General features: G+C 70.9%; 55 protein-coding genes and 1 pseudogene (2 of these 56 running past the window's edge). 26 read left to right on the forward strand and 30 right to left on the reverse strand.

From position 1 onward, the window contains the following. Window positions 1–330 carry the 5' portion of a nitroreductase family deazaflavin-dependent oxidoreductase gene (locus KUA19_RS26235; RefSeq protein ID WP_217400045.1) on the reverse strand. Its footprint begins 105 nt before the window's first position, so only the first 330 of its 435 coding nucleotides appear in the window; the start codon lies at window positions 328–330; its stop codon lies beyond the left edge, outside the window. Between the two features lie 242 nt (window positions 331–572). Here KUA19_RS26235 and KUA19_RS26240 point away from each other — a divergent pair, with 242 nt between their 5' ends. After that, complete coding sequence (locus KUA19_RS26240) at window positions 573–1,382, forward strand: hypothetical protein (protein ID WP_308167652.1); 810 nt, start codon at window positions 573–575, stop codon at window positions 1,380–1,382. 31 nt (window positions 1,383–1,413) lie between these two features. After that, the gene (locus KUA19_RS26245; protein ID WP_217400047.1) at window positions 1,414–2,730 is read left to right on the forward strand and encodes an alpha-hydroxy-acid oxidizing protein; all 1,317 of its coding nucleotides are present in this window, start codon (window positions 1,414–1,416) and stop codon (window positions 2,728–2,730) included. On the opposite strand, the gene KUA19_RS26250 is transcribed toward KUA19_RS26245, so the two are convergent. Both KUA19_RS26250 and KUA19_RS26255 read right to left on the reverse strand, forming a co-directional pair. After that, window positions 2,702–3,289: a TetR/AcrR family transcriptional regulator gene (locus KUA19_RS26250; protein ID WP_217400048.1), complete on the reverse strand. Its 588-nt coding sequence runs from the start codon at window positions 3,287–3,289 to the stop codon at window positions 2,702–2,704. The two genes, KUA19_RS26245 and KUA19_RS26250, sit on opposite strands and share 29 nt — an antisense overlap. Then, a complete protein-coding gene (locus KUA19_RS26255) occupies window positions 3,289–5,100 on the reverse strand; it encodes an acyl-CoA dehydrogenase (protein ID WP_217400050.1) in 1,812 nt (603 codons plus the stop codon). The genes KUA19_RS26250 and KUA19_RS26255 overlap by 1 nt, the downstream gene beginning before the upstream one ends. Window positions 5,101–5,413: 313 nt before the next feature. Here KUA19_RS26255 and KUA19_RS26260 point away from each other — a divergent pair, with 313 nt between their 5' ends. Next, complete coding sequence (locus tag KUA19_RS26260) at window positions 5,414–6,655, forward strand: sensor domain-containing phosphodiesterase (RefSeq protein ID WP_217400052.1); 1,242 nt, start codon at window positions 5,414–5,416, stop codon at window positions 6,653–6,655. 3 nt (window positions 6,656–6,658) lie between these two features. On the opposite strand, the gene KUA19_RS26265 is transcribed toward KUA19_RS26260, so the two are convergent. After that, entirely contained in the window at window positions 6,659–7,450 is a 792-nt protein-coding gene (locus KUA19_RS26265) for an ArsR/SmtB family transcription factor (RefSeq protein WP_254550128.1), read from the reverse strand. A 130-nt stretch (window positions 7,451–7,580) separates the two neighbouring features. On the opposite strand from KUA19_RS26265, the gene KUA19_RS26270 reads away from it, so the two are divergent. The 3 genes from KUA19_RS26270 to KUA19_RS26280 all read left to right on the forward strand — a co-directional run bounded on the left by KUA19_RS26270 (window position 7,581) and on the right by KUA19_RS26280 (window position 9,955). Then, a complete protein-coding gene (locus KUA19_RS26270; RefSeq protein ID WP_217400055.1) occupies window positions 7,581–8,243 on the forward strand; it encodes a DUF1345 domain-containing protein in 663 nt (220 codons plus the stop codon). 61 nt (window positions 8,244–8,304) lie between these two features. Continuing rightward, entirely contained in the window at window positions 8,305–8,790 is a 486-nt protein-coding gene (locus tag KUA19_RS26275) for a hypothetical protein (protein ID WP_217400058.1), read from the forward strand. 82 nt (window positions 8,791–8,872) lie between these two features. Next, entirely contained in the window at window positions 8,873–9,955 is a 1,083-nt protein-coding gene (locus tag KUA19_RS26280; protein WP_217400061.1) for an AI-2E family transporter, read from the forward strand. Between the two features lie 3 nt (window positions 9,956–9,958). Here the strand turns inward: KUA19_RS26280 and KUA19_RS44645 are convergent, their stop codons facing one another. The 4 genes from KUA19_RS44645 to KUA19_RS26300 all read right to left on the reverse strand — a co-directional run bounded on the left by KUA19_RS44645 (window position 9,959) and on the right by KUA19_RS26300 (window position 14,345). Then, window positions 9,959–11,326, reverse strand: coding sequence for a GGDEF domain-containing protein (locus KUA19_RS44645; RefSeq protein ID WP_217400064.1), 1,368 nt, complete (start codon window positions 11,324–11,326; stop codon window positions 9,959–9,961). Between the two features lie 179 nt (window positions 11,327–11,505). Then, entirely contained in the window at window positions 11,506–11,880 is a 375-nt protein-coding gene (locus KUA19_RS26290) for a hypothetical protein (RefSeq protein ID WP_217400066.1), read from the reverse strand. Between the two features lie 266 nt (window positions 11,881–12,146). Then, a complete protein-coding gene (locus tag KUA19_RS26295; RefSeq protein WP_217400069.1) occupies window positions 12,147–12,605 on the reverse strand; it encodes a hypothetical protein in 459 nt (152 codons plus the stop codon). Window positions 12,606–12,734: 129 nt separating this feature from the next. Next, a complete protein-coding gene (locus tag KUA19_RS26300) occupies window positions 12,735–14,345 on the reverse strand; it encodes an ABC-F family ATP-binding cassette domain-containing protein (RefSeq protein ID WP_254550129.1) in 1,611 nt (536 codons plus the stop codon). A gap of 179 nt (window positions 14,346–14,524) precedes the next feature. Here KUA19_RS26300 and KUA19_RS26305 point away from each other — a divergent pair, with 179 nt between their 5' ends. Further along, window positions 14,525–15,109, forward strand: a complete 585-nt coding sequence (locus KUA19_RS26305; protein WP_217400072.1) for a TetR/AcrR family transcriptional regulator — start codon at window positions 14,525–14,527, stop codon at window positions 15,107–15,109. A gap of 129 nt (window positions 15,110–15,238) precedes the next feature. Here the strand turns inward: KUA19_RS26305 and KUA19_RS26310 are convergent, their stop codons facing one another. Next, window positions 15,239–15,661 carry a hypothetical protein gene (locus KUA19_RS26310; RefSeq protein WP_217400075.1) on the reverse strand — a complete coding sequence of 141 codons (423 nt, stop codon included), beginning with the start codon at window positions 15,659–15,661 and terminating at the stop codon, window positions 15,239–15,241. Between the two features lie 56 nt (window positions 15,662–15,717). Next, on the reverse strand, window positions 15,718–16,095 hold the full coding sequence (locus KUA19_RS26315) for a DUF2255 family protein (RefSeq protein ID WP_217400078.1): 378 nt from the start codon (window positions 16,093–16,095) through the stop codon (window positions 15,718–15,720). Window positions 16,096–16,234: 139 nt separating this feature from the next. Between KUA19_RS26315 and KUA19_RS26320 the strand changes: the two genes are divergently transcribed. From KUA19_RS26320 to KUA19_RS26340, 5 genes are all read left to right on the forward strand, one after another. Then, entirely contained in the window at window positions 16,235–16,987 is a 753-nt protein-coding gene (locus KUA19_RS26320) for a MerR family transcriptional regulator (RefSeq protein WP_217400081.1), read from the forward strand. Continuing rightward, entirely contained in the window at window positions 16,984–17,919 is a 936-nt protein-coding gene (locus KUA19_RS26325) for a hypothetical protein (RefSeq protein ID WP_217400083.1), read from the forward strand. The genes KUA19_RS26320 and KUA19_RS26325 overlap by 4 nt, the downstream gene beginning before the upstream one ends. Before the next feature lie 30 nt (window positions 17,920–17,949). Further along, entirely contained in the window at window positions 17,950–18,444 is a 495-nt protein-coding gene (locus KUA19_RS26330; protein WP_217400086.1) for a DUF1203 domain-containing protein, read from the forward strand. A gap of 255 nt (window positions 18,445–18,699) precedes the next feature. Continuing rightward, complete coding sequence (locus tag KUA19_RS26335) at window positions 18,700–21,672, forward strand: putative bifunctional diguanylate cyclase/phosphodiesterase (protein ID WP_217400089.1); 2,973 nt, start codon at window positions 18,700–18,702, stop codon at window positions 21,670–21,672. Window positions 21,673–21,774: 102 nt separating this feature from the next. Then, window positions 21,775–22,704: a hypothetical protein gene (locus KUA19_RS26340; RefSeq protein ID WP_217400091.1), complete on the forward strand. Its 930-nt coding sequence runs from the start codon at window positions 21,775–21,777 to the stop codon at window positions 22,702–22,704. On the opposite strand, the gene KUA19_RS26345 is transcribed toward KUA19_RS26340, so the two are convergent. Beyond that, window positions 22,696–23,154, reverse strand: coding sequence for a P-loop NTPase family protein (locus tag KUA19_RS26345; protein WP_254550131.1), 459 nt, complete (start codon window positions 23,152–23,154; stop codon window positions 22,696–22,698). The genes KUA19_RS26340 and KUA19_RS26345 overlap by 9 nt on opposite strands. A gap of 204 nt (window positions 23,155–23,358) precedes the next feature. Beyond that, window positions 23,359–24,816 (reverse strand): MDR family MFS transporter, encoded by a 1,458-nt coding sequence (locus KUA19_RS26350; RefSeq protein ID WP_308167654.1) that lies wholly within the window; start codon window positions 24,814–24,816, stop codon window positions 23,359–23,361. A gap of 495 nt (window positions 24,817–25,311) precedes the next feature. Here KUA19_RS26350 and KUA19_RS26355 point away from each other — a divergent pair, with 495 nt between their 5' ends. Then, window positions 25,312–26,580 (forward strand): pectate lyase, encoded by a 1,269-nt coding sequence (locus KUA19_RS26355; protein WP_254550133.1) that lies wholly within the window; start codon window positions 25,312–25,314, stop codon window positions 26,578–26,580. 203 nt (window positions 26,581–26,783) lie between these two features. Here KUA19_RS26355 and KUA19_RS26360 read toward each other — a convergent pair whose 3' ends face one another. Beyond that, entirely contained in the window at window positions 26,784–27,749 is a 966-nt protein-coding gene (locus tag KUA19_RS26360) for a phosphotransferase enzyme family protein (protein ID WP_217400094.1), read from the reverse strand. Window positions 27,750–27,826: 77 nt separating this feature from the next. Continuing rightward, complete coding sequence (locus KUA19_RS26365; RefSeq protein ID WP_217400097.1) at window positions 27,827–29,179, reverse strand: MFS transporter; 1,353 nt, start codon at window positions 29,177–29,179, stop codon at window positions 27,827–27,829. Window positions 29,180–29,247: 68 nt separating this feature from the next. Here KUA19_RS26365 and KUA19_RS45035 point away from each other — a divergent pair, with 68 nt between their 5' ends. Together KUA19_RS45035 and cutA are read left to right on the forward strand one after the other, a co-directional pair. Continuing rightward, window positions 29,248–29,370 carry a hypothetical protein gene (locus KUA19_RS45035; RefSeq protein ID WP_372451849.1) on the forward strand — a complete coding sequence of 41 codons (123 nt, stop codon included), beginning with the start codon at window positions 29,248–29,250 and terminating at the stop codon, window positions 29,368–29,370. Between the two features lie 78 nt (window positions 29,371–29,448). Beyond that, window positions 29,449–29,778: a divalent-cation tolerance protein CutA gene (gene cutA / locus KUA19_RS26375; protein ID WP_217400099.1), complete on the forward strand. Its 330-nt coding sequence runs from the start codon at window positions 29,449–29,451 to the stop codon at window positions 29,776–29,778. A 6-nt stretch (window positions 29,779–29,784) separates the two neighbouring features. Here cutA and KUA19_RS26380 read toward each other — a convergent pair whose 3' ends face one another. From KUA19_RS26380 to KUA19_RS26395, 4 genes are all read right to left on the reverse strand, one after another. After that, window positions 29,785–30,612 (reverse strand): peptidoglycan-binding domain-containing protein, encoded by an 828-nt coding sequence (locus KUA19_RS26380; protein WP_217400102.1) that lies wholly within the window; start codon window positions 30,610–30,612, stop codon window positions 29,785–29,787. A gap of 137 nt (window positions 30,613–30,749) precedes the next feature. Then, complete coding sequence (locus KUA19_RS26385) at window positions 30,750–31,781, reverse strand: magnesium transporter CorA family protein (protein WP_217400104.1); 1,032 nt, start codon at window positions 31,779–31,781, stop codon at window positions 30,750–30,752. Between the two features lie 3 nt (window positions 31,782–31,784). Then, window positions 31,785–32,045, reverse strand: a complete 261-nt coding sequence (locus tag KUA19_RS26390) for a hypothetical protein (protein WP_217400107.1) — start codon at window positions 32,043–32,045, stop codon at window positions 31,785–31,787. A 205-nt stretch (window positions 32,046–32,250) separates the two neighbouring features. Further along, window positions 32,251–33,759 (reverse strand): sulfatase family protein, encoded by a 1,509-nt coding sequence (locus tag KUA19_RS26395; protein ID WP_217400110.1) that lies wholly within the window; start codon window positions 33,757–33,759, stop codon window positions 32,251–32,253. Window positions 33,760–33,932: 173 nt separating this feature from the next. Between KUA19_RS26395 and KUA19_RS26400 the strand changes: the two genes are divergently transcribed. Next, entirely contained in the window at window positions 33,933–34,349 is a 417-nt protein-coding gene (locus KUA19_RS26400) for an RrF2 family transcriptional regulator (protein ID WP_217400113.1), read from the forward strand. Window positions 34,350–34,447: 98 nt separating this feature from the next. Here the strand turns inward: KUA19_RS26400 and KUA19_RS26405 are convergent, their stop codons facing one another. From KUA19_RS26405 to KUA19_RS26420, 4 genes are read right to left on the reverse strand one after another with little or no spacing between them, the layout of a single operon-like run. Then, window positions 34,448–35,431, reverse strand: coding sequence for a sulfate/molybdate ABC transporter ATP-binding protein (locus KUA19_RS26405; RefSeq protein ID WP_217400115.1), 984 nt, complete (start codon window positions 35,429–35,431; stop codon window positions 34,448–34,450). Next, on the reverse strand, window positions 35,428–36,261 hold the full coding sequence (locus KUA19_RS26410) for a sulfate ABC transporter permease (RefSeq protein ID WP_308167655.1): 834 nt from the start codon (window positions 36,259–36,261) through the stop codon (window positions 35,428–35,430). The genes KUA19_RS26405 and KUA19_RS26410 overlap by 4 nt, the downstream gene beginning before the upstream one ends. After that, window positions 36,254–37,102, reverse strand: a complete 849-nt coding sequence (gene cysT, locus KUA19_RS26415; protein ID WP_217400117.1) for a sulfate ABC transporter permease subunit CysT — start codon at window positions 37,100–37,102, stop codon at window positions 36,254–36,256. Before cysT ends, KUA19_RS26410 begins: the two co-directional genes overlap by 8 nt. Beyond that, the gene (locus KUA19_RS26420) at window positions 37,099–38,130 is read right to left on the reverse strand and encodes a sulfate ABC transporter substrate-binding protein (protein ID WP_217400119.1); all 1,032 of its coding nucleotides are present in this window, start codon (window positions 38,128–38,130) and stop codon (window positions 37,099–37,101) included. Before KUA19_RS26420 ends, cysT begins: the two co-directional genes overlap by 4 nt. A gap of 378 nt (window positions 38,131–38,508) precedes the next feature. On the opposite strand from KUA19_RS26420, the gene KUA19_RS26425 reads away from it, so the two are divergent. Further along, on the forward strand, window positions 38,509–39,189 hold the full coding sequence (locus KUA19_RS26425) for a DUF899 family protein (RefSeq protein ID WP_217400121.1): 681 nt from the start codon (window positions 38,509–38,511) through the stop codon (window positions 39,187–39,189). A 44-nt stretch (window positions 39,190–39,233) separates the two neighbouring features. On the opposite strand, the gene KUA19_RS26430 is transcribed toward KUA19_RS26425, so the two are convergent. Beyond that, window positions 39,234–39,563: a DUF2795 domain-containing protein gene (locus tag KUA19_RS26430; protein WP_217400123.1), complete on the reverse strand. Its 330-nt coding sequence runs from the start codon at window positions 39,561–39,563 to the stop codon at window positions 39,234–39,236. Between the two features lie 118 nt (window positions 39,564–39,681). On the opposite strand from KUA19_RS26430, the gene KUA19_RS26435 reads away from it, so the two are divergent. Next, complete coding sequence (locus KUA19_RS26435) at window positions 39,682–40,734, forward strand: PHP domain-containing protein (protein WP_308167656.1); 1,053 nt, start codon at window positions 39,682–39,684, stop codon at window positions 40,732–40,734. Between the two features lie 438 nt (window positions 40,735–41,172). On the opposite strand, the pseudogene KUA19_RS43125 reads toward KUA19_RS26435, so the two are convergent. After that, window positions 41,173–41,721, reverse strand: a pseudogene (locus KUA19_RS43125) (GNAT family N-acetyltransferase); the annotation flags it as partial. Window positions 41,722–41,780: 59 nt separating this feature from the next. On the opposite strand from KUA19_RS43125, the gene KUA19_RS26445 reads away from it, so the two are divergent. After that, complete coding sequence (locus tag KUA19_RS26445; protein ID WP_217400127.1) at window positions 41,781–42,374, forward strand: TetR/AcrR family transcriptional regulator; 594 nt, start codon at window positions 41,781–41,783, stop codon at window positions 42,372–42,374. Here KUA19_RS26445 and KUA19_RS26450 read toward each other — a convergent pair. Further along, window positions 42,364–43,314, reverse strand: a complete 951-nt coding sequence (locus KUA19_RS26450; RefSeq protein WP_254550134.1) for an NAD(P)/FAD-dependent oxidoreductase — start codon at window positions 43,312–43,314, stop codon at window positions 42,364–42,366. The two genes, KUA19_RS26445 and KUA19_RS26450, sit on opposite strands and share 11 nt — an antisense overlap. A 79-nt stretch (window positions 43,315–43,393) precedes the next feature. Here KUA19_RS26450 and KUA19_RS26455 point away from each other — a divergent pair, with 79 nt between their 5' ends. The 3 genes from KUA19_RS26455 to KUA19_RS26465 all read left to right on the forward strand — a co-directional run bounded on the left by KUA19_RS26455 (window position 43,394) and on the right by KUA19_RS26465 (window position 46,836). After that, window positions 43,394–43,984, forward strand: coding sequence for a helix-turn-helix domain-containing protein (locus KUA19_RS26455; protein WP_217400133.1), 591 nt, complete (start codon window positions 43,394–43,396; stop codon window positions 43,982–43,984). Between the two features lie 93 nt (window positions 43,985–44,077). Further along, entirely contained in the window at window positions 44,078–45,799 is a 1,722-nt protein-coding gene (locus KUA19_RS26460; RefSeq protein ID WP_308167657.1) for a protein kinase domain-containing protein, read from the forward strand. 170 nt (window positions 45,800–45,969) lie between these two features. Continuing rightward, on the forward strand, window positions 45,970–46,836 hold the full coding sequence (locus KUA19_RS26465; protein WP_217400135.1) for a sulfotransferase domain-containing protein: 867 nt from the start codon (window positions 45,970–45,972) through the stop codon (window positions 46,834–46,836). 20 nt (window positions 46,837–46,856) lie between these two features. Here the strand turns inward: KUA19_RS26465 and KUA19_RS26470 are convergent, their stop codons facing one another. Next, window positions 46,857–48,710: a tetratricopeptide repeat protein gene (locus KUA19_RS26470; protein WP_217400137.1), complete on the reverse strand. Its 1,854-nt coding sequence runs from the start codon at window positions 48,708–48,710 to the stop codon at window positions 46,857–46,859. Between KUA19_RS26470 and KUA19_RS26475 the strand changes: the two genes are divergently transcribed. Continuing rightward, window positions 48,679–48,927 carry a hypothetical protein gene (locus tag KUA19_RS26475; protein WP_217400140.1) on the forward strand — a complete coding sequence of 83 codons (249 nt, stop codon included), beginning with the start codon at window positions 48,679–48,681 and terminating at the stop codon, window positions 48,925–48,927. The genes KUA19_RS26470 and KUA19_RS26475 overlap by 32 nt on opposite strands. A gap of 93 nt (window positions 48,928–49,020) precedes the next feature. Continuing rightward, window positions 49,021–50,424, forward strand: a complete 1,404-nt coding sequence (locus KUA19_RS26480) for an MFS transporter (RefSeq protein WP_217400142.1) — start codon at window positions 49,021–49,023, stop codon at window positions 50,422–50,424. Between the two features lie 4 nt (window positions 50,425–50,428). Here the strand turns inward: KUA19_RS26480 and KUA19_RS26485 are convergent, their stop codons facing one another. Genes KUA19_RS26485 through KUA19_RS26495 form a run of 3 tightly spaced genes read right to left on the reverse strand, consistent with a single transcriptional unit; the run spans window position 50,429 to window position 53,464 of the window. After that, window positions 50,429–51,277, reverse strand: coding sequence for a carbohydrate ABC transporter permease (locus KUA19_RS26485; RefSeq protein ID WP_308167659.1), 849 nt, complete (start codon window positions 51,275–51,277; stop codon window positions 50,429–50,431). Continuing rightward, window positions 51,274–52,320, reverse strand: coding sequence for a carbohydrate ABC transporter permease (locus KUA19_RS26490; protein WP_217400145.1), 1,047 nt, complete (start codon window positions 52,318–52,320; stop codon window positions 51,274–51,276). The genes KUA19_RS26485 and KUA19_RS26490 overlap by 4 nt, the downstream gene beginning before the upstream one ends. A gap of 1 nt (window position 52,321) precedes the next feature. Further along, complete coding sequence (locus tag KUA19_RS26495; protein ID WP_308167660.1) at window positions 52,322–53,464, reverse strand: extracellular solute-binding protein; 1,143 nt, start codon at window positions 53,462–53,464, stop codon at window positions 52,322–52,324. Window positions 53,465–53,713: 249 nt separating this feature from the next. Between KUA19_RS26495 and KUA19_RS26500 the strand changes: the two genes are divergently transcribed. Together KUA19_RS26500 and KUA19_RS26505 are read left to right on the forward strand one after the other, a co-directional pair. After that, window positions 53,714–53,977: a DUF6458 family protein gene (locus tag KUA19_RS26500; RefSeq protein WP_217400150.1), complete on the forward strand. Its 264-nt coding sequence runs from the start codon at window positions 53,714–53,716 to the stop codon at window positions 53,975–53,977. Between the two features lie 100 nt (window positions 53,978–54,077). Beyond that, window positions 54,078–55,364 (forward strand): MFS transporter, encoded by a 1,287-nt coding sequence (locus KUA19_RS26505; RefSeq protein ID WP_217400153.1) that lies wholly within the window; start codon window positions 54,078–54,080, stop codon window positions 55,362–55,364. Here KUA19_RS26505 and KUA19_RS26510 read toward each other — a convergent pair. Further along, window positions 55,361–55,927: the 3' portion of a M56 family metallopeptidase gene (locus tag KUA19_RS26510; RefSeq protein ID WP_217400156.1), read on the reverse strand. Its footprint extends 336 nt past the window's final position; the window shows 567 of its 903 coding nt (coding positions 337–903); its start codon lies off the right edge, out of view; it ends in the stop codon at window positions 55,361–55,363. The two genes, KUA19_RS26505 and KUA19_RS26510, sit on opposite strands and share 4 nt — an antisense overlap.

The following is a 55,927-nucleotide window of genomic DNA, read 5'->3' on the forward strand; positions in this document are numbered from 1 at the left end:
TTCGGCCCCGGTGACCAGCCGCGCGTGGTACGGCTTGCGCACCGGCCCGTCCTGCAGCATCACGTCGGGGTGGGCGACGATGTTGTGGTACCAGTCCGGGTTGTTCGGCGCACCGCCGACCGAGGCGACCAGGGCGTAACTGCCGTCGTGCTCGACCCGCATCAGCGGCGTCTTGCGGATCTTGCCGGACTTGGCGCCGCGCATCGTCACCACGATGACCGGCATCCCCATGATCGTGTTGCCTTTGGCCCCGTCGCTCGCCTCGTACTCGGCGACCTGCTTTACCGACATCGGCCACGTTCCGGGGGCGTACTCCCCTGTCAGCTCCATTCCACGCAGTGTAGGCCGATCCACCCGGACGGCCCGCCTGCCGGCGCCGGACGCGTGTCCACAGGCTGCTTAGGCGTCGTTCAGATGAGAACGCAGGCTTGGTCACGTCCGCCAAGCCTTCCTAGGAGGATGGATTGGTAGACCAAGGATCCGGCTCGAAGCTTGGCACTCTGGACACGCGGCTTCTCGATATGGTCGGCGAGCAGACCGGGCCAGGCGGGTGTGACACGGAGGAGGCCGACGTGCGAGTCAGCATGGTGACCGACAGCGAACGGGCCGGGCGGACCAATGAGGACTTCGTCGGAGCGGTCGCGAACGCTGTGGTGCTGCTCGACGGGGCGGGTATCCAGGGCATCGAGTCCATCTGCCGACACGGCGTCGCGTGGTACACCCACCGCCTCGGCGGCGCGCTGCTGCACCGGCTGTCCGTCGAGGACGGCCGCGACCTGTCCGTGCTGCTGGCCGAGGCGATCGACGAGCTGGCCGACGCGCACCGCGACACGTGCGACCTGACGAACCCGAGCAGCCCGTCGGCCACCGTGGCCGTGCTGCGCTTCGACGGTGACCGGGCCGACCACCTCCTGCTCGGCGACAGCGTGATGGCGCTGGACCGGGTCGACCTCCCGCCGCTGGTCCTCGACGACCGGCGGGAGGTCGACATCCGACAGCCGCTGCTGGACGCGCTGTACGCGCAGGAACCAGGCACTGCCGCGTACGAGCAGGTCCGGGTGGAGGCGGTGACCGCGATGCGGGCCAACCGCAACCAGCCTGGCGGGTTCTGGGTGGCCAAGGACGATCCGAACGCCGCCGCCGAAGCGATCACGGGCAGCCTGCCGCTGGCCGAGCTGACCGCTGCGGCGCTGCTCAGCAACGGGGCCAGCCGCATCGCCGACCGGTATGCCCTGGCCGACTGGCCCGAGGTGCTGACCCTGCTCGGCACGCACGGTCCAGCCGAGATCATCCGGCGGGTACGGGAGGCCGAGCGCCAGCCGGGAGGTGCGGTCCCCGACGACGCGACGGTCGCCTACTGCGTACCGCCGCGGTTAGCATGATCGCCCCACCCGGCGCCAGCGAGGACCAGCCATGACCGACCCCTCCCCGACCACTGCCGCGACCGACCCGGCGCTGCCCGGCGGCGGTGTCGGCAGGCAGCGGCAGGGCGTGATCTATCGCGACGGCGTCAGCGGCCGCGTCCCCACCGTGCCGACCGCCTATCCGGCGCTGCGGAAGCGGGCCGAGCGGGTCCTGTCGCGCAAGGCGTACGCCTATGTCGCGGGCGGTGCCGGGATGGAGACCACCGACGCGGCCAACCGCGCGGCGTTCGACCGGTGGCGGATCGTGCCCCGGATGCTGCGCGACGTGTCGGCGCGCGACACCTCGGTGGAGCTGTTCGGGCGGCGACTGAGCGCACCGCTGCTGCTGGCCCCGATCGGGGTGCTGGAACTGGCGCACGCCGAGGCGGACGTCGCGGTGGCGCGGGCGGCCGCCGCCGAAGGGGTCCCCTACATCCTGTCCACGCAGGCGTCGCGGCCGATGGAGGAGGTCACGGCGGCGATGGGCCAGGGACCGCGCTGGTTCCAGCTCTACTGGAGCCGGTCGGAGGAGCTGGTCGGCAGCTTCCTGGAGCGGGCCGAGGCCAGTGGCTGCGAGGCGCTGGTGGTCACGCTCGACACGACGCTGCTGGGCTGGCGCGCCCGCGACCTGGACCTGGGGTCGCTGCCGTTCAGCCGGGGGCAGGGCATCGCGCAGTACACGAGCGACCCGGTGTTCGCCCGGCTGACGGCCGAGCGGGCCGCCCAGCCGAAGTCCGGCCCGGCGCCGCGGGTCACTCCGGCGGCGATCGGCTCGCTGGTCTCGATCGCGCGCCGTCACCCGGGCTCGACGCTGCGCAACCTGGTCTCGCCGCTGCCGCGCGCGGCCGTGGAGACGTTCCTCGACATCTTCTCGCGCCAGGATCTGACCTGGGGCGATCTGGCCCGGCTGCGGGCGCGTACGAAGCTGCCGATCGTGCTCAAGGGGCTGCAGCACCCCGACGACGCCCGCCGGGCGCTGGACGCCGGGATGGACGGGGTGATCGTGTCCAACCACGGCGGACGGCAGGTCGACGGCGCGACCGGTTCGCTCGACGCGCTGCCCGGGATCGTCGACGCGGTGGCCGGGCGGGTGCCGGTGCTGTTCGACAGCGGGGTGCGGGGCGGGGCTGACGTGGTCAAGGCGCTCGCGCTGGGCGCGCGGGCGGTGTGCGTCGGGCGGCCCTACTTCTACGGCCTGGCCTTGGCCGGGGAGCAGGGGGTGCGGGAGGTCATCCAGAACCTGCGCGCCGAACTGGACCTGACCATGGCCCTGTCCGGCTGCGCGTCCCTGGCCGACGTCACGCCGGAGCTGCTGGTCCGCGCGTGAGGCCGGTGAAGACGACCGAGCACATCTCCTCGGCGATCTGCGCCGGGGTCTTCGGGCCGTCGGCGCGATACCAGGTCGGCATACTGGTGGTCACCCCGAAGATCATCCAGGAGATGGTTTCCGGGGACGCCGTCGCCGAAAAGTCGCCGCGCTGCTGCCCGTCCCGGATGACCCCGCGGACGAGGTCGAGGTAGCGGCGCCAGCGGTCGCGCAGGGTCTGCCAGTGCTCGTGGTCCAGTCGGCTGGACTCGCGGCTGAAGATCGTGGCGGCGGTGATGTGCTCGGCGGTGCTGGCCACGACGTCGGCGACGATCGCGCGCAGCGCTGCCTCGGGCGCCAGGCCCCGGGCCAGGATCGCCTCCAGGCCCGCCAACTGGGCGGCCAGCACCGAGCCGTAGATCTCGAAGAGCAGCTCCTCCTTGGACGGGAAGTAGTAGTAGAAGCTGCCCTTGGTGACCCCGGCCCGGGTGACCACCTGCTGCACGGACGCGCCGTCGTAGCCCGCCTCGGCGAAGACGCTGATGGCGGCGGCGACCAGGCGCGAGCGCGCGTCGTCCATCAGAAGGCGTCCGCCGGTACGTCCATCAGGGCGTTGTCGGTGCGCTCCAGCACCGCCCGCCGCGCGGACAGCTCCGGCAGCACGGTGGTGGCGAAGAACCGGGCCACGGCCAGCTTGCCGGTGTAGAAGGCGGTCTCGGTGCTGCCCGCGGCCAGTGCGGCGCCCGCCACCGCCGCCTGCCGGGTGAGCAGGTAACCGATGAGCAGGTCGCCGAAGCTCATCAGCAGCCGGGTGGTGTTCTGGCCGACGCGGTAGATCTCGGCCGGGCTCTCGGCGGAGTCGCGGGTCCAACCGAGCATGGTCGCGGCCATCGTCCGCACCTCGGCCAGCGCCTCGCGCAGCGCGGCCGCCTCGGTCTTGAGTTCGCCGCGCTGCTCCAGACCGGTCACGAACTCTTCGATCTCGCCGGTGACCAGGCCGAAGGCGACCTCGCGGTCGCGGACCACCTTGCGGAAGAAGAAGTCCTGCCCCTGGATGCCGGTGGTGCCCTCGTACAACGTGTCGATCTTCGTGTCGCGCAGGTACTGCTCCATCGGGTAGTCCTGCAGGAAGCCCGAGCCGCCCAGCGTCTGCAGCGACAGCGCCAGCAGCTCGTACGACCGCTCGGAGCCGACGCCCTTGACGATCGGCAGCAGCAGGTCGTTGACGCTGGCCCCGAGCTCGTGCCCGCGGTCGAGCCAGTCGGCGGTGTAGAGGTACACGGCGCGCAGGCCCTCGGCGTACGCCTTCTGCAGCATCAGCATCCGGCGCACGTCCGGGTGGTGGTCGATGGTGACGCGCGGGGCCGTCTTGTCGGTCATCCGGGTCAGGTCGGCGCCCTGCACCCGCTGGCGGGCGTAGTCGAGCGCATTGAGGTACCCGGTCGACAGCGCGGCGATCGCCTTGACGCCGACCTGCATCCGGGCCGACTCGATCACCTTGAACATCTGCGCGATGCCGTCGTGCACCTCGCCGACCAGCCAACCCTTGGCCGGCACGCCGTGCGCGCCGAAGGTCAGCTCGCAGGTGGTGGAGACCTTCAGGCCCATCTTGTGCTCGACGTTGGTGACGAACACGCCGTTGCGCTCACCCAGCTGCCCGGTCTGCGGGTCGATGTGGAACTTCGGCACCAGGAACATGGACAAGCCCTTGGTGCCGGGACCACCGACACCCGGCGTGTCCACCGGGCGGGCCAGCACGAAGTGCATGATGTTGTCGGCCATGTCGTGCTCGGCCGAGGTGATGAACCGCTTGACGCCCTCGATGTGCCAGGAGCCGTCGGGCTGCGGGACCGCGCGGGTGCGCCCGGCGCCGACGTCGGAACCCGCGTCGGGCTCGGTCAGCACCATGGTGGCGCCCCAGCCGTTCTCGATCATCAGTTCGGCGAGGCGCCGCTGCTCGGGGGTGCCCATGGTGTGCAGCAGACCGCCGAAGCCGGGGCCGCCGGCGTACATGTAGACCGGCGCGTTGCCGCCCTGGACCAGCTCGATCAGCGCCCACCACAGGGCCCGGGGCGCGGCGGTGCCGCCCGCCTCCACCGGCAGGTCCAGGCGCCAGAACTCGGCGTCCATGTACGCCCGGTAGGCCCGGCGCAGCGACTCGGGCATGGTCACCGAGTAGGTGGCGGGGTCGTAGCGGGGCGGGTTGCGGTCGCCGTCGCGGTACGAATCGGAGATGACGCCGGTGGCGAGCCGGTCGACCTCGTCGAGCATCGTCACGGCCGTCTGCCCGTCGAGGTCGGCGAACCGGCCGTGCCCGAGGGCGGCCCCGGTGCCGAGCACCTCGAACAGGTTGAAGCGGAGGTCGCGCACGTTGCTGCGGTAGTGGCTCATCTGCGGCATCTCCCGGGTCCGGATAGTGACGCTCCGATCCCACCGCCCGGCGCCGCCCTTGTCAATACTGACCGGTCGGTATGACGCTCCCGCCCAGCCACCCATCCGTCCTCCCATGACACTCCTCCCCCGCCCAGCGCCCACGCTGTCACATCAGATGCGTGCAGTTTCGCTGAAATTGCACGAATTACCGGTCGCTTTCGTGCAGTTTCGCCGAAACTGCACGAACCCCCCACTACCCTGGGACACGAACCTGGCAAGAAAGATCAACAATGTCGTCGACAGGGCGGATACGCCCCCTGGGGAGTCGTCTATGGCCGACGGTCGTTCCTCCGAGGCCGAGTTCGACGCGGTGATCTCCCGCGCCGCGCTCTATCCGGTGTTCCAGCCCGTCGTGGACCTGAGCACCGGCGACACCGTCGGCTACGAGGCCCTGATCCGCGGACCGTCCGGCACCGCCTTCGCCACCCCGGAGCGACTGTTCCGGCAGGGCGCCAAGGCGGGACGGCTGGCCGAACTGGACTGGATCTGCCGCGCCGCGGTGTGCCGGGCCGCCATCGCCTCCTGCCTGCCGCCGCACATACCGCTGTTCGTCAACACCGAGCCGGCGGCGCTGCGCACCCCGGCCCCGGCCCAGCTCGCCGAGACGTTCCAGGCCGCGGCGCGGCAACTGCAGGTCGTGGTCGAGATCTCGGCCCGGTCGCTGGCCGAGGATCCGGCCGGGCTGCTGGCGGCGATCTCCGGGGTACGCGAATCGGGCCTGCGCGTGGTGTTGGAGGACGTCGGCGACGACAGCGCGCTGGCCATGCTGCCGCTGCTCAGCCCCGACGTGATCAAGTTCGACCGGGCGATCGTCCAGGACCGCACCACGCCGACGGTCTCGGCCGTGGTCAACGCGGTGCTCGCCGAGGCCGAACGCACCGGGGCGACGGTGGTGGCCGAGGGCATCGAGTCCGAGCAGCACCTGGCGACAGCCCGCTCGATGGGCGCGACGCTGGGCCAGGGCTGGTTCTTCGGTCGGCCCGAGCCGTTGCCGGACGAACTGCCGGCGCAGGGCCCCGAGCTGTCACGAGTGCCGGTGGGCGAGGCGGTCCGCACTCCGTACGAGGCAGCCGCCGCGCAGCGGCCCGTTCACCGCGCCGACCGCGACACGCTCTACCACCTCAGCCGGCACCTGGAGAACCAGTTCCCACGGCTGACCGAGCCACCCGTGCTGCTGGCCGCGTTCCAGCAGGCCGACCGCTTCGACCAGCCGACCCGCGACCGGTACGCACCGCTGGCCGAACGATCGGCGTTGACCGCCGTGTTCGCCCGGGACCTCGCCGACTCGCTCGGCGACGACATCAGCGGCATCCCACTGACCGACGACGACCCGCTCACCCGCGAGTGGACGGTGATCATGCTGGGTGCCCACTTCGCGGGCGGCCTGTTCGCCACCGAGCGTGACGAAGGTTCGTACGACTACGTGCTCACCTACGACCGCCGCCTGGTGGTAGAGGCGGCCCAGCCGCTGCTGCGGCGGATGCTGCCCGCGCGGCCGCAGACGTTCTGGTGAGTGTCAGGCGGCCGCCTCGGCCATGGTGCGACCGGTCTCCAGCAGGGTCTTGAGGTCCGACAGCAGATGCGGCCAGCCCTGGCTGACCATGTCGGGCAGCGGGCTGCCGGGGGCGAACCCGTCGTGCACCAGGGTCAGCTTCACCAGGTCGCCGACCCGTTCCAGGTCGAACGTGACCTTGGAGCGGGGCTCGGCGGCGAGCTGCGCACGCAGGTCCTCATCCAGGTCGACCGACTTGGCGAACTCGGGCGTGAAGGTGTGGAAGGTGTAGCTGAGCCGACGGTACGGCTCGGCCTCCAGGACGACCTGCTCCGGGTGGGCCATGACCACGCCGAGCCGCTCCCAGGTCATGGTCGAGCCGGGCTGCCAGTCGGTGGTGAAGGTGACCTGCCAGTACCGGGTGGTGAAGGCCGGGTCGGTCAGCGCCTGCCACAGCCGCTGTGGCGTGGTGCGGATGAAAGTGGTGTACACGAACTCGTTCATGTGGTGCTCCAATGCCGTCTTCAGGTCCGCGAGCACGTGGACCCGGCCGCGGTGATAGCGGTCTATCCAGCGGTCGGCGATGGCGTTGATCGGCTCGGCGTTGAGGTAGTGCAGCTTCTCCCGTCCCCGCCACACGGTGGTGACGAGGTTCGCCGCCTCCAGCACGGCCAGGTGTTTGCTCACCGACTGCCGGGCCATCTCCTGCCCCGCGCACAGCTCGCGCAGCGTCTGCCCGTTGCGGGCGTTGAGGCTGTCCAGCAGTGCGCGGCGGCTGGGGTCGGCCAGCGCCTTGAACACGTCGTCCATCGCCATCCCAACATGCAGCCGTCCGGCTGCATGTTGCCAGATTAAGCAGCCGTATGGCTGCATGTCAACTCGCCGGTCGCCTGAGCTGGTCGAACTGTCACGGACGGAGACCGCAACCGCCTAAAGTCGGCGGCATATGAGGGCCACCCACAGGCTGATGGGCCGCCACGCACCGGCGCTGCGCCGCGCCTTCCTGGGCGTCGGCGTCGGGATCGTCACGGCCCTGGCGGTCATGGCGGTCGCGAAGTGGCAGCTCGCCCTGGTCTGCGGCTGGGACGCCACCGCCCTGACCTTCCTCGTCGCCATCTGGCCGATGGTGCTGACCTGCGACGCCCGCGCCACCGAGGAGATGGCCTCCCGCGAGGACGACACCCGCACCGCGGCCACGCTGGTGCTGCTGGCCGCGAGCATCGGCAGCATCCTGGGCGTCGCGGCGACCCTGCCGTCGGCCTCGCACGAACACGGACTGCGCAAGGGTGCGCTGATCGCGCTGGCCGTGCTGACGATCCTGTTGTCGTGGATCGTGGTCAACACCGTCTTCCTGCTGCGCTACGCCGACCTGCAGTACTCGCCGCGCAGCGACGGCATCGACTTCGGCCCGAGCACCGGCGACCATCCCACCTATCTGGACTTCGCCTACGTCGCGTTCACCATCGGCATGACCTACCAGGTCTCGGACACCACCATCCGCGATCCGCGCATCCGGCGCACCATCATCGTGCACTCGCTGATCTCGTACCTGTTCGGCGTGGTGATCGTGGCGGGCGCGATCAACCTGTTCTCCGGGCTCATCCGCTGAGCTGTCGGCATGGCGTCTCGGCGGCGGGCGGGCGCGGACAGCGGCCATAGCATCGACGGGTATGAGGCTCAGAATCGCCCTCGCCACCGCCGCCGCGGTGCTCGTCTCGATCTTCGTGGCGCCCGCCGCCGCCAACGCCGCACCCGACTCCATCGCCTGCTCGGCCGCGGGCAGCTACAGCAAGGTCATTGGAGGCACACCGACCACGTTCTGGCTGGTCGGCACGGTCGGCAGCTACCGCTACTGGCACGTCGTGCTGCCCTCGGGCGGCGAACTCTACTCACGCAGCTACGTCGTCCGCTGCAGCGGCGACACCATCGCCTGGTCGGCCGATCTCACCCCGACCAGCGGCAACGCCGACCGCTGCCCCGGCACCACCTCCACCGTCCAGTACCAGTACGTCGGCTCGCACACCGGCCTGGTGCCGTTCCTGTCCTGGTACCTGGAGTACGACTACCACTACTGGCACGTCAAGAGATGGGTCACCACCGGCACCTTCGGCCTGTGGGTCTACGACCACTCCGAGGTCGCCTCCTGCCTGACCTGACCCACGACCGGTGCCCCAGCCCCAGCCCGGCGGCATCGCCATTCACGTTTGGGCGGCCGCCCGGCAGGGGAAATCACAGTCGGTGACGAACCGACGCCGGATCACCCCGGGTGATGTCTTCGGCTGGGCGGTCGCGGCCGCTTGCGGGGTCGCGCTCGTCGGGCTTGGCCTGGCCGCGATCTGGGCGGTGCGCGGCATCCTGATCCTGGTGCTGGTCTCACTGTTCGTGGCGGTGAGCCTCGACCCGGCGGTGAGATGGCTGGTCCGACACCACCTCCGCCGCCCGTACGCCGTGACCATCATCCTGCTCGCCGTCCTGAGCCTGATCGGCCTGCTGTTCGCCGGCATCGGACCGCCCCTGGCACACCAGGCTGGACAGCTCACCAGCGACCTACCCGGCTACATCGACAGTCTCGACGAGCGGTCCCGGGCCTTCCAGGAACTCAGCGCCCGCTACGGCCTCGGCAACCGGCTCAACGAACTCGCCGCGTCGGTGCCCGAGCGAGTCGGCACCAGCCTGCTGAGCCTGTTCCAGACGTTCCTCGGCGGGCTGGCCGCCGCGCTGACGGTGCTGGTGCTGTCGCTGTACTTCCTGGCCGACATGCCTCGGCTGCGCCGCCGCGTCCAGCTCCTGGCGCCCGACCGCTACCGCGAGCGCACCCGGCGCATCGTCGACACGGCGGTGGACAAGGTCGGCTCGTACATGATCGGGAATCTGTTCATCTCCCTCATCGCCGGCATCGTCGCCTACATCGGCCTGGTGCTGCTGAAGATCCCGTTCGCGTTGCCGCTGGCACTGATCGTGGCGGTCACCGACCTGATCCCGCTCATCGGCGCGACCCTGGGCACCGCCGTCTGCGGAATCGTCGCCGCGATCGCCTCGGACGTGTGGCCCGCGGCGGTCGGGATCGTCGTGTGGCTGCTGGTGTACCAGCAGGCCGAGAACTACTGGATCGTGCCCCGGGTGATGCGGCAGAGCCTGGACATGCCCGGACTGGCGGTGCTGCTCGCCAGCCTGCTCGGGGCGGGTCTGCTGGGCCTGGTCGGGGCGCTGATGGCGATCCCGATCGCGGCTACCGTCAGAGCCGTCCTCGTCGAGCTGCGCACCCCGTTGCCACCGGAGCACCTACCCGCCCAGGCCGACCCGCGGGACAGCCCGCCGTAGGGCTCAGGACGCCAGTCGTACCTCGACCTGCTCGTCCTGCTTGGCCAGGTACATCGCCTCGTCGGCGCGGCGCAGGGTCGCCTCGGCGGGCTCCCCCGGGCGACGCATGGCCACCCCGACACTGATGCCGTGCCCCACCTGACGCGCGGCGGCCGTCAGCCGCCGGGCGATCCGCACCGCCTCTGTCTCGTCGGGCACCTCCAGCACCGCGACGAACTCGTCGCCGCCGACCCGGAACACCTCGTCCCCGGCCCGCAGGGCCTCGCGCAGCCCCTCGGCGAGTCTGATCAGCAGCTGATCTCCGGCGGCGTGACCCAGGGTGTCGTTGACCTTCTTGAAGTTGTCGACGTCCATCACCAACAGCGCGGTGTGCCCAGCGCTGGCCGAGGCGAGCCGCTCCGTGAACGGCCCCAGATGCGGCAGGCCGGTCAGCGGGTCCGACTCGGCTTTGTCCTTGAGGCGGGCCAGGCGGTACAGGCGCTCATAGCACATCGCGGCGTTGGCCATGAGCAGCTCCAGCACGCTCAAGACAGCCGGGTCGACGCGTACCGCTAGCTGGTCCATCACCAGCATGGCCGCGTCGGCGAGCGGGATGGACCCGTCGGTGCCCCGGACCGGCACCGCAATGAGGGTGCGCACACCGGCTTCGAGCAGCGGCTCGAACCCCCGGGCGTCGAGCAGGTCCGGATCGCCCTGAGTCTGCGAGGAGCCGTGTCGGCAGACGGCGTCGATCATGTCGGACAGGTTGCGCCGATCGAGTCGGGCCAGTTGCTCCGGCAGCGACGCGGTGCCGGGAACCGTGTAGCTCATGCCCATGGCCAGGTCCGGCACCCGCCACATGCTGGTGTCGGCGGCACGCCGCACCAGCAGTGCCGCGCTGGAAAGTCCGGCGGTCTCCACAGCCGCCCGACACGCCAGGTTGCCGAGTTCGCGCCGGTCCCCGGTGGCGGCGAAGCCGAGCGTATCGCGCAGCAGACGCTCGGCCAGGGACTCGGCGGGCGGGCCGCCGAGTTCGGTGATGCGCGCGCCCAGGCACAGGCCGATGTCGGTCAGGCGGGCGCACCATTCGCCGAGCCCCGGCACGAGCCGGTCAAACTCCACGTTGAGCACACCGATCGTGGCACGCGAAGGGCAGGTGATCGGGGCGCACACCACGGAGCCGACGGGGCGCCGTTGGTGCAGACCCGAGTACTCGATGGACGCGTCGCCGATCGACACGGTCCGGCCGGTGGCCAGAACCCGGCCCACGATGCCGTAGTGCACCGGCACGGCGTGCGGGGCCTGCCATGCCCCGCCGGTCGCCACCAAGGCCAGCTGGCCACCGCTCAGGAGCAGGACGTCGACCGGGGCACGGGCGTGTGCGTGGAGCACCGACACGACCGTGTTGCAGGCGCGCGCGGCCGAGTCGCAGTCGGCTATGGCCGCGGCGATCTCGTCGATGACGTCCGGGCCGATCTTGGCTCCCCTCGCCTGTTTACCGGGCGATTCATACCCTTGATCATGTTACGCCCGTTCAGCCGCATCCGGCCCGACTTCCCGCGCCGCGTTGGTCAGCTCGGCGGCGCGGCCGCCAACGCGGCCGCGTCCACCAGCAGGCGCATGAAGTCGTCGAGCCGCCGTTCGGCCAGCGCCAGCTCCGCGTCGAGATTCGGGTGCGCCTGATAGAGCACCTGGTCGGACCAGAAGTCGTCGGTCAGGTCACCCAGTGCGCGCAGGTTGCCCTCGTCGATGGTGGCCTGGCACGCCGTCGCCAGGCGACCGAGGCCGGCGAGCGCCAGCAGGACACGTTCCATCCGTTCGACCGCGAAGCGAACCCGGCACAGCCGGTGGGTCAGATCGGTGCCGCGGCGGATGACGTCGATCTCGGCATGCAGGGCCGCGGCAAGCTCCCGTTCACGTTCGTCCCATACCACACTGCCGTACATATAGGTCATTATCGGCGGGTATCGCGTCAGCTCCGGTTGCCGCGCCCGATGTGTTCACGCAGGTGACATAGGCGATCGCACGCCGTTCGTCGATCAGGAAGCCGGGACCACGACACACCGCCGAACCGTGCCACAGGTTCATGATCGACCGAGCCCAGTTGGGCGCCGACGCTGCGCACGCCCCAGCGCCATGCCCGCCGCCCACCCGTCGAACATCGTCCACACGGGCTTGAAGATCACGGGATGGCGGTCATGGCGTCGGGCGGTCAGCGGGCGGATGGGGTCGGTGTCGGCTGTTGTGGAGCCGGTTGCTGCGGGGCGGGCTGCTGGGGTGCCGGCGGCACCTGCGGGGCCTGCGGGTTGGGCGGCATCCGCCAGCCGGGCTCGCCCGGGTAGCCGGGGTAGCCGGGGCCGCCGGGGTAGCCGGGCTGTCCCGGGTAGCCGGGGCCGCGCCGGTCGTCGTCGTACCGGTCGCGGTTGTGGTGGCGATAGTCGCCTCGGTCGCGGTCGTAGCCGCCGTGCATGTGCGCGGCCGCGCCGATCAGGCAGCCGCCCAGCAAACAGCCGAGCACGAGCCCGACCAGACCCGCCAGAACCGCGGGCAGCGCCCAGTGTCGATGGATCGGCGCCGGCGCCACCGCGGCCACCGGCGGTGCGGGTGGCGGAGGCGGTGCCGGTGGCACCGGGCCCGGCACGACCTCAGGTTCGTCAACGGAGTCAGCCATTCCCACAGCATCGTCCCCGAACCTGGGAACCGGCCGCCAACCGGCGAATCCGCCGCCGTGGCGGCGAAAACCGTGGCCTCGCATCCGGACTTCCGGGCCCAAGGCCGATGACCCGGCACGGACTCCCCGCTACCCGGCCAACCGCAGTTGGCGGCCTACCCAGCGGTCGCGCAGCCACCGGTCGTGGCTGGCCACCACGACCGCCCCCGGCCCCGTGCCCAGCGCGTCCTCCAACTCGTCGGCCAGGCGTGGGGACAGATGATTGGTGGGCTCGTCCAGCAGCAGCAACTCCGGCGGGTCGGCCACCAGCAGCGCCAACGCGAGCCTGCGCCGCTGCCCGACCGACAGGTCGCCGACCCGGGCGCCGAGATCGCGCGGGGCGATCAGGCCCAGGCTCCGCAGCGGTACGGACTCCGCACGCTCGGGCCCCAGCGCCAGCTCGTACGCCTGCTGTACGGTGCGGTCCGGCTCGTCGACGGTCGTGTCCTGGGTCAGCAGGCCAACCGTCAGCCCGCGTCGCCGGGTGACCGCTCCCGCCGCGTCCAGTCGTCCGGCCAAGACCCCGAGCAGGGTGGACTTGCCCGTTCCGTTCGGGCCGGTGACCAGCAGCCGGTCGCCGGAGAGCAGGTCGAGGCGGTCCAGTCGCAGTCGGCCGGGCACGGTGACGTCGCGCAGCGACAGCAGCAGCCCGTCGGCGGACGCGGCGGCCAACCCGCCCGGACGCAGCCGCAACGGCGTCGGCGGCTTGCGCACCTGGTCGCGTTCCAGCTCGTCGAGGCGGCGTGCGGCGTCGCGGACCCGGCGCGAGATCTGGTTCTGCACCCGGCCCGCGGTGTGGCCGTACCCCATCTTCTCGTTGTCCCGCTTGGCCCGGCCGGGCGCGACCTGGTGCGCGGTGACGTCGACGGCGCGGCGCAGCTGGCTCAGCTCCTCCTGCTCGGCGTCGAAGCGCCGCTGCCAGCGGTCGCGCTCGGCTCGTTTCTCCGCCTGGTAGGCCGTGTAGCCGCCACCGAACCGGACCGGCCCGTCGGCCGACGGGTCCAGGTCGATCAGGTCGGTGCAGACCGCGTCCAGGAACGCACGGTCGTGACTGGCCACCACGACCATGCCCGGCAGGGCGCGTAGCTGCTCCTCCACGAAGGCGGCGGCATCGTCGTCCAGGTGGTTGGTGGGCTCGTCGAGCAGCAGCGCGCCCGGACGGCGCACCAGCAGCGCGGCCAGGGCGAGCCGCCCCCGCTGGCCACCGGACAGCGTGCCCAGGGTGCGGTCGTGGGCCAGCGCGCCGAGCCCGAGCCCGGCCAACACCAGCTCGGCGCGCCGATCGGCGTCCCAGGCGTCGTGCTGCTGCGCGCTGTCCAGGCGCTCGCCGTACGCGGCCAGCAGGTCGGCGTGCCCGGGTGCGTCTGGCGGGGTCTCGGCGAGGTCGGCGGTGAGCCGGTCGAGCGCGGCCAGGTCGGCACGGGCCTCGCGCAGGGCATCGTCGAGCACTTCGGCGATCGTCGCCGCCGGCTCGAACGGCATCTCCTGGTGCAGGAAGCCGAGGTCGGCCGGGCGTACGACGGTGCCCCCGTCGGGTTCGTCCACCCCGGCCAGCAGGCGCAGCAGGGTGGACTTGCCGGTGCCGTTCTCCCCGATCAGGCCGATGCGGCGGCCGGGGGCGGCGGTGAGGCTGACCCCGTCGAGCACGCGGCGCGTGCCGAGGGTGCGGACGAGGTCATGGGCGAGCAGGGGTGCGGACATGGTTGACACCACCGAGGAAAGGTCGGTTCGATCACCCGCCGGGCGGTGCCTCGGGCGCGGGTGCGGAAGGTGTCAACGGATCACATCGCCGTCGACCGTACCCGCGGCGCGACGCGACCCGCAACCGATTACCGTTCACTACGGCCGTTGTACAACGCGTACGGCCCTACACTGACCCGGTGCCGCCACCCAACGAGACCCGGCGGGCCCAGCTGGCCGACGCCGCCGTCGCCCTGCTCGCCGAGGCGGGCGTGCACGGGGTCACCCATCGGGCCGTCGACACCCGCACCGGACTGCCCGCAGGCACCGCCTCGAACTACTTCCGCAGCCGCGAGGCCCTGCTGGTGGCCGCCGGTGAGCGAATCTTCGAGCTGCACCAGGCCGACATGACCGCCGCCGAACTCGGCCACGACACCTCCGGCGATCCGCGCGAGCGCACCATCGGCCTGATCGCGGGGTCGCTGCTGCACGCCGCGACCATCCAACGGGCCCGCTACCTCGCCATCTTCGAACTCCAGCTGGAGAGCCTGCGCCGTCCGGTGCTCGCGCAGACGCTGCGCAAACTTGCCGACGCCACCGCCCTGGTCACCCAGGACCACCACCGGTCACTGGACCTCGGCATCGCGCCCCAGGCGGTCCCGCTGCTCATGACCCTCTACGGCGGTGCCCTGTTCACCCTGGTCACCGCCCCGGTCGGCGCCGTCACCCCGGACCTCGCCCATGGCCTGGCGGCGAGCATCGTGACCGGAGCACTCGGCGCGTGACCCCGGAGCCACACCCGTGAGACGTGACCGGGTCGCGCGCAGACTCCTGGTCGACCGGACGACGTACCGCTGGCGGGTCGGCCTCGACAGGTGGGATCTGTTCGACGGCGCTCTGCGTCGCCGCCGACCCTAACGTCGGGCGGGCGGCAGGGTGGCGAGCCGCTCGCCGAGCACCTCCGGCAGGAACCTGGAGAGGATCTCGTACGCGGGATCGGCCTTCAGCCACAGGAGTCTGTGCTCGACCCCGGAGTGCTGCCGCAGCCGCAGCGCGTCGGTGGTGATCCCGGTGACCAGGCGTGCCTGGGCGATCTCCGCGAACGCGATGGCCTTGTTCGTGCGGTGCTCGGCGACGATGCGTTGCCACGTCGCGCCGCCGAGATCGGCCCGTGGCAGCGGCGCGGTGACGGTCGGACCGAGCCCGTTCGCCCTGGTCTGGGCAAGGGTCAGCCGGCGCCGGAGCAGCCCCGTGGGCGAAAGCCACAGCTCGCCGTGGATCCAGTCCAGCCATCCGGTCGTACAGCTGCGGCTGATGCACTCCGCCAGGTCGGTCACGCACGCACGATAGCGGCCCCGGGTGATCGCCGCTGCCCTTGAACCCGACAGGACCTTCAGCGCGGCAGCAGCCTCATCGTCGTCGCGCGGGCCTGCGGGGCGATCATCGGGTCGACGTACTGGGCGTTGTCGCCGCGGTACTTGCCGCGGTAGGCGGCGTCCACCCGGTCGTTGGCGCCGGGGTCGGTCACCGCGTCGAAGTCGACGTCGCGGTCCACGCCGCCGGCCCGAATCCGGCCGCGACGGCTGGCCCGCGCACCCCGATACCACGAGCCTTCCGCGCCCCGGTACGAGCGGATGTAGAGATCGTCGCCGGCACGAACCACCCAGATGGTCACCGGCTCGCGCAGCGAACCGTCCCGGCGGCGCGAGGAGATCTGCAGCTCCTCCGCGTTCCCGATCACGTCGAGTTCCTCGGCGGACCACACGGCCATCGTCACTCACTCCCCTGCCGGTCGCGCTGTCGCGGTCCACCCCATCGTCCACTCGTCCCCGCGCCAGCCGCGCCTGTTCCGCCGACCAGCACCCCATCGACTTGACCTTGACGTAACGTCAACGTCTCTAATGGTGCCCATGCGTATCGGCGAGCTGGCCGCGCTGGTCGGGGTCACCACCCGGACCGTGCGCCACTACCACCACCTCGGGCTGCTGCCCGAACCGGAGCGGACCCTCGGCGGCTACCGCGAGTACCGGCTGCGCGACGCCGTCGCGCTGGCCCGGGTGCGGCGGCTGGCCGAGCTCGGCCTGTCGCTGGACGAGATCCGCGACGTGCTCGCCGACGACCGGGGCCGCGAGCTGCGCGAGGTGCTGACCGAGCTCGACGCCGACCTGGCCCGCCAGCAGCAGGCGATCACCGCACGCCGCGCCCGGCTGGCCGCGCTGCTGGCCGACGGCGACCTCGACCCCGACGCGACCGTGGCGCCGGACCTGGCCGACGCGCTGCGCGACCTGCACCCGGCCGAGTCGGCGTTCGCGGCGCTGGACCGCGACGTGATCTCGTTGATCGACACGGGCGCCGATCCGGGCGTACGCGACGAGGTGTTGGCCCTGTTCCAGCCGCTGACCGAACCTGGTGCGCGTGCCCGCGGGCACGCCCTCACCGCCCGGATGGACGATCTGGTCGACGCCGACCCCGCCGACCCGCGGGTGGCGGAGCTGGCGGCCGAGCTGGCCGCGCATCTGCCCGCCGAGATGGCCGCGGCCGCTGTGGCCAGCCTCGACGACCCCGAGCACGGCCGCTGGCTGGAGCTGATGCGCGCCGAACTGTCCCCCGCCCAGGCCGAGGTCCTGCGGCTGATGGTGACCACCCTGAAGGAGCGCGCATGATGCTGCGGACCGCCCGCGCCGCCCTGTACACGATGCTGCCCCTGGAGGCGGTGATCATGGTGCTGCTGGTCTCGGGGGTGGCGCTGCCGCCGCTGGTCGTCACCGGCGTCGAGGTGCTGGTGCCGGCTGTGCTGGTGCTGCAGGCGGTCGCGCTGTGGCAGGTGTACCGCGCGCAGCGGCGGGGCGGCCGCGAGCCGAGGGCCGCGCTGCGCGGGGCGTACGAGCAGCTGGTGCCGGTGCGGGTGCGGCGGCTGCTGAGCTTCGACGCGCAGGGCATGGTCAGCCTGGTGCTGTGGGTGACCCGGCGCCGTCACGGCGTGCCGCCCGGCGCCACTGCGGCGTCCTACCACCGCGAGGTCACCGTGCTGATGCTGGGCTTCCTGATGGCGTCGGTGATCGAGCTGGTCGGCGTCGACATCCTGCTGCGCTCCTGGCACGCGCCGGGCGGGCTGCGGGCCGTGGTGCTGGCCGTCGACGCGTACGGCATCCTGATCGCGCTCGCGGTGATCGCCTGCTACGTCACCCGCCCGCACGTGATCTCCGCGGACGAGATCCGGATCCGCCACGGCGCCTTCTTCGACCTGCGGATCCCCCGGACGCTGGTGAAGGCGTCGCAGCACCGGCGCAACCACAACGAGACCGGCATGCTCCGGGTCGCCGACGGGGTGCTGGCCCTGGCCGTGAACAGCCAGACCAACCTGATCGTCGAGCTGTCCGAACCCGTGCTCGCCACCCGGCCGCTGGGCAGGCAGGTCGAGGTGCACACGATCCGCTTCTTCGCCGACGACCCCGCCACCGCGTACGCGGCGCTGCGCGCCGACAGTTTCGGGGAAACTGCACGAAACCAGCCCAAGATTCCTGCAGTTTCCCCGAACCCGCAGGCACCCACCCCCACCCAGGCGGGCGGTGCCGTGTCCGATCTCCGCCGGTAGTCGGGGCGCAGGTCGGTGATGCTGGGTCGCATGACGAGGAACTACGTGGTCCGGGCCATCGAACCTGAGGTCGTCGCGCAGTTGCGGCGCTTCGATGACGCGAGGCGTCCGCCCCGGCTGTCCACCGACGCCGAGGGCGGTGCCCCGCTGCGCTGCTGCCTGCGCCGTAGCGAAGCGGGCGAGCCGCTGGCGCTGGTGTCGTACGCGCCGCTGCGCCGTTGGGCGGCGGCCACCGGGGCGGACCCCGGCCCGTACGACGAGGTGGGGCCGGTGTTCATCCACGCCGAGCCGTGCCCGGGTGCCCCCGCGGACGGAGCCTTCCCGACCGGGATGCACCTCGGTCCGCGGGTGCTGCGGGCCTACGACGACCAGGGCCGCATCGTGCGCGGCGAACTCGTGCCGAGCCTCGGTCCCGGCACGGCCGACGCGGCGATCGCGGAGATGTTCGGCGATCCGGCGGTGGCGCTGCTGCACGTGCGCGCCGTCGGGTTCGGCTGCTTCATGCACGAGATCCGGCGCGGATAGCCGCCGAACGCCGCCGGTGCTCGATGGGTCGCGGTCGTGTCCGAGCGCACTCTCCGCAACTCTCAGGTCACTCTCAGTTTTCGGGGGTAGACGTGACCCATGGCCGTCCGTCAAAGCCGCAGGTCAGCGTGCCTGAATCCGGGCGGCGCGGGGCACGGACGACAATCCGCGCAGGTACCCGCCACCCCGCGTCCGGAAGGGCACAGGCTCCCGAAACCCCTCCAGATCTACGTCGCATTGTGGATCGTAGGACTGGTGGGGTTCTTCGCCCTGCCCAGCCCGGCCGATGACGTCGTCTGGGCGATGATCGGCGCCGGTTCGGCCGCCGCGATCGCATATGGCGTCATCCGCAACCGCCCGGTGCCGTCCCGGCCCTGGTGGCTGCTCTGCGCCGCGGTGGCGCTGCTGTTCCTCGGCGACACCGACTACGACCTGGTGACCGATACACGCCACCTCTCGGAGCTGTTCCCCTCCCCTGCCGACGTGTTCTACCTGGCGATGTACCCGGTGCTGGCCGCCGGTCTGCTCGGCCTGGCCGGGCCGCGCCGACGACGTGGCCGGGCCGCCATCCCGCTGGACACGATGATCCTCGTCAGCGGCCTGGGCCTGCTGATGTGGATCTTCCTGATCACCCCGCATCTGGCCGACTCCAGCCTGTCGACCACGCAGCGTCTACTGTCGGTCGCCTACCCGGTCGGCGACGTGCTCATCCTGGCCACCATCGGCCGCCTCATCGTGGTGCGCCGGTTCACCCCGGCCGTGCTGCTCATGACCGTCGGCGCCGCCGGGCTGCTCGTCACCGACCTCGTGTACGCGCTGTCCCACCTGCGCGGTCACGGACCGGTCGGCGGGCCTGTCGACATCGGCTGGCTGCTGTTCTACGGCGGCTGGGCCGCCGCCGCCCTGCACCCGTCCATGGTCGAACTGAGCCGCCCGCTGCCCGTCCCGCGCCAGCTCAGCACCGCCCGCCAGGTCTCCCTGCTCGCGGCCGCCCTGCTGCCCTCAGGCCTGCTCGTGTACGAGGCCGCCCGCGGCGGCGTGCTGCACACCCCAGCCATCGCCGTCTGCGCGAGCGTCACCACCGTCCTGGTCGCCGCCCGCTTCTACACCCTGATCGGTGACCGCCGCAGCTACGCGGCCCGGGTCGACATCGTGCGCACCACCTCGGCGGGCCTGGTCGCCGCGCACGACCTGCACAGCGTGCGCGACACCCTGGCCACCGCCGTACATCGCCTGGCCGAGGGCGGCCCGCACACCTTCCGCATGATCATGGGTCCGCGCGGGCGGCCCGGCCTGGACGGCATCGCTGCCACCTGCGACCTCGTCGAGGCCGCGACCCTGCCGCCCCTGGCCGCGGCCGCGGTCGCGCCGTTCAGCCACGCGCTGGCCTGCCCGATCCGGCCCGACCGCGACGGCGACGGCGACGCCGAGGAGGGCGTCGTGCTCGTCGGCGGCGACCCCGAACTGCTGCAACTGCTCCAGGCCCCGGTCGAGACCGTGGCCGCGCAGGCCGCGCTCGCGCTCGACCGGATCGTGCTGGCCCGACAGATCACCCAACGCGACAGCGAGCAGTACTTCCGCGCGCTCGTGCAGAACGCCACCGACGTCATCCTCATCGTCGACGCCGACGACCTGCGTGTGCGCTACGCCAGTCCGTCCGCGCCCAGCATGTTCGGGCCGGGCGAACTGCTCGGCGCCGACCTGGTCGAGCAGACCGACGCCGACGGGCGCCCGGACGTACGCGAGCAGCTGAAGACCGCGCCCGGCGGCCCGACGGGCAGTGTGGCGGACTGGACCCTGCTGCGCCGCGACGGCCAGCGCGTCGAGGCCGAGGTGATCTGCCGAGACCTGCGCGGCGAACCCGCGATCGCGGGCATCGTGGTGACCCTGCGCGACGTCACGGTGCAGCGGCGGCTCCAGCGCGAAATGACCTACCACGCCTACCACGACTCGCTGACCAGGCTGATGAACCGCACCGCGTTCCGGCGCCGACTGTCGGAGGCCAGCGCACGGGCCGAGCGCGTCGGCTCGCTCGCCGGGGTGCTCTACCTCGACCTCGACGACTTCAAGCTGGTCAACGACACGCTCGGGCACGAGTCCGGGGACCGGCTGCTGCGCCTGGTCGCCGAGCGCATCCTGCACTCGCTGCGGCCGTACGACACCGCCGCGCGGCTGGGCGGCGACGAGTTCGCGGTGCTGGTCGAGGACGCGCCGTCGCCGCAGACCGTGTACACCGTCGCCGACCGGGTGGTGGCCGCGCTGGCCCGACCGTTCGACCTCGACGGGCGGTTGGTGTCCGGGCGGGCCAGTGTCGGCGTCGCGTTCACCACCGACGGGCACAACGCCGCCGACCTGCTGCGCCAAGCCGATGTCGCGTTGTACGCCGCCAAGGCGCAGGGCAAGGGCCGGTGGCTGCGCCACGATCCCAGCCTCGACACGCAGACCGTCGAACGCATGCAACTGCGCGCCGAACTGGAGCAGGCCCTGCCGAACGGCGAATTCCTGCTGGAGTACCAGCCGATCGTGCGGCTGGCCGACCGCACCACCGTGGGCTTCGAGGCGCTGCTGCGCTGGGACCACCCGGTCCGGGGCAGGCTCATGCCCGGTCAGTTCATCGAGATCGCCGAGGAGACCGGGGCGATCGTCGCCATCGGCAACTGGGCCCTGTCCGAGGCCGCCGCCGCGGCCGCCACCTGGCCCGCGAGCCCGGACGGCACCGCGCCGTACGTCAGCGTCAACGTCTCGGCCCGCCAGTTCCGCACCGCCGGGTTCGCCGAGCACGTGCTGCACACGCTGGAGGTGTCCGGCCTGCCCGCCCGGCGGCTGCTGCTGGAGATCACCGAGACGCTGCTGCTGCGCGACGACGAGCAGGTCTGGCACGACCTGGCCAGCCTGCGGCAGGCGGGGGTACGGGTGGCCATCGACGACTTCGGCACCGGCTACTCAGCCCTGAACTATCTCCGCCACACGCCCCTGGACGTGCTCAAACTCGACCGGGTCTTCACCAGCAGCATCACCACCTCCGCACACCAGGCCGACCTGGTGGCGGGCATCGTCGACCTGGCCCGCAGGATGGACCTCGACGCCGTCGCCGAGGGCGTCGAGCAGCAGGCCGAACTCGACCACCTGCTGCGCGCGGGCTGCGCCTACGGCCAGGGCTACCTGTTCGCCCGACCCATGAGCAGTGAAGACGCCCGCGCCTGGACGTCCGCATCCGACCACCGCTGAGGCGGGTGTCCGCGCCGACGGCCTCGGTCACCGCCTCGGCCACAGCGCGACCTCTCGGAGTCTGGCAAGGCCTGAACCGCGCGACGGCCGTATGGTGTCGCCATGCGCCCCAGGCTGATCCGCGAAGTGCCGAGCGACGACCTGCGGGCCGTCGTCGCAGGACCTCAGGGACGTCTGCGCCTCCGTTTGTTCGACGACGACCTGCTGCCTCGTGGCGAGTGGGATCTGCCCGCACTCGACCCGCGCCTGCGGTTCGCGCCGCTGCCCGGACAGACCGCCTGCTTGGTCGCCGCGGGCGAGGAGGTGCTGCTCGTGGCGCGCGACGGAACCGTACGCTGGCGACACCGCCAGGAGCAGGACCCGGAGCACCCGGATCAGGCCACACCGTTCGCCGACAGGGACGGCACGCTGTGGCTGTACCTGCCGGGTGAAAAGGACCGCCTCGTCGTTGTCGACCCCGCGACCGGCGACCACCTGGCCCAATACGCCGACGACGAGGACTCCTACGGCGTCGCCGCGTTCTCCCACGCCTACGCCACGTTCTTCCCGCATCCCGACGGACTCTGGACCGGCTTGGCCGTCGGCGCGGGCGACTGGGGTTCGACCAGCTTCTGGATCCGGTACGCCGACGGCCGCATCACCGTACGCGAGTGCCCCGGTGAGGTGCTGGCCGGCTTCGACAGCGCCGGCGCCCGCTACCTGGCCACACATCACGAGGACGAGGAGTTCGCGATGCGCGCGTTCCCCGACGGCGAGGTGCTGGCCTCCTGCCACGTGGAGGACATTGCCGGCTGGCAGGCCGACGGGTCGTACCGGATCGACTACGGCGGCTTCCTGGTCGACGACGACCTCGTCCTGGTCAGCGTCGAGGGTGACGTCGAGGACGATGTGCTGCTGTCCAGCCACACCCTGCACTGGGTCGACACCATCGACTATGGCCTGCCCACACCTGGCCGCGCGTGGCCGTCGAACCTGCCCGGCCACTGGCTGACCTGCTACGACGACGTGACCCGGTTGTGGGCGTTACCGTGACGTGCCGGACCCTTTGATGTGCGGGTCAAGGAAGCGGTTGGCCTCGTAGCGGCTGGTGAAGGTGATCGTGCAGGCGTGAGATCCGTGCTCCGCGATCATGGCCCGGACTCTCGGCCGCATCGTGCGCCGGTAGCCGGCGACGTAGCGGACGAAGCTCCAGGTGATGCGGTCGTAGACCCCATCCCGATGGTGCTGCCCGCCTTGGTAGCGCGTACGGCGCTGGGCGATGCCCCACAGGCAGGTGACGGCAGGAAGGTCGAGGAAGATCACGGTGTCGGCGGCGGCGAGGCGGATCGGCAGCGTCGAGGCGTAGTTGCCTTCGATGATCCACCGGTCCCGGGCGGTTGCGGGCGCGGACATCGTCTGGGACCCGTTCCTCGACAGCAACGTGCGGCCGGGCGACACGGTGAAGCTTAAGGTCTGCCTGGTCGACGGTAGCGGCGACGCCACCGGCTCGTACTGCGACTCGGCCAGTCACACCAGCGTGGACGGCTCACCACCGTACCACCACCGCGAATCGCCCCGAACCCCCGCGGTTCAGGGCGATTCCTTTTTTCCAACGGCCAACAGGATCGACCCGACCCGTTGCCCGTGCAGGTCGTCGGGTCGACGCGGAGGTCCTCAACGGCGAAGCGCCCGCGCGGTGATGCGACCTCAATGGCCGTGTCCCGCGCCCTCGGCAGTGCTGTCCGCCCTGGCGGGCAGCAGCAGAGCAGTGATGATCACTGCGACGGACAGGACCGCCCCGACGATGAACGCCAGCCGCATGCCGTCGAGGCTCGCGGCCGCGGCGGCGACGCCCTCCTCCTTCAGCAAGTCGGCTCGCGCACTCATCACCGTGACCACGAGCGCGGTGCCGAAGGCCGCTGCCACCTGCTGCAGCGTGCCCAGGATGGAGCTGCCGTGGGCGTAGAGGGGCGGCGGAACGGCGCCGAGCCCCAGGGTGAAGACCGGGGTGAAGGTCGCGGCCAGACCCACCATCAGCAGCGTGTGCAGGCCGAGGAGCTGCCAGTACGGCATGGTCATCGAGACCTGGGTGAAACCGGCGAGCGCGAGTGTGATCGCGATCGCGCCGGGAATGACGAGGACCCGGCCACCGAACCTGTCGAACAGGCGGCCTACCGTCGGTCCGAGCAGACCCATGGCGAGGCTGCCGGGCATCACGAGCAGCCCGGCCTGCAGGGCGCTGAGCCCGCGGATGTTCTGCAGGTAGAGCGGCAGCAAGATCATTGAGCCGAGCATCGCCATGAAGGCGACCGACATCAGGACGAGCGCGATCGTATAGGTGCGGTGCTTGAGCGTCCGCAGGTCCATGAGCGGCGAGCCGAGGTTCTGCAGTGACAGCTGGCGGAGGACGAAGACGGCGATGGCGACCAGGCCGGCCACGACGATTCCGGCGGCCAGACCGATGTCGGCGCCCTGGAACCGGCTCAGCCCGTAGACGAGGCCGCCGAAGCCGAGTGCGGCCAACCCCACGCTGAACCAGTCGATGGTGCCGGTCTCGGGCTCGCCGACGTTCTTGAGCTGCTTGACGCCGCCCCAGGTGATCAGTGCGGCGATGGGAAGTACGACGGCGAACAGCAGGCGCCACGACCCGAAGTCGAGGATGACTCCGGATAGCGCCGGGCCCATCGCGGGCGCGACCGAGATGGCCAGGGTGACGTTGCCCATCACCTTGCCCCGGTCGTATTCGGGCACCACATGCATCAGTGTGGTCATCAGCAGCGGCATCATCACCGCCGTGCCTGACGCCTGGATGATGCGGGCGCCGAGGAGCATTTCAAAGCTCGGCGCGACGATGGCCGATGCGGTGCCGAGCAGGAACAAGCCCATCGCCGTGGCGTAGGCGCCGCGGGTGGACACCCGTTGCAGGAACCACCCGGTGATCGGGATGACCGCCGCCATGGTCAGCATGAAGGCGGTCGAGAGCCATTGCGCGGTCTGCTCCGTGATCTTCAACGCGTCCATCAGGTTCGGGATCGCGTTGATCATGATCGTCTCATTGAGAATCACGATGAACGTGGCCAGCACGAGCAGCCGGATCACGGGCGGGGTGCGACCTGAGGTCTTGGTCGCGGACTTGGCGGGCGAGTCGAGCAGTTGGCTGGGCACGGTACCTCGATCGGAGTCGTGACGGAGCGGGTGATCAGGGTCGGTGGTCTTACCGGCGGTCGCGGTGATGCCTAGCCTGACCGACGCCACCGACAAAACGCGTCGCAGTGACTCACACTGCGACATGTTCCGTCAGACGTCATCCCGTTTTCGCCTGGCAGCCGAACCGGCTCGCCGAGGTCGCCGAAGGGCGTGCCGGCATCACGGTAAACATCACTAAAAGTAACCGTATCGAGGCTCGTCAACCTCGAGTTTGCCGCCCCTCACTCAATGCCACGTCAGCAGCCGACGCGCCCTCGGCGCCATCAGCCAGGGGCGAAGTGAATGCCAAATCTCCGGGAACGCTCCCAGAATCGAGGGTGACCTATTGACCGTCCCGAGTGGATGCCATACCGTACGGCTTGGTAAGCGCTTACCCGATTACGCACCGTACCCGACCCGCTCCCTCGTCCTCACCGCCAAATCGGATCATTGGCGGACCCTACGGAGGAACCCATGCAACCGTCCCCATCCGCCCGGACGCGGCGGCCCCGCCTGCGCCTGGCACTCGCGATCACCACGGTCGCGACCGTCGTCGGCGGCGTCGCCCTGGCCTCGACGATGCCGGCGTCGGCCGCCACCATCGACCTCAGCGCCTACTACCAGCTGGTCAACGTGTTCAGCGGCAAGGCGATCGAAGGCAGCAACGGCACGGTCGTCCAGCGCACGCCGGACAGCGCGGCGTCCAACCAGCAGTTCCAGTTCCTCGACATGGGCAGCGGCTACTACCGCCTCAAGTCGAAGGCAAGCGGCAAGGTCATCGAGATCGCCGGCGGCAGCACCGCCGACGGCGCGACCGTCCAGATGAACTCCGGCGCCGGCAGCACCGCCTACTACCAGCAGTTCTCGCTACTGGACAACGGCAACAACGTGGTCCGGTTCAAGAACCGCAACAGCGGTAAGGCGCTCGATGTGTGGGAGTGGTCGTCGGCCGACGGCGCCCGCATCTCGCAGTTCCAGGACCTCAACGGCACCAACCAGCAGTTCCGCCTCGTCAAGGCGGGCAGCGGCGGCAACCCGACGCCTACCCCGACCGGCGGCACCGGCGGCCCGAGCACCACCTGGCCGACGTCGGCCGGCTCGGTGAGCATCTCCGGCACGGTCAGCGTCTCCGGCACCTTCGACGGCGGCATGAAGACCTACTGCTGCATGGGCGACGGCGGCCAGGGCGAGAGCCAGGACCCGATGTTCAAGCTGGCCAACGGCGCCACGCTGCAGAACGTCATTCTCGGCTCGCCCGCCGGCGACGGCGTGCACTGCGAGGGCACCTGCACGCTCAGGAACGTGTGGTGGAACGACATCGGCGAGGACGCCGCCACCTTCAAGGGCACCGGCAACGGCACGTCGTACGTCATCGGCGGCGGCGCCCGGTCGGGCAGCGACAAGGTGTTCCAACACAACGGCAACGGCACCGTGAGCATCAGCGGCTTCTACCTGAAGGGCGCCGGCAAGCTCTACCGCGCCTGCGGCAACTGCTCCAGTTCGTACCAGCGTCACGTCAAGATTGACAACGTCATCCTGGACGACATCGACATGGTCGCCGGGATCAATGTCAACTGGGGCGACACCGCGACCATCACGCGGGTCAGGCTGCTCAACAGCTCCAGCGCCGTCGTGTGCGGCAAGTACAACGGCGTGCCGAAGGGCAGCGAGCCGACCTACCTCGGCGAAGGCTGGAACGACAGCAACTGCGAGGTCAGGGAGAGCGACATCACCTACGGATAGGCGGCACGCCTGACCCAGCACGCGCCAAAGGGGCGCCCACCGACCAGCGGGCGCCCCTTTCAGTGCATTGCGCGTGCGGCGTCTTGTCGATCACCGGTACGGCGGCGTGACCATGCCATCTGTTTGGCGAGGTGATCTGCCGCTGGTTAGCGCCGTAGTCGAAGATGATGCGCATACGCGCGCCCCTCCGCCTGGGCACACCTTCACGCGGCGTGGCTGCGGTCGGTGACCGCCTCGGCGACTCGGGTCAGCCAGTGCAGGTCGTTGGCTCGGGATTCGGGACTGGCGGCAGGGTTGAGGATGCTGCGCAGGAATTCGGCGACTTCGTCGAGGTGCCGCTCGCTGCGGTAGTAGCTGAGCATGGCCTGGTCCGGTTCCAGAGGCCCGTAGCCCTGACGAAAGAGCGCGGCCCGGTGCGCGTTGATCGGGTGCTCGCCGAAGTCCTGGCTGTAGACGAACATCAGGTCCCGCTCGCGCGGGGCCAGGATCGGCGCGTCCCAGTCCACGACATGGAGCGGGCCGTCGCCGTCGGCGAGCATGTTGGCGGGGTGGATGTCGGCGTGGCAGATGACGTGCTGACCTGCCGTCACGCGGGAGGCGAGGTCGTCGACCGTGTCCGACAACCGGCGCAGATCGGCACCGTACCGCTGCCAGAATGCGCCGAGGATCTCGCTCGCCGCCGCTTGTGCACTGAGCATCCGCAACCGCTCGCCCGCGCTCGACTGGAAGGTCTCGGTGGGCAGGACGGCGGCGACCTCGGCACTCGGCGAGACCGCGTGCAGCCGACCCAGGAACTCGCCATATTCGATCCACTGGCGGTCGGTGAGGCCGCGGCTCCACAGACTGCCACCATCATGGAACGGGTAGAGCAGCAGCCGGTAGTCGCCGAACGCGTGACCCGTCCCGCCGGCCGGCGGGTCGATCGGCGCCACCACCTGCGTGACCCCCTGCGCCCTGAGAAAGCCTGGCAACAGCACGGCTGCCGGCGCGAAGTCCCCGCGACGCAGCTTGAGGAAGTAGCGCTCACCGTCGGATGCGTCGATCCGGTACGCCCAGGCCTGGCCGTCCAGCCCGACCGGCAGGAACACGAGATCGGCGACGTCCACGGCCCAGGTGGCGGCCACCTCGGCCGCCAGCGAAAACTCATCTATGCCAGGCTTGTCGATCATGGCCGCGAGCGTCGCAGGCTCGCCGTACGGCTGGCAACAGATTTTCGCCCGACGAGCCTCTACCGGCCTACGGCTGTCTAGCGGCTGCCGACGGACTCCGGCAGCGACACGTCGGCCTGGCGGAGCGACGACGTATCGGTCCCTTCTTCGGCATCGCTGCCGGAGGCGCGAGCGTCGGCCAGCACGTCCGCGGGGACGTGCCGCTCGAGGAACCGTCGAGCCAGCCGGGTCGACGGGTGGATGCCGATAGTGGCCACCAGGATGATGCCGGCGATCACCAGCCAGCCGGCAGCGCCCCAGTTCAACGCGAGAAAGGTGTACACCGCCGGCGCCCAGACCTTACCGAGGGTGCCACTCAGTTCGGCCGCGCCCTGGTAGGCGCCGCGCTGGCGCGGGTCCATCAGCTCGGCTTCGAAGGACCAGCTCGCCGCCGAGAGGTAGAGCTCGGCCCCCGTCACCGTGACGTGGCCCAGCCAGACCAGGAAGATCGTCACCCAGCCGACAGTGTCGTGCGTCGCGAGCGTGATCAGGCAGGACAGTACGAAGAAGGTGGAGGACAACCGAATCGCCTTGAGCGCGGTCGGCAAGTCCCTGACGCCGCGGGAGGTGACCATCGGCAGGAAAATGCACATCACCGTGTTGGTGGCGAACAGGAAGGCCAGCACCACGCGCGGGGCGTCGGTCCGCTCGACCAGCCAGAGCGGAATGACGACGTTGAGCAGCACCTGGTTGGTCCAGAACACCCCGCCGAAGAATGTGGTGAGCAGCCAACCAGGGTTGTGCAGCGGGCCCGGTCCGGGGATGCGCACCTTGCGCTCTGCCGGGCTGCGTTCGTCGTGCGAAGCCCGTGGCAGCCGGGTGACCGCGGCCGCATTGACCAGGAAGGCCGCGGCGGTGAACCAGGGCAGTGCGTGCAGCACGTCGTTGGAGTGGAACGCGAGCGCGATACCACCCATCACTGAGCCAAGCGTGAAGCCGAGGTTCAGCGCGGAGTACATGTAAGCACGTGACTTCACCCGCTCGTCTGGTGGCAGCACATCGATCGTGTATGCCCCGTACGCGGCGCCGCCGAGGGCACCGATCACCTCCATGCAGACGGCCATGGCGACGTAGCCCTTGAAATCGGTGATGACCGGCCAGACCGCGAACATCGCCGCCTGCCCGGCGGCGCTGACCGCCCACATCTTCTTCGGCCCGAAGCGGTCGACCAGCTTGCCCATCGGCACGGCGGCAAGGAAGGCGGCGATGCCGGCGAGCGTCAGGCCGAGGCCGACCTGGGCAGCGGTCAGCCCGACGATCTTGGTGAAGAACACCGCCGATCCGGTCATGAACGTGCCCTGGCCGAGCGCGAAGAGCAGCGACTGCACGGACAGGCGGCCGGCCAGCGGCGACGGCGGGCGGGCACGGCCAAGGAGGGCTGAGAGCGTCACCTGAGGGATTCTGGAGGGGCGGTATGACGGTTGTCGCGCCATTTACCCTCCGAGAGGACCGGCCCTGAGTGTTACTGCTGGTGCACGGTGCGGCCCTGGTCATCGCCGCCGGCGCGGTCGAGGAAGGCCGCGGCCTGGCTCGGCGACGCCTGCTGCGCTCCCGCCTCGGCGCTTCGGCCGGGACGGGCTGAGGCCACCTGCGCTGACGGCTGCTGTGACACGAACCCACGAGGTAGCGTCGCGAGCAAGGTGGCCGGTTTGGAGGAGTTGTGACCGCAGGACAGGTTGTTCAGGTCGTCACGACCGTCGACTCGCGCGCGGCCGCGGACGTGCTGGCCACCGTCACCGTCGAGGCTCGGGCCGCCGCGTGTGCCCAGGTCGACGGGCCGATCAGGAGCACCTACCGGTGGCAGGGCGCCGTGGAGTCGGCGGAGGAATGGCGGATCACCTTCAAGACCACCGCCGCCGCGTACCCCCGGCTGGAGGCCATCATCAGGGACAACCACTCCTATGACGTGCCCGAGATCCTGTGCACCGACGTGACGACCGGCCACCCCGCATACCTCGCGTGGGTGGCCGGTGAGGTCAGTGCGGGCTGACGCCCGTCAGGCGCGCTGGTACTCCTCCCAGGTCAGCTTCGGCTCGACCACCGGACCGTCGTCAGGAGCCTTGTTGGCCAGCCCGTTGAGGCCCAGGTAGTAGTCACCGGCCTGGTTGCGGGCCGGGGTCGACAGGTCGGTGTCGGCCAGCGCGATCGCGTGGATGTGGTACGGCCAGTCGCCCTGGGCGGGCGTACGCACCCAGGCCGCGAACCCGACCTGCCGTAGCCGCCGGGCCACGGTGGTCCGCTGCGTCGCCGACATGCCGCTGACCGAGATGTCCAGTGCCCCGCCGCCGTCGTGGGTGCCCGCCGACGTCGGATCGTTACCCGGACTGTACGAACCCTGGTCGAACGCCAACTGGAACCCGAGCAGCCGCTCGGCCTCCAGCACCATCGCCTTGGTGCGGGCGTTCACGGGCACACCCCGAAACGTCGAACGCGCCCCGGGCGAGATGGACTTGATGACGGTGTACCGCTGGTCGCCGAGCAGCCGCAGTGAGGTGGGTCCGGGCAGACCGGTCGCGTCGAGTCCGGTGTAGCCCAGCGACCGCTGGTAGGCGGCGTACGCGTCGATCGTCTTGGTGCCGAAATGCCCGTCGACGTAGGTCGCCGCGAGCAGGCCCAGGTCCCGCAGCGCCCGCTCCACCAGCAGCACGCTGTCCTTGCTGCCCGGCGTGATGGCCGTGTCGGCCCGTCGCGGGTCGATCTGCGCGGCCTTGACGACCGCCTCCATGTCGACCGTGGGCAGCGCGGCCAGGACCGGTGCCGCCCACGTTCCGGCAGCCAGGGCGCACACCAGCCCCACCGTCGCCAGGCGTCTCCTCGTGGTCATCCGGCCTCCCCACAGCGAGGCAAGCCCGAGCTTCGGACTCACCTGTGTCGATGTCGGGATGAAGGTAGACCGGGGTGCTACACGGGCGGTACAAGGTCACTACAGCTCGCCATACGCGTGGCTGCGCGGCCGCGCGGTCACAGCCAGTCGTTGCGCTTGAAGACCGTGTAGAGCAGGGCCGACAACGCCGCGATGAGGGCGGTGGAGACCAGCACCCCCCAGTGGGTGCCGTAGCCCGGGTAGGGCAGGTTCTGGCCGTAGAAACCGGTGATCGCGGTCGGGACGGCGATGATCGCGGCCCAGCTGGTCACCTTCTTCATGATCATGTTCATGCGGTTGGCCTGGATGGTCAGATTGGTCTCCGCCGTCGTGGCGGCCAGGTCCCGCAGGGACTCCGTCCATTCCGTCACTCGCAGGACGTGGTCGTAGACATCCTGGTAGTACGGTGCCATCGCCGCGTCGACGACGTGCAGGTCCCGACGCATCAGCGTGTTGAGCACCTCCCGCATCGGCAGCACCACCCGCCGCAGGACGACCAGGTTCCGGCGTAGCTGGAACGAGCGTCGCTGCACCGTCCGGATCTGCGCGCGGCGCTCGTCGAACAGCAGCTCCTCCAGGCTCTCGATGCCGTCGTCGAGCTGCTGCACGGCCAGGAAGTGGCCGTCGACGAGGTGGTCGAGCAGCCCGTGCAGCAGGAACGAGACGCCGTGCCGGCCCAGGTCGGCCGCGGTGTCCCAGCGGGCCAGGACCGGTGCCATGTCGAACCCGTCGTCCTTGCGGACGGTGATCAGTGCCCGCTCGGTGACGAACACCGCGATCTCGCTTACCGCCAGCGTCGTCGCCTCACGGTCGAGCGCGACCGCGTAGGCGCTGAGGAACAGGTGCGAGGCGTAGCGGTCGAGCTTCGGCCGCTCCGACTCCTGCAACGCGTCCTCGACCGCCAGCTCGTGCAGCCCGCATGCCCGCTCCAGCAGGTGGAAGTCGGCCGGAGTCGGCCGACACAGGTCCAGCCAAACCACCGCGGCCGGATCCATCAGATACGCGGAGATGTCGGTGATGGGGAAGTCGCGCAGCACACATGTGCCGTCGCGGTAGAGCCGGGTCTGGGTGTGCGCGCTCATCCCCACGGACGGGCTGCCGCCCGCACCCGCGGAGCCGTCCGGTGTCATCGGCTACAGGTACTGTCCGCTGGCGGCGCTGTCGGTCCTGCCCACACGAGCGGAAACGATGTTGGCAGAATTGATCACCACACCGGCGACCTGCGACTCGCGATCGAACCTGGCCTGGGTCAACACCAGACTCCGGCGTTCGTCGATCGACGCGGCGATCGCGTTCACCGCCTCCTGCTCGCTGACGAAGTCGTGACTGAGCACCGTTATGTCCTCACCTCCGACTGGATGGAACCTGAGGATCAGTTCGACCGATTCCGGCATGACCCCACGTCCTTCCATCCGCGCCGCCCCGCCGGCTCCGGACCGGTGCCGTCCGTCGCGTACGCCTCGCCGGACCGAGGGAGCAATCGCTCATGTCATTACTTATCCATCCTCTCACCTATCCGGATTACTTATCTCCGCTGCCCGTATTGATCGGACCGCCGCGGCACTCGGCTACCGCGGGCGGTCCTCGGTCGGTCGGCGGTCAGGCCGTCACGTGCCCGGCGGTCCAGCAGGCGTTCTGGTTGTGGCAGTTCACCAGCGCGTCCAGCGCCGTGTGCAGGGCCGCGAGGCGGGCCGCGGTGAGCGTGCCCGCGATGTTGTTCAGCTGGTACGGGTCAGCCACCCGGTCGTAGTACTCCCGCTCGCCGTTGGAGTACTCGACGTAGGTGTAGGTCGCCGTCCGCAGCGCGGAGTAGGTGGTCGGGTTGCCCGCCCGTGCCAACTGCGCGTCGGGGTCGTCGGCAGCCGTGTTCGGGCCGTGGTGTTCGATCAGCGACGCGGTGCGCCAGCCCGTGGCCGGTTCGCCGTTGAGCAGTGGCAGCAGGCTGCGGCCGTTGATGTTCGGGTCGACAGCGGCCAAGCCGATGCGCTGGAACGTCGGCGCCAGGTCGATGTTCTGCACGATCTCGGGCCGGGTGCTGCCTGGAGCGACACCGGGGCCGATGACGACCAGCGGCACCCGGATGTCGGTGTCGAACGCCGTCATCTTGCCCTGGGTGAGCCGGTACTCGCCCATGTGGAAACCGTTGTCGGAGGTGAACACCAGGTAGGTGTTGTCGGCGACACCGCTGGCGGTCAACTGCGTGCGCAGGTCGCGGATGAGCCGGTCGACGGCCTGCACGGCCTGGGCTCGCTTGCGGAAGTTGGTGTCGATGTTCGTCTTCTCGGCGGTGGTCAGCGGCCCGTTGCCGGCCAGCCACGACGGCGCGTTGGCGGGCAGCTTGTTGAAGGCGGGGGTGCGCGGCGCGGTCAGCCCCGGGAAGTCGTTCAGGTCCTCGTCCGCCGGGGTGAACGGTCCGTGCGGGGCGAACGTCGCGATCTCCAGCAGGAACGGCTTGCCCGCCGCGACCGAGTCGCGGATGAACGCGCGGCCTTTGCCGGACACCACGTCGGTGAGGTAATCGGCGGGCGAGCTGCCGTAGTGGACGACGGTGTGGTTCTCGTTGAGGTCGTAGTCGTACTCCGGGTAGCCGTTGCCGGCCACGCGCCAGTCCGACCAGCCCGGTGGCACGTACGGCAAACTGCCGCCCTGGGTGTCGCCGGGCAGGTAGCCGTTGAGGTACTTGCCCATCATCGCGGTCGCGTAGCCCTGGCCCTGCAGCGCGGTGGCGAAGGTGCGGTTCTCGTTGCCCCGGCCCTTGAACACCGCGAACCCGCCGTCGGTGCCGCCGTTGGTGAACACGCCCGTGTCGTGTGGGAACTCGCCGGTGAAGATGGACGAGCGGGACGGGCAGCACAGCGAGTCGGTGACGGTGTAGTTGGTGAACGTCACGCCGTCCTGCTGCAGCCGCTGGACCTGCGGCATGTACTGGACCAGGTTCCAGGCCAGGTCGTCGGTGAGCACGAGCACGATGTTGGGCGGGGCCGCGGCGGCCTGAGCGGCCTCACCGGGCTGGTCGGTGCCGGAGGCGGGGGTGGGGATCCAGGCGGCCAGTGCGGTCAGGCTCGTCACGGCCAGCCCGGCGATCAGCCGACGTCGAAATCGATGCATGTCGAAGATGCTGATCGTCGGTTGTTAGCCGATCACGAAGATATTTCGGGCGAAATGTTAATTACATTCCCCTGACATACGGCTCACGCCATTGCTCGCGCCTCAGTCAACCCATATAATCTATAGAAATAGTAGGAATACCTCCTACCGTCCGAACAGGAATGTGCGGGGCAGTGCATATCACGGCCAGACACGACTACGCGGTGCAGGCGATGCTGGCCATCGCCGATGCCGGCGGCGTGCACGTGACCACCGGCGAACTCGCGGCCCGGCAGAACATCCCGGCCACCTACCTGGCCCCGCTGCTGTATGACCTGCGCCGGGCCGAACTCCTCATCAGTCGGGCGGGCAACGACGGCGGTTACACCTTGGCCCGGTCGGCGGAGCGGATCTCCGTCGGCGACGTCATGCGCGCGGTCAGCGGCGAGCTGAGCAGCATCCGCGGCCGCCCGGCGAACTCGATCACCTATGTGGGGGCGGCTCAGGCGCTGCCGCGGTTCTGGCGGTCGCTGCACTCGGCGACCGGCCGCATGCTGGACGGCACGACCCTGCGCGACCTGCTCGAACGGCTCACCGAAACGGGCGGCTGACGCTGGTCGGCGGGCCGCGATGAAAGCGGCCCGCGGGTTCGTCGGTGGGCGACTCCAACGTCCACCGCCGGCCCGCGGGCCTGTGCCTTACGCGCGACTCAGACCGCGCCGACCGCCTGTGACCGGTGCTGGACCGCGCCGACCTCGGGGGCGACCCGCACCTGGACCTCGGACCCGACCTGCAGGTCCAGCGCCAGGAACTCGTTTCGGGTCAGGGTCACCGTGACATCCTGCTCCCCCACCGCCACCTCCACCCGGATCTCGAAGCCGATCCGGGTGATCCGCTTGACCCGGCCGGAGACCGCGCCGGGGTCGGTGCTGTCGGTGAGCAGCTGCAGGTCGTGCGGGCGTACCAGGCGGTCGCCGAGTTCGGTGACCGGACCGAGGAAGCGCATGACGAAATCGTTGGCCGGGCGGTCGTAGAGCTCGTCGGGCGAGCCGACCTGCTCCACGCGGCCCTCGTTGATCACGACGATCTCGTCGGCGACCTCGAGCGCCTCCTCCTGGTCGTGCGTGACGAAGACCGTGGTGACGTGGACCTCGTCGTGCAGGCGGCGCAGCCAGTCACGCAGCTCCTTGCGCACCTTGGCGTCCAGGGCACCGAACGGCTCGTCGAGCAGCAGCACGCTGGGCTGCACCGCCAGCGCTCGGGCCAGGGCCATGCGCTGGCGCTGGCCGCCGGACAGCTGCGCGGGCAGCCGATCGGCGAACTGCGACAGGTGGACCAGCTTCAGCAGCTCCTCGACCCGCTCGCGAATCTCGGGCTTGGGCTTCTTGCGGATCTCCAGGCCGAACGCGACGTTACGTGCCACCGAGAGGTGCTTGAACGCGGCGTAGTGCTGGAACACGAAACCGACGTTGCGCTTCTGCGGTGACAGCCGGGTCGCGTCCACGCCCTCGATCTCGACCCGACCGGTGTCGGCCGTCTCGAGGCCCGCGATGATCCGCAGCAGCGTCGACTTGCCGCCGCCGGAGGGCCCCAGCAGGGCGGTGAGCCCGCCGGAGGGGATGCTTACGGAGACGTCGTCGAGGGCGACGAAGTCCCCGAAACGCTTGGAAACTCCTGTGATCTCGATGCTCAACGGTCTTCCTTAGGGCGGAGGGCGGAGACGACGATGATGCAGGCCACCGCCACGAGGGCGAGCAGGAAGGCGGTGGCGTACGCGCCGGGCTTGTCGAAGTTGAGGTACTTCTCCTCCACGACCAGCGTGGCGGTACGGGTGTCGCCGAGCACGTTGCCGGAGACGACCTTCACCGCGCCGAACTCACCCAGCGACCGGGCGAGGCTCAGCACGACGCCGTAGATGACACCCCACTTGATGGACGGCAGGGTGATGCGCAGGAACGTCTGCACGGCGTTGGCACCGAGGCTGCGCGCGGCCTGCTCCTGCTCCTCGCCGACCTCCTCGAGGACGGGCACGACCTCGCGGATGACCAGTGGCAGCGCCACGAACACCGTGGCCAGCACGATGCCCGGGGTGGCGAAGATGACCTGGAAACCGGCGTCCTCCAGGGTCGTCCCGAACCAGCCGGTGCGCCCGTTGTAGACGAGCATCAGCGACAGGCCGACCACGATCGGGGAGACCGACAGCGGCAGGTCCAGCAGTGGGCTGAGCCAGCGCTTGCCCGGCAGGGCGTAGCGGACCAGCAGGATGGAGATGCCCACGCCGAACACCGTGTTGATCACCACGGCGATGAGCGCGACCTGCACGGTCAGGGTCAGCGCGTGGATGATGTCCGGATCTTCCAGCAGGCTGGTCAGGTTCTCCGTGCCGTCGGCGAAGGTGTTCTTGCCGACCAGGTACACCGGCCACGCCACCAGGAAGAACAGGTACACGATGACGAGCAGGCGGATGAGGTAGCCGACCGGGCCGCGGCGGGTCCGGGGGCGGTGGTGGGACAGTTCAGCCACGGCGCACCAGCCTCCGCTGCAGGGTGTCGACGACGACCAGCACGATGAACGAGATCACCAGCAGGATCGTGGCGACCGCCGCGGCGCTGTCGAGATTGTCGTTCTCGATGCTGCTGAGGATGCGCACCGAGGTGACCTCGGTCTTCATCGGCAGGTTGCCCGACAGCAGCACCAGGGAGCCGTACTCGCTGACCCCTCGGGCGAACGACAGCGCGGCGCCCGCCGCGATGGCGGGCGTCAGGCTGGGCAGGATGATCCGCCGGAACACGGTGAACCGGCTCGCCCCCAGCGACATCGCCGCCTCCTCGACGTCGCGATCCAGTTCGGCCAGCACGGGCTGGACCGTGCGGACGACGAACGGGAGCGTGACGAACAGGAACGCCAGGAAGACGGCGGTGCGGGTGTTGGCGATGTTGACGCCGAGCGGGCTGTTCGGGCCGTACAGCGACAGCAGCACCAGACCCGCGACGATGGTCGGCAGGGCGAACGGGATGTCGATCAGGACCTCCAGCACGCGCTTGCCGAAGAACCGGTCGCGGACCAGCACCCAGGCGATCAGGGTGCCCATGACGACGTTGACCACCGTGACCGCGAACGCGGTGCCGACGGTCAACTCGACGGCGGCCAGGGTCTGCTCGTTGGTGATCGCGTCCCAGAAACCGCTCCAGCCGCCGGTCGTCGCGGTGACGACGACGGCGGCCAGCGGGATGAGCACGAGCAGGCTGAACCACATCATGGTGACGCCGAAGCCGACCCCGGAGACCCAGGTCAGGGGGCGTCCATGCCGGATCGGCCGGCGGGAGACCGCCGGCCGATCCGTGGTGAGGGCCGTCGCCGTCACTTGGCCTTGCCCGAGGCCGCGATGATCTTGACGATGAGGCCTTCCTTCTCGTCGAAGAACTTCTTCGACAGCGCCGACCAGCTCTCGAAGTCCTTGCTGACGGTGAGCAGCTTCGCCGGGGTCGGGAACGGGTTGGCCGGGTCCTTGACGCCCTGGATGCCGCTGGTGTCGACGCCCTCGATGATCGGGCGGAAGCCCTTGAGCGCGAACTGGCGCTGGCCGTCCTTGCTGAGCACGTAGCTCAGCCAGTCCTTCGCCTTCGGGTCGGCGTTCTTGAGGATCGCGCCCGGGTTCTCGATCAGGATCGTGGTGGCCGGGACGACCCAGTCGAACTTCTCCCCCGCCTGGGTGGCCAGGACGACCTCGTTCTCGTAGGCCAGCAGCACATCACCGGTGCCGCCCAGGAAGGCGGTGGTGGCGTCGCGGCCGCTGCCGGGCAGCGACACGACGTTGGCGAACAGCTTGGTCAGGAACTCGGTGGCCTGGGCGTCGGTGCCGCCGTTGGCGGTGACGTGGCCCCACGCGGCCAGCGCGTTCCATCGGGCCGAGCCCGAGGAGGCCGGGTTCGGGGTGACGATGCCGATGCCCGGCTTGATCAGGTCGTCCCAGCCCTGGATGTTCTTCGGGTTGCCCGGACGCACCGCGAGCACCACGATCGAGGAGGACACGATGCCCTTGTTCGGGCCAGCGTTCCAGTCCTTCTCCACCAGACCGGCGTCGACCAGGCGGGTGACGTCGCTGGAGACCGAGAAGTGGACGTAGTCGGCCTTCAGCCCGTTGACGACGGCGCGGCTCTGGTCGCCGGAGGCGCCGTAGGAGGTCTGGAACTTGACGCCCTTGCCCGCGTCGGTCTTGTTCCACGCCGCGGCGATCGCCTTGTTGGCCTGCTCAGGAACCGCGAAACCGACGATGTGCAGGGTGGTGTCGGACGCCGGAGTGCCGGTGTTGTCGTCCTTGCCACCGCACGCCGACAGCGCCATGACGGCGGCGACGGCGAGTGCGGCGGTTGCTCTGATCCGGTTCTTCATGCGGAACCTGTCCTCCTCGGGGCGCGCGGAAGCGCACCGATCCTCGCCGGGTCACCGGCGCGGTCGGTTTATCTGCAATGAATGGGGTGCAGCTGACTAGGTACAGATGGTCGACCGAGGTACCTCACGCAGCGCCGATGCCGCGATCCGAACGCGACCGCCGGATGGCGGCGCGGTCCGGCTCGACCACGACATGAATATCCCACTAAACCGCTAGGGTTTCAAGACTTTGGCTCGGCGCTCAGTCGAGATCATCCTTGCTTTCCGATATGCCCCCGAATGCGCGACCGAACGGAGGATCCGCTCCTCGCCGAAGAGCCGACCGAGGCGGCCCGGGGCGAGATGATGGATTACGTCCACTCACCCAGGGAGTGACCCATGCGGCAGGCCGACAGCGTCAGGGAGACGACCGAGCCGGTCAACGCGCGCGAACAGTTGCGGCTGGCCGAGATCGAGCTGATGCGCCACCGGGAACAAGTGGCGCTGATGCGACGGCAGTTGCCACCGGGACCGGTGGTACGCGACTACGAGTTCCTGGAGGGGCCCGCGGACCTGGGCGCGGGTGACGAACCGGTCACGACGGTGCGGCTGCGCGACCTGTTCACCCGCCCCGGCCGTGACCTGGTCGTCTACCACTTCATGTTCGGCAAACGGCAGACCGAGCCGTGCCCGATGTGCACCATGTGGCTGGACGGGTTCAACGGGGTGGCCCGGCACGTCACGCAGAACGCGGACCTGGTCGTGGTGGCCGCCGCGGACCCGCCCACGCTGCGGGCGCACGCGCGGCACCGGGGCTGGACGAACCTGCGCCTGCTCAGCACGGGATCGAGCACCTTCAAGTACGACTTCGACAGCGAGGACGCCGACGGCAACCAGGACTCGACGGTGTCGGTGTTCACCCGCGACGACCAGGGGACGATGCGCCACTTCTACTCGGCGCACCCGCGGATGGCCGAGGACATCGACCAGCGGGGCATCGACCTGCTCTGCCCGGTGTGGCACATCCTCGACCTGACCCGCCAGGGCCGCGGCGACTGGTTCGCGGCCCTGGACTACTAGGCGTCGTTTGGGTCTTGGTCGTCAGGAACGAGCGGGTCTTGTCGTCAGAAACGTGTCTCGGCCTCGAGGTCCAGGGCGAGCCAGAGATCGCGCGCGGTCTCGAACGACCGGTCCGGCTCCAGCGTGCCCAACTGCTCCAGGACGGGCTCGGGCGCGTCCTGGTCGGCGGCGTACTGGGCCAGGCGCCGACCGTCGGCCGGGAAGCCCGCGAGCGAGACGTACTGGCCGATCAGTGCCCGCAGCTCGCGCCGGTCGGGATCCCGCTCGTCGTCGCCGACCACGGCGTTGCGGCCGGGGGCGTCCCAGGTGCGCGGATCGAGTTCGTCGTGTTCACGTGTGCGCTGACCAGCGCCGTAATCCGGTGTCTGAGTCATAGCTCGTAGGGTTCCCACCCCACCCCCGAATAAACCGATTCGCCACGTCTGTCCCACGGTAGCGGCGATCGGATTGTCCTCGCCAACGGCCGGGTAACCGGTCGGCGGGAGGTGTGCGGTGGCAGCGAACGAGGGCGGCGAACGTGCGGCGGCGTGCCTGTGGGCCGTCGCCGACGAGCTGGAGCGGCTGGGCCGGGCCGGTTATCGGGTGGCCGCGTTCCATCGGGCCGCGGCCACGGTGCGGGAGCTGACCGACGCGCAGCTCGCCGCCCGCGTTGCCGCGGACACCCTGATCGAGCTGCCGGGACTCGGGCCGGTGACGGCCGGGGTCGTCGCCGAGGCGTTGGCGGGCGGCGTGCCCGGATACCTGGTCAAGCTGCGCGAGCAGGAGGTGCCCCTCGAACCGGCCGCCCGGGGGCTGCTGGAGCGGCTGCGCGGCGACTGCCACACCCACTCCGACTGGAGCGACGGCAACGCGAGCATCGAGGCCATGGCCGCCGCAGGACGGGCGCTGGGCCGGGAGTATCAGGTGCTCACCGACCACTCGCCCCGGCTGACGATCGCCCACGGGCTGAGCCCGCAGCGGCTGGCGCGGCAGCTCGGGGTGGTCGCCGCGTACAACGTCGAGCAGGGTGACGGGTTCCGACTGCTCAGCGGGATCGAGGTGGACATCCTCACCGACGGCAGCCTGGACCAGGCCCCCGAGTTGCTGGACCGGCTCGACGTGGTGGTCGCCAGCGTGCACAGCCACCTGCGCGCACCCGCCGAGGTGCTGACCCCGCGCATGCTCGCCGCGATCGCCGACCCGCACACCGACATCCTCGGCCACTGCACCGGGCGGGTCGTGCGCCGCGACAGCGGCCGGACCACGGTCAAGACGAGGCCGGAGAGCACCTTCGACGCCGCCGCCGTGTTCGAGGCCTGTGCCCGTCACGGCGTCGCCGTGGAGATCAACTCGCGGCCGGACCGGCTCGACCCGCCCGAGCCCCTGCTACGGCTGGCCGCCGAGACCGGATGCCTGTTCGCCATCGACTCCGACGCGCACTACCCGGTCCAGCTCGACTGGCTCACCTTCGGCTGCCAGCGGGCGGCCAGGTGCGGCATCACCGCCGAGCGGATCGTCAACACCTGGCCCGTGGCCACGCTGTTGGCCTGGAGCCGGGGCAGCTGACTGGAGCGGCTACCGGGCGGCACCATGCGGGCGGTCGTCGTCCCAGCTCACCGCGGTCAGCCGCCAGCCTTCGGGGGTACGCAGGAACTGCAGGCTCTTCGTGCCGCCGCCGGTGAACGGCTCGCCCCGCAGCACCCCGCGCTTGCGGTAGCGGCTGAGCCGCTGCGCCACGTCACCGAAGACCACCGTCTGCGACCAGGTCTCCTCCTCGCTGAACCCGGTCAGCTCGCCCGAGGTGAGCAGCTCCTGGCGCGGGGCGGCGAAGGAGTCCAGGTCGCAGACCCGCTGCCGGGGACCGCCGTTGGCGATCAGCCCGCCGGGCGTGAACAGGTGGTGGATCGCGGCGACGTCGGGCACGACGCCGTCGGCGTTGGTGAACAGGTCGAAGTACGCCGCGACGAGCCGGTCGATCTCGGCCCGATCGCCCTCGGCAGCGGCCTTTCGGGCCTGCCACTCGTGGGCCAGCACCGACCAGATCTCGCTGTCGGTGCGGCCGCCCAAGCCGTCCGGGTCGGTCGAGCGCAGCACCGCGTCGCGGCTCATGCCCAGCCGCTTGGCGACGGCGATGCTGCGTACGTTGCCCGCCTTGGTGTGCCACTCGACGCGCTGGATGCCGCGCTCACCGATGGCCCAGTCCAGGATCAGTTCGGCGGCCCGGGTCACCAGGCCCTGGCCCTCGGCGCCCGGCTCCAGCCAGCAACCCGCCTCGCAGACGCCCTGCTTGGCGTCGAGCGAGACGAACATGACGCCGCCGACGAGCCGGTCGCAGTCCCAGATGCCCCAGATCCCGCCGTTGTCGCGGGTGCGCCGGTCGGCGTACCGCTCCAGCACGTTGCGGGCCTGGGACAGGTCTTCGGCGACGAACGACGCGCCGACCCAGGGCTTGATGTGGTCACGGCACCGGTCCAGGTTGGCCAGGAACTCCTCGGCGTGCCAGGGCTCCAGTGGGCGCAGCTGGGCGGTGGCGGTGAGGGGCAGCGCGAACATCGGGTCCTCCGGAGCGCGTACAGGTGCATAACAAACGTTTGGTATGTACGCTAGCACGCATGCCTCCCGCCCGCGCCGACCACGACTCCCGCCGGGAAGCGGTCTCCGCCGCGGTCTGGCAGGTGCTGGCCGAGCACGGTTTCGGCGGACTCACCCTGCGCGCGGTGGCCACCGCCATGGGCGCCTCGACGGGGCTGGTCACCCACTACTTCAGCGGCAAGCGCGAACTCATCGCACACGCCCTGGACATCCTGGAGACGCGTACCACGCACCGGCCCCGCCTCGCGCCGCCCGCGCCCGGCCTGCCCGAGCTGCGCACCCACCTGCTCAACATCCTGCCGCTGACCCCGGACGGCGCGGCGATGAACCGGATCTGGGTCGGCTCCTGGGACGTGGCCCTGTCCGACCCGGACCTGTTCGCCGCGCAGACCTCCCGCTACGAACGCATCCGGGAGGTGCTGCGCGACTGCGTCGTGGCGGCACAGGACCTCGGCCAGCTGCCGGAGGGCGACCCGGACCGGATCGCCGCGACCGCCCTGTCGTTCACGCACGGGCTGGTCGTCCAGGCCCTGTTCGACCCGGACCGGTTCACCGCCGCGCGGCAGACCGAACTGACCGACGGGTTCCTGGCCGCCCTCGCGGTCAGCCCCTGAGCGCCGCGACCGCCGCGCGGGTCTCCTCGGCGATCAGGTCGGCGTTGATCGCCGCCCCGGCCAGGGCACCCGCGGCCGCGGCGGCACCCACCTGCGCGGACAGGTCGGTGAGGTTGCCCGCCACCCAGACGCCGGGCACCTCGGTGCGACCGGTCGGGTCGGCGACCGGGACATGCTCGCCCATGCCGGAAGGGTGCGCCACGGCGCTCAGCCCGAACGCCGCCGGCAACTCGGCGCGGGCCACCATCCGGGTCGACACGGCGAGCACCTCGCGGGGGATGAAGGTGCCGTCGTCCAGCCGTACCCCCGTGATCCGGTCGGCGGCGGTCTCGACCGCCGCCACCGCGCCCGGCACGATCGCGATGCCGCGCGCGGTCAGCTGCTCGGCCTGCTCGCCGGTCGGCGGGACCGCCCCCGCGAAGTAGGTGACATCGGCGCTGAGCTGCCGGAACAGCAGCGCCTGGTGGACCGCCAGCGGGCTGCTCGCCAGCACCCCGATGGCCCGGTCGCGGACCTCCCAGCCGTGGCAGTACGGGCAGTGCACCACGTCCCGGCCCCACCGCTCCCGCAGCCCCGGCACCGACGGCAGCTCGTCGACCAGGCCGGTGGCCACCAGCAGGCGGCGCGCGCCGACGGTCCGCCCGTCGGCCAGCGCGACCCGGAACCCGTCCTCGTCGCGAGCAGCAGCCGTGACCTCCCCGGACACCACGTGGCCGCCGTAGCCGCGCACCTCGGCCCGGCCGCGCGCCAGCAGCTCCGCGGGCGGCATGCCGTCGCGGGCCAGCAGCCCGTGTACGCCCTCGGCCGGGGCGTTGCGGGGCTGCCCGGCGTCGAGCACCACCACCGAACGGCGGGATCGGGCCAGCATCAGCGCCCCGCTGAGCCCGGCCGCGCCGCCGCCGACCACCACCACGTCATAGCTGTCCACCAGCTCGGTCATCACGACCACCTCCGCGGCAACGATGCGGTCTGCCCGGCTGAATCCGCAAACACTCTTGCCAACATGGCAAACTGGGCACATGGATCACGATCTCGATCAGGCCCTCGACGCGGTCGGCACCCGCCTGCGCGCGCTGCGCCGTCAGCGCGACATCACCCTGACCGACCTGTCCGCCGAGACCGGCATCTCGGTGAGCACCCTGTCCCGGCTGGAGTCCGGCACCCGCAAACCCACCCTGGAACTACTGCTGCCCCTGGCCCGGGCGTACGGGGTGACCCTCGACGAGCTCGTCGACGCCCCACCCACCGGCGACCCGCGCATCCACCTGCGGCCGGTGACCCGCCACGGCATGACCATGCTGCCGCTGACCAGGCGGGCGGGCGGCATCCAGGCATACAAGATCGTGCTGTCGGCGGCCGACCGGCCCGGCGAACCCGACCCGCGCACCCACGAGGGCTACGAGTGGCTGTACGTCCTCAACGGACGGCTGCGGCTGATCCTCGGCGATCACGACCTGGTGCTGTCCCCGGGCGAGGCGGCCGAGTTCGACACCCGGGTGCCGCACTGGTTCGGCCCGGCCGACCGCGAGTCGGTCGAGTTCCTCAGCCTGTTCGGCAGGCAGGGCGAACGCGCGCACCTGCGCGCCCAGCCCAGGTCCAGACAGTCCTGAGGCGCCCGGGACCCGCCTCAATGGACGGCGGCCCGCGACGTACCCTACTGCGAGTCGGGAACAGCTGGGTTCAGGCCTGCGAAGGTGGTCGCGGTGGTCCGTGCGGGAACGGTGCTGGCGGGGCGCTACCAGCTCGAACAGCGCGTCGGCAGCGGCGGCATGGGTGAGGTCTGGCGGGCCTTCGACGGGGTGCTCAGTCGCACCGTCGCGGTCAAGTGCCTGCTGGCCGGGTCGGACGAGCCGAGCTTCGTCGACCAGTTCCGGGCCGAGGCGCGCATCATGGCCACGGTCAGCCACCCCGGCGTCGTGGAGGTGTACGACTTCGGCGACGACCCCGCCACCGGCGTCTACCTGGTGATGAAGTTCATCGAAGGCGAATCGCTGGCGCACACCCTGTCCCGGGTCGGACGGCTGAGCCCGCAGGCGACGATGCGGCTGGTCGCCGAGGCCGCCGACGCCCTGCACGCGGCCCACGAGAAGGGGGTGACCCACCGCGACATCAAGCCCGGCAACCTGCTGCTGCGGCCCAACGGCAGCGCGCTGGTCACCGACTTCGGCATCGCCCGATCCGCCGACACGACCGGCCACACCACGACCGGGCTGCTCGTCGGCACCGCCGGATACATGGCACCGGAGCGGGCGATGGGCCAGCCGGCCACGCCCGCGTCCGACATCTACTCCCTCGGCGTCGTCGCCTACCGGTGCCTGACCGGTCAGCTGCCGTTCGCCGGGGAGAGCCTGGTTGAGATCGCGATGCGGCACGTCCACGACGACCCGCCGCCGCTGCCGCCGGCGGTGCCCGCCGACGTCCGGGCCGTCGTGGAACGCGCGATGGCCAAGGACCCGGCGCTGCGCTGGTCCTCCGGCGAGGTGCTCGCCGACGCGGCACGCCGCCTGTCGGCACCGGATCAGCCGCAGTACCGATCCGGCGTGGTGACGGCGCCCACCCGGCCCCAGGCCATGGCCCCGGTGCCGACCGGCCGCCCGGCACGGTCCAGCGGGCGCAGGCGTCGGCGGCTGCTCCTGTTCGCGTCCGTCGGCCTGGTCCTGGCGGCCATCGCGGTAGCCGCGATCGTCCTCAACCGCGCCGACGAGACTCCACCGCAGACCCTCACCACCAGCCCCAGCGCCGGTGCCGCCAGCCCAGCGGCCGCCGAAGGCGCCACCAGCCCCGGGGCGAGTCCGAGCCCCGCGAATCCGGCGTCGAGTGCCAGTCCCGCCAGTCCCGCCAGTCCCAGGCCGAGCGCCGCCAGCACGGGGCTCACCGCCCCGACCGGGCTGACGGCCACGCCGATCAGCGCCGACACGATCCGGCTGCGATGGAAGGACCGCTCGTCGGGTGAGGGCGGCTTCACCATCATCGACGGCATGCTGTCGCGCAATGTCGGTGCGAACGTGACCACGTTCGACTGGACCGGTCTGGCTCCCGCCAGCCGCTCGTGCTTCAAGGTCCGGGCGTTCGACTCCTCCGGGGTCTCGGCCTACCACCCAACCGCGCAGGACGACTGGGTCTGCGCGGTCAGCCTGGACGGCTCCGGTCCGGCAGCGCCGACCGACCTGGTGGCGACCGCGGTCGACGCCGGCACGATCCGCCTGCGGTGGCTCGACCGCTCCTCCGATGAGGACGGCTTCACCGTGATCGACGGTAACGAGTCGAGGCCCGTCGCCGCGGACACGACGACCTACGACTGGACCGGTCTGGCTCCCGGCACCTACAAGTGCTTCAAGGTCCGGGCGCGCAACTCCGTCGGCGTCTCGGTCTACGCCCCGGCCGCGCAGAACGAGTGGGCCTGCGTCACGACGCCGACGACCTAGCGACGCTCCGGGTCGCCGCACCGCCACCCGAACATCCGACAGGACAGGTAAGGTTGCTTATCAGTTAACAATGTTGCAAGAATGCTTCCTCGACACATCTCGATGCGTTGTCACCGGGTCGGCGGCGCTGCCCCGGCCCGACACCGCCGAGCGGTCCAGGGGGTCGCCGCGTGCTGCTCGTCTACTCCGGCCGTCACAAGGCCGCCTCCAGCTGGTCCCGGAGCATCCTGCGGGAGGCCGCCGCGCTGCTCGGCCTGAACATGGTCACGGTGATCGCACCGGAGCAGTGGGCGCCCTACGGCTCGCTGGCCGAGCTCGTCCGACAGGAGCGGGTCGACCTGCTGTCGCTGACCAACATCCAGCAGAAGCATTACGAGACGCTGCCGCCGCGGCGCACCGTGAACGTCATCCGCGATCCTCGCGACATCGTGGTCTCCGGCTACTTCAGTCACCGCAACACCCACGCCGTGCAGGCGCTGGGGGTGACCTGGCACGAACTGATCGACCACCGCAAGCGGCTGGTGGAACTGGACATGTCGGCGGGCATGCTGGAGGAGATCGAGTTCAGCGGCTACTTCCTCGACCACATGAACACCTGGGACTACCACCAGCCGGAGGTCCTGGAGCTGCGCATGGAGGAGCAGATCGACGACCCGGTGGCCGCGTGGACCCGGATCTTCGAGCACTACGGCCTGCTGATACCGCCCGCAGCGATCGGCGAGTGGGTCGGCGCCGCGGCGTTGCGCTGGCGCCTTGGCGCACTGCGGGCCGAGCCCGGCCGGGCCCGGGTGCGCCGCGCACTGCCCTGGCCGACGCTAGGGCGGCTGCCCCGGGCGTACGTGCCGCTCGCGGTCGGCCACCACACGTTCACCCGGCTGTCCTACTCGGACCGGCGGCCGGGTGAGGTCGACGAGATGAACCACTACCGCAAAGGCGTGCCCGGCGACTGGCGCAACCACTTCACCGAGCGGCACCGCAGCGCGTTCCGCGCGCGCTACGGCGACCTCGCGGAGCGGCTCGGCTACCCCGCCGACTGAGCCGGGAAAGATCTGTCCGGTCAAGCCGACCGGGTGCCCTGCCCCTGACGCGTCGGTAGTTCGGACCAGTGCGCCAGCAGGGCGACTGCCTCCTGGGTACGCGGATGGGCAGCCCCCTGGACCCGCCGCATGTCGGCGAGGACCTCGGTGAGGTCGACCACCGCCCCGGCCGGATCCCCGCCGTCGTGGCGCAGTTCGGCCAGCGGCTGGCGGATCCGCAGCATCCGGGGACGATCGAGGCCCATCACCTCGCCCACCACCGCACCGACCGCGGCCAACTCCTGTTCGGCCGCGGCGCCGGAGCGGCCACGCCAGTAGGCGAGGTTGGCCTGGAACGTCAGCGTGGTCGGATGCCGCGGCCCCAGGGCCGCCTGCGCGTCGGCGGCCGCGATGGTGAACTCGTGCACCGCCTCGGCGGGGCGGCCGGCCAGGGCACGCCAGTAGGCCAGGTTGTGCCGCGCCGACAGCGTTTCGTGATGCAGCCGTCCGACCGCCTCCGCCAACCCCGCCACCGCCTCGGCGTACGTCCGCACCGCGCCCTCGGCGTCGCCGGTCTCCCCCACCCACCGGCCGAGCTGCGACATGGCGATCAACGTGTCCAGGCGCGCCGGTCCCATCGATTCGGCGAGATCGGCGACTATCTCGGCGCAACCGGCACGTGCCGCGTCCGGGTCCCCCGACAGACCTCGGCACAGCGCGATGCTGCGGCGGGCGACCAGTACCGTCAGGTGCCGCGCCCCGAGCACGGCGGACGCGTCGTCGACCAGTATCACCAGATCGGCCAACGCGTCCATGACGGCGCCCAGATCCAGCCGCTGCCGCGCCTCGTTCAGGCGCATCTCGAAGGTGTCCGGGTGGTCGGCGCCGAGCAGCCGCCGGGCTTCGCGGCACACCTCGACCAGCTCCCCGTGCGCCTGCGCGAGTTCGCCCAGCTCACCGTCGGCGCAAGCCAGCTGCATCCGTAGGAACAGCACGTCGCGGTGCTGCTCGCCGAGGCACTCGCGGGCCTGCCGCAGCAGCGTCCCGACCGCCTCCCGGGCTGCGGCCGTCCGGCCCAGCCCCAGCAGGTACTCCCCGACGCGGCGCAGCACCGGGTGCATGCCGCCGCGCCACAGTTGCTCCCCGGCGGCGCGCCGTAGCGCGGCCACGCTGTCGAACAGGGCCGCCAGGCGGCCACCGCCATCGGCCGCCCATGCCTGCTCCAGCGCGTCGGCCGCGGCCTCGGCCAGTGCCGCCTGCTCCGGCACCGTCTCCAACACCGCCCGCTGTACCAGCGCGTGCGTGGCCACGGTCGCGCCGTCGTGGGTGACCAGGCTGAGCCGGTGCAAGGCCCGCAGCGCCGCCAACGCCTCGCGCGGCGTGCCGCCGACCCAGTCGCAGGCGGCGGCGGTCAGCACCACGTCCTGCGGCACCCCCTCCGGTGCCAGCACCGACACCAGTCCCAGCATCCGCTGCGCGGTGCCCGGCTTGGCCAGCACCGCCGCCCGCTGGGCGGCCAGTTGCCAGGTGCTCGCCACGGTCCGGTCGTGCCCATCGGCCCGAGACGACGACGGGAACAGATCGACCAGCCGCTCACGCCGGTCGTCCAGCAGCCGCCGGTATGCCGCCGCGCTGGTCCGGCTGTCGATCAGGAAGGCCGCGGCCTGCGACAACGCCAGTGGAAAGTGACCGAGAGCGGCGGCCAGGTCCGCCAGCTCGGCGTCGGTCGGAGCGCTCGGACCGGCGGGCACGGACAGGCGATCGCGCAGGTAGTCGACCGACTCGGCGGCGCTGAACATGCCGACCGGCACGACCCGGGCGTCGGGGCGCAGCACCTGGGCGTCGCGGCGACGGGTGGTGACGATGCTGCGGCCCTGGTCCCCGATCGCGTTCACGATCTCGGGCCTGCTGCTCCTGGGGGTGCTCGTGGCCTCGGCGGTCTACTTCTTCGGCCACGCCTTCGCGACGGTGGAGGAGGACGCCCCGTCCGACCCGTGGATCGGCATCAGCTTCTTCGCCGGGTTCATCTCGCTGTGCGCCGGGCCCGCGCTGCTGTGGCAGGGCAGCGTACACCGGGAGACCGCGCAGGTGTGGCGGAACAACTCGCGTTGAGCTCGGCCGCCGGCCGAATACGCGCGTTCCGGCATCGTTGCGGATGGTTTGCGGTGATCCTGGACGAAAGGCCGGATCACTCGGGAGGTTGCCATGGCTGAGCCCGCGCCGGCCGGGCGGTTCTCCCCTGCGCTGCGGCAGATCCTGGTGCCGCTGGCGCTGGCGCAATTCATCTGCAGCTTCGCCGGCTCCAACATGAACGTGATGATCAACGACATCAGCCAGGACCTGAACACCACGGTCCAGGGCGTCCAGATCGCCATCACCGTCTTCCTGCTGGTGATGGCCGCGCTCATGATCCCCGGCGGCAAGCTCACCGACAAGTACGGTCGCAAGCGCTGCTTCCTCGCCGGACTGATCCTCTATGGCATCGGCGCCCTGATGAGCGCCGCCTCACCCGGCTTGGGCGTGCTCATCCTCGGCAACTCGATCTTCGAGGGCGTCGGGACCGCCCTGCTGATCCCGCCGGTCTACATCCTGACCACGCTGGTGTTCACCGGCGTCGCCAACCGGGCCCGCGCCTTCGGCGCGATCAGCGCGCTGGGCGGCATCGGCGCCGCCGCGGGTCCGCTCATCGGCGGCCTGATCGCCTCGACGCTGGGCTGGCGCTGGGCGTTCGTGTTCCAGGCGCTCGTGATCGCCGCGATCGTGCTGCTCAGCCGCAAAATCAACGATCCGTTGCCGCCGGACCCGACCAGGCCGTTCGACACCAAGGGCGCCGTGCTGTCGGCGGCCGGTCTGGTCCTCATCGTGTCGGGCATCCTCGCCGCCGACAACAACCTGTGGGTCATGCTGGCCCTGATCGCCGCCGGAGTGCTGCTGCTCGCGCTGTTCTTCCGGTCGGTACGGGCCAAAGAACGCGCCGGGCAGGAGCCCCTGCTGTCGACCTCCCTGTTCCGCAACCGCACCTCCAACCTGGGCCTGGTCACCCAGAACGCCCAGTGGCTGGTGCTCACCGGCACGTCCTTCGTCGTGTCGGCCTTCCTCCAGGTCGTACGCGGCTACGACCCGATCCAGACCGGCATCATCTTCACCGCCACCACCGCGGGCCTGCTCGCCACGTCACTGGCCGCCGAACGCCTGGCCCGCAGGCACCCGCAGCGCAGGCTCATCCAGGCCGGGTTCGTGCTCACCGCCGTCGGCGTCGCCATCCTGCTCGCGCTGGTGACCGGGACGCCCAGCCCGTGGGCCTTCGCGCCGGGCCTGCTGCTCATCGGCCTCGGCCTGGGCCTGATGCTGACCCCCTCGGTCAACGTGGTGCAGTCCGCCTTCGCCGACAACCAGCAGGGCGAGATCTCCGGCCTGTCCCGCAGCGTCTCCAATCTCGGCTCGTCGCTGGGCACCGCGGTGGCGGGCACCATCCTCGTCGCCGGGATCACGGTGACCCCGGAGCGGTCGTACGGGCTGGCCATGGCCGTGCTCGGCCTGGTGGCGCTGATCGGGCTGTACGTGGCGAGCCACCTGCCGCGCACCCCGGCACCGCCCGCCGCCGACTGACGGCTCACTCCTTGCTGGCGCCCTCGGTCGCCCCGCGCACGAAGTAGCGCTGCAGCGCGAAGAAGATGACGGCCACCGGGATCGTGGCCAGCAGGGCCGCACCGAGCTTGAGCGGGTACTGCGTGCCCGCGCCCAGGGCACCGGTGACCAGGTTCGCCACCCCCCGGGGCAGCGTGTACAGCTGCGGGTTCTGCACCGCCACCAGGGTGTGCGGGAACTCGTTCCAGGAGCTCTGGAACGACAGGATCGTAAGCGTGATCAGGGCGGGCCGGGCCATCGGCAGCACCACCGACCAGAAGATGCGGAACGTGCCCGCCCCGTCGATCCGGGCCGCCTCCTCGATGCTCGGCGGCACGGTGCGGAAGAACTGGCGCATTATGAACACTCCCGCCGCGTCGGCGAGCACCGGCAGCACCAGCGCGGCGTACGTGTCGTAGATGCCCAGCCCGTTGAGGACCAGGAACTTCGGGATCAGCAGGACGACGCCGGGCACCGCCATCACCGCCACCAGCCCGGCGCTGATCGCCCCGCGACCGCGGAAGCTCAACCGGGCCAGGGCGTATCCGGCCAGCGAGTCCAGGAACACCCGACCCGCGGTGACCAGCAGAGTGACCAGGACGGAGTTGGCCAGCCAGAGCGGGAACTCGGTGCTGTCGAAGATCTTCGCGAACGCCTCGGTGGTGAACGGGTCGGGGATGGGCGACAGCGGGTGGGCGGCGGCGTCCGGCTCGGTCTTGAACGAGTTCGCGGTCTGGATGACGAACGGGTACACGAAGACCAGCGAGAAGAAGCCCAGCAGGAGGTAGCTGAACACGGCGCGGAGCACGGCGCGCGCACCGGCGGCACGGCTCACGACGACTCGTCCCGGTCACGCATGATCCAGTGCTGCACCAGCGTCATCGCCACGATGATCAGGAACAGGACGAACGAGACGGCGGCGCCGGAGCCGTACTCGAAGTCGCGGAACGCGGTGCGGTAGGACAGAAACGCCGGGGTGAGCGTGGTGCCCGCCGGGTTGCCCTGGCTCATCACGTAGATCTGGTCGAAGACCTGCCAGGTGCCGATCAGGCCCAGCGTGACCACCAGGAAGGTGGCCGGTTTCAGCATCGGCAGGGTCACGTGCACCAGCCGCTGCCAGGCGTTCGCGCCGTCGACCAGGCTCGCCTCCTCGACCTGGACCGGGATGTCCTGCAACGCGGCGATGTAGATCAGCATGAAGGTGCCGCTGGTGGTCCAGACGGCGAGCGCGATGATGGTGGTCATCGCCACGCTGGGCCCGGACAGCCACTCCCACCAGGACAGCCCGAACGGGCCGGACGAGGTGAGCGCCTGCGGCGGGTGCGCCAGGTCGACCAGGCCGAGGCCGCCCAGGGTCAGGTGCAGCAGCCCGCGCGGATCGGTGAACCAGGCCGGGCCGTTGATCCCGAGGTATGCCAGCAGCGCGTTGACCGCGCCCGAGTTGGCGAACAGGAACAGGAACACCACGCTGATCGCCACGGAGCTGGTGACCGACGGGAAGTAGAAGGCGGTCCGGAAGAACGACCTGCCCCGCAGCCCACGCCGGTTGACCGCCAGCGCCAGGGCCAGCGCGAGCACGGTCTGGGCCGGCACGGCGGCCGCCACGTAGTACAGGTTGTTGCGGATGCTGACCATGAAGTTCTCGCGCGCCAGCCCCTCCTGTGTGAACAGGTCGGTGTAGTTGGACAGGCCGACGAACGGCACCCCGGGCGCGAACGGGCTGCCCTGTCCGTTCCAGCCGGTGAGGCTCACCCAGAGCGCCATGACGATCGGCAACACCAGGAACAGGCCCAGGATGGCCAGAACCGGTGCGGTGAACAGCCAGCCCGCGGCGGCTTCGTTGGCCCTGGTGCCGCTGCGGCGGCGTGCGGTGCGCATGTCAGCCCGGGAGGACGGCGGTGAGGTTGCGCTGGAGACGGGCCAGCATCGCCGCGGGGCTGGCGGCCGCGAGGTCCTGCAACCGGCTGTCGAAGTCGGCCAGCACCCGGCTGACCCTGGGGGCGTTGACCGGGCCGCGGGCGTGGTCGGCCCCGGCCAGGAAGGCGGCATCGGCCGGGAAGCGCCGCAGGTAACGGTCGCGGGCGCTGCGCAGCGAGGGCATCACGCCGTACGCGTCGGCGAAGGCGAGCTGCTGGTCGGCGGCGGTCATCGCCTCGACGAAGGAGACCGCCTGGGCCTTGAACCGGCTGCGGGCGGCGATGCCCCAGCAGGTGGTCGACAGCAGCGTGCCCGGTCCGGCGGGTCCGACCGGCAGCTCGTGCACGGTGTACTCGACGCCGGGATAGTCCTTGGCCAGGGCGCCCTTGATCCAGTTGCCCTCGACGGTCATCGCGGCCACGCCGCGACCGAAGGCCTCGCCCGCCCAGCCCGCGTCGACCTGCTTGGGGTAGTCGGCCAGCCCGGAGCGCAGCAGGTCCTGGACGTACCGCAGCGCCCGCAGGTTCTGCGGACTGTCCGCGATGGCCCGCCTGCCGTCGGGGCTGACCAGCCAGCCGCCGGACTGGACCATGAACGCGCCGATGCGGTCGAAGGCGTCGCCGAGCACCAGCGGGGTGAACCCCGCCGCGCGCAGCCGGACGGCGGTCGCGCGCAGCCCGTCCCAGTCACGCGGCACGTCCGCCTCGGTCAGTCCGGCCTGCCGCCACAGCCCTTCGTTGATCTCCAGGGCGAGGGTGGCGAAGTCCTTCGGGGCGCAGTAGAACCTGCCGTCGCGAGTGAAGGCGCTGCGCAGGCTGTCATAGAAGTCCGCCGCCCGCGGCAGGTGTTCGGCGTACGGCTCCAGCGCGCCGAGTCCGGCGTAGTCGGCGAAGCGGGCCGCATCGACGTAGAACACGTCCGGCGGCGAGCCCCCGGCGAACGCCTGGCCGAGCTGCTGCTGCAGGTCCTGGGCGGGGATGACCTCGGCGGTGTTGCCCGTGGCGGTGGCCCACGCCGCCGCGGCGTCGGTGACCGCCTTCGTCTCGGCCGAGCCCGAGGATGCGATGAGGACCCGCAGCCGCGCCGGGCCGGTCTGCTGCGCCACGGGCCCACCTCCGAAGCCGCCGCCGCAGGCCGCGAGCGAAAGCAACGCGCCGCAGGCCGCGACCCACCGGGCCCGGCGCCGTTTCGCCGATCTCAAGACGGTTGCGCACCTCCGCTGTTGATATAGCACGTTTGGTGCCGCTATGGAGGGTGACACCGACACGCCACCCGGCCCGATCCGTTTCCCGGGCATGCGAGCGGGTATCCGCAGGAGCGAAACCAACGCTCGCAATCAGCAAAGGAGGCCGCCATGGGTATCGGCGCCAGCATCTTCCTGATCGTCATCGGCGCGATCTTCGCGTTCGCCCTGGACTTCCACATCGGCGGCGTCGACATCGACGTCGTCGGCTGGATTCTCATGATCGGCGGTGCGCTGGGTCTCATCTTCACCGCGTTCATCTGGGGTCCCCGCCGCAGCCGCACCGTGGTCAGCCGCGACCCCGTCGTCACCCGCGACCCGGTCGTCACGCGCGACGCGGCGGACTACCGGGTCGAGGAGCGCACCGAGATCTGATTCGTATCCGGCCGGCATGCCGCCGCGCCCGATGGGCGCGGCGGCTGCTCCTACGGCGTGTCGGAGTTAGTCCGCATTGGTGGTGTTTCATCATCATTTGATGCTCGCACCGGTCCGCACGCCAGCACTGCACCCCGACAGCCGCCGCATCATCGCCGCTCGCGCGCTGCGCACCTTCGGCTTCGGCTGCACCAGCGTGCTGCTGGCCGCCCGGCTCACCGCCGACAGCTTCTCCCCCACCCAGATCGGCGTGCTCATCGCCGTCGCGTGCGCGGGCAGCGTCACCGGCACCGTCGTCATGGCCACCTGCGCCGACCGCTGCGGCCGCCGCGCCAGCCTGCTCGTCAGTGCCCTGCTCATGGCCGCCGCCGGTGCCGTCTTCGCCACCTGCCACAGCTACCCGCTACTGCTCGTGGCGGCGTTCGTCGGCACGGTGTCACCCTCCACCAACGACAACACCCCGTTCAGCGGCGTCGAGCAGGCCGTGCTCGCGCACAGCACCCCCGCCGACGGTCACACCCGCGTGTTCACCTGGTACAACGTCACCGCCCAGCTTGCCGGCGCACTCGGTGGCCTGGGCGCGGCCGGACTCGCCTCCGTCGACACCGCCCACGCCGGACAGCACGCGTTCACCCTGTACGCGGTGCTCGCCCTCGCCGTCGGCCTGCTCGTCGCCCGCATGTCCCCGCAGGCCGAGGCGCCCGCCCGCCGCCACGGCACCCGCCCCGTCACCGAGGGCGTCCCGGCACGGGCCCGCACCCTGGCCGCCCTGTTCGGACTCGACGCGTTCGCGGGCGGACTCGTCGTGCAGGCGCTGCTCGCCTGGTGGCTGCACGAGCGGTACGGCGTCGCCCTCAGCGGCCTGGGCCTGCTGTTCTTCGCCATGAACCTGGCCGCCGCGCTGGCCCAGCTCGCCGCCCCTGCCCTGGCCGCCCGGCGTGGCCTGCTGCCCGCGATGCTGTGGCCACACGCGGTGTCCAACCTGCTGCTGCTGTCCGTCGCGTTCGCGCCGACCTATGCGGCCGCGGCCGCGCTGCTGATCAGCCGGTGCGCCCTGTCGAAGATCGACGTACCGGCCCGGCAGGCGTTCACCGCCGCGATCGTCGCCCCCTCGCAGCGCACCGCCACCGCCAGCCTCACCAGCGCGGCGCGCAGCATCGCGGTGACCACCAGTCCGCTGGCCGCCACCGCGCTGACCATCCCGCCGCCGGCCGCGGTCGCCACCCCGCTGATCGCCGCGGCGGTACTGGGGTTGGCCTACGACGCGCTGCTGCTGCGCGCCTTCGGCCACGATCCGTCCGGGCGCCCGGCACCTGCCAAACCGGCCCGCCGTCCCAGCCCGCGCCCCACCGGCGACCTCGCCGACCGGGTGCCGACCCGTCGCTAACCCAGCTGCGTCAACCAGGCCCGCGCGACGTCCCCGAACTCGGCCAGCGCCACGGCTGTGGCACCCAGCAGCAGCGCACACCAGCCGACCACCCCGGCCACCGCCCACAGCCTGCTCTGCCGACACGGTTGCTGCAGGGCTCGCACCCGGGCCACCGCACCCGATCCGTGCAGTGCCATCGCCGGTTCCAGCCGCCGTACGCCGCCCGCCAGCGACGCCTTCGCCACAGCCCGCGCCACCAGGTGCCGATCGCCCACCTGTATCGCGGCGTCCTCGTCGGCCCACCGCTCCGTCGCATGCGCCACCTGCGCCGACAGCGGTTTCAGCAGCGGACTCAACGCCGCCGACCAGACCGCGACGGCGACCCAGTGGTGATGACGGCGACGCAGGTGCGACTGCTCATGGGCGAACAGCACCCGGCGCTCCTGTGCGTCCAGCAGCCGCAGCATCCCCGAGGTCACCAGCAGGTGCCCCGAGCGGCCGGGGCGGCCAGGCACCGCGACCGCGAACGGCTCCGTCCAGTCCGCCACCACCAGGCCACCGTTCGGCCGCCCGGCTCCACG

It is taken from the genome of Catellatospora tritici, assembly GCF_019083965.1.
In the GTDB taxonomy this organism is placed as follows: Bacteria; Actinomycetota; Actinomycetes; order Mycobacteriales; family Micromonosporaceae; genus Catellatospora; species Catellatospora tritici.

What these genes read in the sequence shown, in the direction of transcription:
- KUA19_RS26320 (WP_217400081.1), top strand. Translation starts at nt 16,235, where the DNA reads ATGCGTATCGGCGAGCTGGCCGCGCTGGTCGGGGTCACCACCCGGACC.
- KUA19_RS26340 (WP_217400091.1), top strand. Translation starts at nt 21,775, where the DNA reads ATGCGCCCCAGGCTGATCCGCGAAGTGCCGAGCGACGACCTGCGGGCC.
- KUA19_RS26455 (WP_217400133.1), top strand. Translation starts at nt 43,394, where the DNA reads ATGGATCACGATCTCGATCAGGCCCTCGACGCGGTCGGCACCCGCCTG.
- KUA19_RS26250 (WP_217400048.1), bottom strand. Translation starts at nt 3,289, where the DNA reads ATGGACGACGCGCGCTCGCGCCTGGTCGCCGCCGCCATCAGCGTCTTC.
- KUA19_RS26360 (WP_217400094.1), bottom strand. Translation starts at nt 27,749, where the DNA reads ATGATCGACAAGCCTGGCATAGATGAGTTTTCGCTGGCGGCCGAGGTG.
- KUA19_RS26420 (WP_217400119.1), bottom strand. Translation starts at nt 38,130, where the DNA reads ATGAAGAACCGGATCAGAGCAACCGCCGCACTCGCCGTCGCCGCCGTC.
- KUA19_RS26315 (WP_217400078.1), bottom strand. Translation starts at nt 16,095, where the DNA reads ATGGCCGTGTGGTCCGCCGAGGAACTCGACGTGATCGGGAACGCGGAG.
- KUA19_RS26295 (WP_217400069.1), bottom strand. Translation starts at nt 12,605, where the DNA reads ATGGCTGACTCCGTTGACGAACCTGAGGTCGTGCCGGGCCCGGTGCCA.
- KUA19_RS26475 (WP_217400140.1), top strand. Translation starts at nt 48,679, where the DNA reads ATGCTGCGGCCCTGGTCCCCGATCGCGTTCACGATCTCGGGCCTGCTG.
- KUA19_RS26260 (WP_217400052.1), top strand. Translation starts at nt 5,414, where the DNA reads ATGGCCGACGGTCGTTCCTCCGAGGCCGAGTTCGACGCGGTGATCTCC.
- KUA19_RS26480 (WP_217400142.1), top strand. Translation starts at nt 49,021, where the DNA reads ATGGCTGAGCCCGCGCCGGCCGGGCGGTTCTCCCCTGCGCTGCGGCAG.
- KUA19_RS26445 (WP_217400127.1), top strand. Translation starts at nt 41,781, where the DNA reads ATGCCTCCCGCCCGCGCCGACCACGACTCCCGCCGGGAAGCGGTCTCC.
- KUA19_RS26275 (WP_217400058.1), top strand. Translation starts at nt 8,305, where the DNA reads ATGAGGCTCAGAATCGCCCTCGCCACCGCCGCCGCGGTGCTCGTCTCG.
- KUA19_RS26290 (WP_217400066.1), bottom strand. Translation starts at nt 11,880, where the DNA reads ATGTACGGCAGTGTGGTATGGGACGAACGTGAACGGGAGCTTGCCGCG.
- KUA19_RS26270 (WP_217400055.1), top strand. Translation starts at nt 7,581, where the DNA reads ATGAGGGCCACCCACAGGCTGATGGGCCGCCACGCACCGGCGCTGCGC.
- KUA19_RS26385 (WP_217400104.1), bottom strand. Translation starts at nt 31,781, where the DNA reads ATGACACCGGACGGCTCCGCGGGTGCGGGCGGCAGCCCGTCCGTGGGG.
- KUA19_RS26245 (WP_217400047.1), top strand. Translation starts at nt 1,414, where the DNA reads ATGACCGACCCCTCCCCGACCACTGCCGCGACCGACCCGGCGCTGCCC.
- KUA19_RS26390 (WP_217400107.1), bottom strand. Translation starts at nt 32,045, where the DNA reads ATGCCGGAATCGGTCGAACTGATCCTCAGGTTCCATCCAGTCGGAGGT.
- KUA19_RS26490 (WP_217400145.1), bottom strand. Translation starts at nt 52,320, where the DNA reads ATGCGCACCGCACGCCGCCGCAGCGGCACCAGGGCCAACGAAGCCGCC.
- KUA19_RS26255 (WP_217400050.1), bottom strand. Translation starts at nt 5,100, where the DNA reads ATGAGCCACTACCGCAGCAACGTGCGCGACCTCCGCTTCAACCTGTTC.
- KUA19_RS26330 (WP_217400086.1), top strand. Translation starts at nt 17,950, where the DNA reads ATGACGAGGAACTACGTGGTCCGGGCCATCGAACCTGAGGTCGTCGCG.
- KUA19_RS26300 (WP_254550129.1), bottom strand. Translation starts at nt 14,345, where the DNA reads ATGTCCGCACCCCTGCTCGCCCATGACCTCGTCCGCACCCTCGGCACG.
- KUA19_RS26325 (WP_217400083.1), top strand. Translation starts at nt 16,984, where the DNA reads ATGATGCTGCGGACCGCCCGCGCCGCCCTGTACACGATGCTGCCCCTG.
- KUA19_RS26395 (WP_217400110.1), bottom strand. Translation starts at nt 33,759, where the DNA reads ATGCATCGATTTCGACGTCGGCTGATCGCCGGGCTGGCCGTGACGAGC.
- KUA19_RS26430 (WP_217400123.1), bottom strand. Translation starts at nt 39,563, where the DNA reads ATGACTCAGACACCGGATTACGGCGCTGGTCAGCGCACACGTGAACAC.
- KUA19_RS26355 (WP_254550133.1), top strand. Translation starts at nt 25,312, where the DNA reads ATGCAACCGTCCCCATCCGCCCGGACGCGGCGGCCCCGCCTGCGCCTG.
- KUA19_RS26500 (WP_217400150.1), top strand. Translation starts at nt 53,714, where the DNA reads ATGGGTATCGGCGCCAGCATCTTCCTGATCGTCATCGGCGCGATCTTC.
- KUA19_RS26380 (WP_217400102.1), bottom strand. Translation starts at nt 30,612, where the DNA reads ATGACCACGAGGAGACGCCTGGCGACGGTGGGGCTGGTGTGCGCCCTG.
- KUA19_RS26425 (WP_217400121.1), top strand. Translation starts at nt 38,509, where the DNA reads ATGCGGCAGGCCGACAGCGTCAGGGAGACGACCGAGCCGGTCAACGCG.
- KUA19_RS26450 (WP_254550134.1), bottom strand. Translation starts at nt 43,314, where the DNA reads ATGACCGAGCTGGTGGACAGCTATGACGTGGTGGTGGTCGGCGGCGGC.
- KUA19_RS26265 (WP_254550128.1), bottom strand. Translation starts at nt 7,450, where the DNA reads ATGGCGATGGACGACGTGTTCAAGGCGCTGGCCGACCCCAGCCGCCGC.
- KUA19_RS26505 (WP_217400153.1), top strand. Translation starts at nt 54,078, where the DNA reads ATGCTCGCACCGGTCCGCACGCCAGCACTGCACCCCGACAGCCGCCGC.